The organism is Ruegeria sp. CDSC079 (assembly GCF_059610505.1).
Genome location: NZ_JBXWNT010000011.1, coordinates 56,670 through 114,340 on the forward strand (window position 1 = coordinate 56,670; position 57,671 = coordinate 114,340).

Genomic DNA, 57,671 nt, shown 5'->3' on the forward strand with positions numbered 1-57,671 from the left:
GTGGAAATTGAACCTCACATTTGACCAGCTGGACATGCGCGCCTGAAACCGCAAGGAGCGGACCAGTAGGTAAGGGATCAAGAACAGCAGCCCTAGAAGCATGATCAGGCCGACAAGCGGAATCGCTGCCAGAACAGAATAGGCAACGATGCCCGCAACTACGATGATCCGACCGATCAGGATCTGCAGGCCGGTTGCGTGATAATCAAAGCTGCGCCCAGCTACATAGGTGTTCTGATAAAAGTACTTCTTGGTCCGAACCTTGGCCCAGGCGCTGTAGATGCCCAGGGTCAGGATCGACAACAATAGGTTAACAATCCAGATGCCAAAATATTCTCTAGCGGAGCCTCGGAACTCAAAATCCCTGGGGGTTCCTTGCTGTCCATCTGTCTGCATGACCGCCTCAATAAAATAGATTGAATTCGGCTGACCCGGATTTGAATCAGCTCGCGGTATCAATCATCTCACAAGCAGGTAATTCTACGGCAAAGTTGCGACAGAATTCGTATGTTGCAACTTTGCCGTGTGTCTTACTTTGACAGCCGTTTGTCGCGTGCTGCCAGCAGTTTCAGGCGCAGGGCGTTCAGTTGGATGAATCCCGCAGCGTCTTTCTGATCGTAGGCACCAGCATCCTCTTCGAAGGTCACGTGCGCCTCGGAATACAGCGAGTGTTCCGACCAGCGGCCCACGGTCGATGCCAGACCTTTGTACAGCTTCACGCGCACGGTGCCGGTGACATGATCCTGAGATTTGTCGATGGCGGCCTGCAACATTTCCCGCTCGGGCGAGTACCAGAAGCCGTTATAGATCAGCTCTGCATATTGAGGCATCAGCTGGTCCTTCAGATGCATCGCGCCCCGATCCATGGTGATGGATTCGATGCCACGGTGTGCTTCCAACAGGATTGTGCCGCCCGGTGTTTCATAGATACCGCGCGATTTCATGCCAACAAAGCGACCTTCGACCAGATCGAGACGCCCAATGCCGTGCTTGCCGCCATATTCGTTCAGCTTGGTCAGGATGGTGGCCGGGCTCATCGCCTCGCCATTGATGCTGACCGCGTCACCTTTTTCGAACCCGATCTCGATGAATTCTGGTTTATTCGGCGCGTCCTCGGGGTGGACCGTGCGCTGATAGACGTAATCGGGCGCCATATCGGCGGGGTCTTCCAGAACCTTGCCCTCGGATGAGGTGTGCAGCAGGTTGGCATCAACCGAGAACGGCGCCTCGCCACGTTTGTCCTTGGCGATCGGAATCTGGTTCGCCTCGGCAAATTCCAGCAGCTTGGTGCGGCTGGACAAGTCCCACTCGCGCCACGGGGCAATCACCTTGATGTCAGGGTTCAGCGCGTAAGCGGCCAGTTCGAACCGTACCTGATCGTTGCCCTTACCGGTCGCGCCATGAGATACGGCATCCGCTCCGGTCGCCTCGGCAATCTCGACCAGACGTTTCGAGATCAACGGGCGCGCAATCGAGGTGCCCAGCAGGTACAGGCCCTCATACTGCGCATTCGCGCGGAACATCGGAAAGACGAAATCGCGGACGAATTCCTCGCGGATGTCCTCAATATAGATGTTTTCGGGCTTGATCCCCAGCAGCTCGGCCTTCTTGCGGGCGGGCTCCAACTCCTCGCCCTGACCCAGATCGGCGGTGAAGGTTACGACCTCACAACCATACTCGGTCTGCAGCCATTTCAGGATGATCGAGGTATCAAGGCCACCGGAATAGGCCAGAACAACTTTCTTGGGCGCGGACATCTGACTTCCCTTTATGCGTAGAACGACTGGCCCCTAGCGGGTTTTGAACGCGGGGGCAAGTTATCTGCGTTGACGCAGGTCGGGATTTGGGGTGAAACAGAAGGAAAGAAAACAAGGATTGGTTGAAGGGATAGATTTCAGATGTTGGGTTGGAAGATTTTTGCACATTCGGTGCGGATGGTTTTTGGGAATCTCAAACAGGTTTTGCAGATTACGTTCGGGCCATCTTTGGTTGCGACAGCGGTGATTGTCGCCCTGTTTTTTGTATTGGACGTTCCGCTGGATCAACTCAATACAACCACCGGAGAGTTACCTGCGGGCGTTTCGAGCGGATCGGCGATTGGCTTCCTGGTGGGCTTTATGGTCGTGATATTTGTGACGATGTTCTGGATTGTGGTGTCGTGGCACCGCTTTGTCCTGCTTGAGGAATATCCAAGAGGTATTTTCCCAACCTTCCGGTTCGATAGAATTCTGGCCTATTTCGGGCGGGTTCTTCTGTTGGGTATCCTGATGGCCATCGCGTTCCTGCCGGCGGGCGCGGTACTTTCAGCGCTGGGCGGTGGAGCATTGTCAGTTGTGTTTGTCATTGTCCTTGTCGTCTTCCTCATCATCGGCTTCTACCGTTTGTCCATAATCCTGCCTGCAGCAGCGATTGGGCAACCGTTGACACTTGGGCAAGCTTGGAACAACACCGCCGGTGCGGGTGGTGCGATCATCGTTCTTTTGCTTGTAAGCTTTGTGTTCCAGGTCGTGGTCCAGTTGGTCTTTACAGCGCTCGCTTTCATCCCGGTTCTGGGTGTTTTGCTCTCACTGTTCTTTGGGGTTCTGGTTTTGCCGCTGATCAATGTCAGTATCTTGACCACCATGTACGGCGTGTTCGTTGAAAAGCGCCAGCTGACCTGAACTCGTACACATATGTATTCCTTGCTCTTTCAGCGATGATGGGGCAGGGAAACCGGCATGAGTGATTTCATGACCCGCGCCCGCGCTGCCGAACAGGCGATGCGCTCTGTGTTTCCGGTGACGCCTCTGCAGCGCAATGCCCATCTGTCTGATCGTTTCGGGGCCGATATCTGGCTGAAACGTGAGGACCTCAGCCCGGTGCGGTCCTACAAGATCCGCGGTGCGTTCAACGCCATGCGCAAACAGCAGGGGCAGAACCTGTTTGTCTGCGCCAGCGCGGGAAATCATGCGCAGGGCGTGGCCTTTATGTGCAAGCACATGGATGTGAAGGGTGTGATCTTCATGCCCGTGACGACGCCGCAGCAGAAAATCCAGAAAACTCGTATCTTCGGCGGCGACAATATCGAGATTCATCTGACCGGCGACTATTTCGATGACACGTTGGCCGCCGCGCAGGCGTGGTGCACCGAACAGGGCGGCCATTTTCTGTCGCCCTTTGACGATGTTGATGTGATCGAAGGGCAAGCCTCGCTTGCGGTTGAGATCGAAGCGCAGTTGGGTGGGTTGCCGGACCACATCCTTTTGCCAGTAGGCGGTGGCGGCATGTCTGCGGGCGTGGCTACGTGGTTTGGCGATCGAACCCATTGCCTGTTTGTGGAACCCAAAGGCGGTGCCTGTCTGCACGCGGCAATGGCAGCAGGACATCCGGTGGCATTGGATCAGGTGGACAATTTCGTTGACGGTGCTGCGGTTGGTCGGATCGGTGAAAAACCGTTCGAATTGCTGAAATCCCGTCATCTGTCGGATGCTCTGGTCCTGTCCGAAGACCGCATCTGCACAACCATGATCGAGATGCTGAATGTCGAAGGCATCGTTCTGGAACCCGCCGGGGCTCTCGCGATTGAGGCGCTGAGCGATATTCAGAGTTTTATCCGAGGGAAAACCGTTGTCTGCGTAACCTCTGGTGGCAACTTCGATTTCGAACGCCTGCCCGAGGTCAAGGAACGCGCGCAGCGCTATCTGGGGGTGAAGAAATACTTCATCCTGCGCTTGCCACAGCGCCCTGGCGCATTGAAAGAGTTCCTGAACATCCTTGGCCCCGAGGATGACATTGCGCGGTTTGAATACATGAAGAAATCGGCACGAAACTTCGGCTCGGTTCTGATTGGTATCGAAACCCGCAAGCCCGAAAACTTTGCCCGTCTGTTCGCGCATCTGGATGAAGCCGGGTTCACTTTTACGGATATCACCGAGGACGAGACCCTCGCCCAGTTTGTGATCTGAGCAAATGACCAGACTGCAATGTTGTCTGTCGCGGCGATGGATCAGCTGCGTTTGAAACAGACAATATACAGGGCCGGGTTGTCACCCATCGCTAGTGTACCTGTTTGCTGCCTGTACGGCGCCGCTCAGAGCTCGTTCAATCCTGCCTGAAACTCCGTTGCGGAGGTCCGGAATGTGCCGACTATTTCGGCGATATCGACGGTTGCGGCCTGACCCTGTGCCGAATGGCGCTCACCATCTTGGCAGAGCTTGGCCAATGTCCTGAATCCCAGACTAAGCGCGCTGCCCTTCAAGGAGTGTAGATGCTTTTCGAAGTCAGACCGATCATCATCGACCTGCAAATGCTCCAGGCCTTGTTGCACCTCATCGAGAAAGATTTCCACTACCTCGTCAAACTCGTCGGCGCCGACCTCGTCCCGCAGCTGTCTGACCCTGGACCAGTCGATCATGGCCATCCTTTCCCTAAAGATAACGACCCGATTATCACTACAGGCCGTTGGTAAATCCGTGGTTAAGATGGATGCATTTACGACCTTCACAGGATGTTAAACAGCCGTGCGCTAGGGTCGTCCCGTTCCGCATTATGTGGCAGAGCTGAGGGTCAGGTGGCAGAGGTCAGTCAGGCAGAAACAAAGGCAGAGCTGGATTTTGGTGCGATTCGCAAGGTGCTGGTCGTTGATGACAGTCGTCTGCAACGTCGCATCCTTGTGGCCTCGCTGAAGAAATGGGGCTTTGAGGTGCTCGAGGCAGACAGCGGAGAGGCCGCCATCGAAATCTGTGCGGCCATGTCCCCCGACCTGGTCCTGAGCGACTGGGTCATGCCGGGGATGAGCGGGCTGGAATTCTGTCAGGCATTTCGGGCGTTGGAGAATGACGAATACAGCTATTTCATCCTTCTGACTTCAAAAAGCGAAAAGCAGGAGGTTGCGCGCGGACTGGATGCCGGGGCGGATGATTTTCTGATCAAACCTCTTGAGGCCGATGAATTGCGGGCGCGCATATCTGCGGGCGCACGGATATTGGATATGCAGCGTGAGCTGTCTGATAAGAACCGAATGATCGAGACCGCGCTCGAAGAACTGAAAGTGGTCCATGATGCGATCGACAAGGACCTGATTCAGGCGCGTAAGATACAGGAATCTCTGGTCCCCGAACTCACGCGTGATTTCGGTAGGTCGCGTATCAGCATGTTGCTGAAACCTTGTGGGCATATCGGTGGCGATCTGGTGGGAATGTTTTCACCGGGGGTCAACCGTGTGGGGTTTTACAGCATCGATGTGTCCGGCCACGGCATCACCTCGGCGATGATGACAGCACGGCTGGGCGGGTATCTGTCCAGCAAACATTTCGATCAGAACGTGGCGATGGAAAAGCGGTTCGATAAATTTTACGCATTGCTACCACCTGATCAGGTGGCAGAGATGCTCAATTCCCGCCTTATGGCTGATGCTGGCGTCGAAGAGTATTTTACCATGGTCTATGCCATTATCGACCTGCGAAACGGACATCTCAAGATGGTGCAGGCAGGGCATCCGCATCCGCTGTTGTTGCGACAGGATGGTGGGACCGAGTATCTGGGGCAAGGTGGACTGCCCATCGGACTGTTGCCGGATGTCACGTTTCAGCGAACCGATACCTACATGAAGCCCGGTGACAAGCTGTTGCTATATTCAGACGGGTTCACGGAATGCCGGATGGCGGATGGATCCCTGCTGGAAGAAGAGGGGCTGTGTAGAATGGTGACGGATTGTGCCACCGATCTCAGCGGGCCCGAATTTCTGGACGATATGTTCTGGCGGCTGACACAGGCCATGGATCCGGACCAGGGTATGGATGATGACGTATCTGCGGTTTTCTTTGAATACAGCGGGCCTTAAAGCCCCATCAGGTGTCCCGAAGCGAAATGTCGGTCGCCGCTGTTGCCCAGCATCTGCGCGGCATCCGCACTGTCCAGCCAAAGGGCTTCGTGGAATGGCTCTGAAGGTGGACCTATGCGGCGCACAGGGCGGGCTCGATATATCAAACAGACCTTTTCGGCCCACAGGTCATATTCGGGCATGTATGTGAAACGGCGAAAGGCGCCGACCCGCCGCGGGCCGGCAATCAACCAGCCGGTTTCTTCAAAGACTTCGCGATGCAGGGCGGTGATGGGCGATTCGCCCGGGTCAATACCGCCACCCGGCAACTGTAGATCAGGGCCGGGCTCTGTCTGGCAGGTCAGCAACAGATGTCGTCCTCGAGGCAACAATGCGTATACACCCACACGTCGTGTGTATTTGCGCCCCGCTTGTGGGGTTTCACCGAACCGTCTGATCATGTATGGCCCCTTACAACCCGAAATCTTCGACCTATATGCTGGCGGTATGCCAATCTGTGGCGTTTAAGGAAACCCCATGTCTCTTGGAACAAAAATCGCGTGGGACGACACCGTCCTGCCCTTTCAACTTGATATACCGGATATGCGCGGACGTGTGGCGCGGCTGGACGGAGTGTTGGATGGCATTCTGAAACAGCACGACTATCCCGAAAAGGTCGAGGCTTTGGTGGCCGAGATGGCCTTGCTGACTGCTCTGATCGGTCAGACCGTCGCGTTGCGCTGGAAGCTGTCGCTTCAGGTTCAGTCCAAAGGCGCCGTTCGGATGATCGCAACCGATTACTACGCTCCGCAGGCCGAGGGCGAACCGGCTCGCATCCGCGCCTATGCCAGTTTTGACCCGGACCGCCTGACCGATTCCACACCGTTTGATCAGGTGGGTGAAGGCTATTTCGCCATCATGATTGATCAGGGCGAGGGCACGCAGCCTTACCAGGGGATCACACCGCTGGCTGGCGGCTCTCTCAGCGCATGCGCAGAGGCGTATTTCGCACAGTCCGAACAGTTGCCGACGCGGTTTTCACTGAGTTTCGGCAAATCAACTGAACCTGGCGTCGGTGAGCACTGGCGCGCAGGCGGCATCATGCTGCAGCACATGCCCAAAGCGTCACCATTTGTAGCCAACGCAGAGGGTGACGGTCAGATTCTGTCGGCGGATGATCTGGTTGACGGTGAGGAAGGTGAAAATTGGGGGCGCGTCAACATCCTTCTGGATACTGTTGATGACCTTGAACTGATCGGCCCTTCGATTGCGCCAACCGACCTGTTGATCCGGCTGTTTCATGAGGAACAGCCACGGGTTTATGATGCGCAATCGGTTCAGTTCGGCTGCACCTGCTCGGAAGAGCGCGTGCGCCAAAGCCTGTCGATCTATTCGGCGCGCGACATCGAAAAGATGACAACCCCCGAGGGCCAGGTCACCGCCGATTGTCAGTTCTGTGGTGCCCATTACGTATTGGACCCCGTCACCGTTGGCTTCGATGCCGGTGAGGCCTGATCCAACAGAACAGCTGCGGGCGGCCCTGAGCCGCCCCGGCAACGGGTCCAGTGATTTCGATCTGAACCCTGATGCGGTTTTGCCAGCGGGGCGCAAGCTACGTCCAGCCGGGGTTCTGGTTCCGATTCTTGTAACGGATGAGGCCCCGCGCCTGCTTTTGACCAAGCGCTCATCGGCGCTGAAACACCATCCCGGCCAGATCGCCTTTCCTGGCGGAAAACAGGATGAGACCGATCCGGATGTAACCGCAACCGCCCTGCGGGAAGCACAGGAAGAGATTGGCCTTTCCTCGGATTTGCCTGAAATTCTCGGGCATTTGCCTACCCATGAAACCGTGACGTCTTTTGTCGTAACCCCGGTTGTCGCGATCCTACGAGACGGGTTCGACCCAATTCCTGAGCCGGGTGAAGTTGACGAAGTTTTTTCAGTCCCACTTGCGCATGTTCTAAACCCTGCGAATTATATCGTTGAGTCGCGTCGCTGGCGGGGCCAGCGGCGGTATTATTTCACCGTGCCCTATGGCCCTTATTACATCTGGGGGGCTACGGCCCGGATGTTGCGGGGCTTGGCTGCGCGGGTGAGTGAATGATGAAGCTATCAGAAAGCTGGGTTACAAACCCGGCAACCCAGACAGTCTGCGCCGTTTTGATCGATGCCGGTTTTCAGGCGCTTTTCGTCGGCGGTTGCGTCCGCAACGCGCTTTTGGGGGCGCCGGTCTCGGATCTGGATATTGCCACGGACGCTCCGCCCCAGCAGGTGCTGGATTTGATGCGGGCGGCGGGGTTGAAGGCCATTCCAACTGGGATCGAGCATGGCACGATAACCGTTGTCAGCCAAAGCATCCCGCATGAGATCACGACCTTCCGGCGAGATGTCGAAACCGATGGCCGCCGGGCTGTAGTGGCGTTCTCGAACAATGTTGATGAAGATGCCAGCCGGCGCGATTTCACCATGAATGCGCTGTACGCCCGCCCGGATGGGACGCTTTTGGACCCGCTGAACGGACTGCCCGATCTAAAGGCCCGAAAGGTCCGGTTCATAGGCAACGCCCAGCACCGCATCCGCGAAGACTATCTGCGCTCTTTGCGCTATTTTCGGTTTCACGCCTGGTATGGGGATATCGAAGCCGGGTTTGATCCCGAAGCGCTGTCGGCCATTGCAACCAATCTGGACGGATTGGCAAGCCTGTCGCGCGAACGGGTTGGGGCCGAGTTTATGAAATTGCTGACCTCGCCTGACCCTGCGCCTTCGGTCGCTGCCATGCGCAGCACGGGCGTTCTGGCACAGATATTGCCGGGGGTTGAGGATCGATCACTTGCCCCGCTGATCGCCTTGGAACAGCAGGCTGGGGCAAAGCCCGAGCCGGTCCGGCGGCTTTCCTCCATCGCCACGCCCGAGATTGCCCAGACCCTGCGTCTGAGCAAGGCCCAGATGCAACGCCTGACACGGATGCGGGATGAGGCCGCGGGAACCGCGGGCACTGCCGAGCTTGGGTTCCGTTATGGCGAAGAGGACGGCCTGCACGAAGTTCTGCTGCGTTGTGCTTTGTTGGAACAGCCCTGGTCCGAGGATAAGCGGCAAGCGCTCCGGGACGGGGCGGCAGCGGATTTTCCCGTGCGGGCCGCTGACCTGATCCCTGACTTTACCGGCCCGGCGCTGGGCAAGAAACTGGCCGAGCTTGAGGCGCGCTGGATCGCCTCGGGTTTCACCCTGACGCGCTCCGAGTTGCTGGTCGAGTAAATTGAAGTCTCAAAAGGGGATGACAAGCCGGATCGTTTGTGTTTTCTTGCGCCTGTAACATGAATGGAGGGATGCGAATGTATTACGGGATCTGGTTCGGCTAAAGCCATAACACTTGACCCGTAGGGGTGGTGTTCTGGCGCCATCTTTTTTCGCATGACTTGTTATCTGCTCAATCGGAGCACTCTCTATGTTTCGCTATTTCGAAAATCTCGTCGACCCTTTTGTCGACTACGAAGAAACCGACACGCCGCCGACACGGCTGTGGCCCTTTATGTTGAACTATTCCCGCCCTTTTATGCGGGTGTTCTTTTGGGCCGGATTGATTTCGGTCGTGGTGGCCGCGGTTGAGGTCGGTCTGATCTATTATATGGGTCGCGTTGTTGACTTGCTGTCCGCTCCGCCGGACGAAGTTTGGCAGACCCATAGTACGGAACTGATCCTGGTGGCGCTTTTTGTGCTGCTGCTGCGACCCATGCTGCATGTCGTTGACGTGCTGTTGCTGAACAACACGATCCTGCCGAATTTTGGCACTCTGATCCGTTGGCGCGCGCATAAGCACGTGTTGCGGCAATCGGTGGGCTGGTTCGAGAATGATTTTGCAGGCCGCATTGCCAACCGGATCATGCAGACGCCGCCCGCTGCGGGTGAGGCCGTGTTTCAGGTGTTTGATGCGATTTCCTTCTCGCTGGCATACCTGATCGGCGCAGCCATTTTGTTGATGACGGCTGATGCCCGGCTGCTGTTGCCGTTGTTGATCTGGCTCGTGCTGTATGGGTTTCTGGTGCATTGGACGGTGCAGCGGGTGGGACCGGCTTCGAAGGCGGCCTCAGACGCGCGCTCGGCCGTAACGGGCCGGGTTGTGGACAGCTATACCAATATCCATTCCGTAAAGATGTTTGCCCATGGGGCACAGGAACTGGATTATGCGCGCGAAGCGATCGAGGAAACCCGCCGTACCTTTCAGGCTGAGATGCGGATTTTCACCATCATGGATGCGGTTCTGGTTGCATTGAACGGGCTGCTGATCGTTGGTGTGGTTGGCTGGGCGATTGCTCTGTGGATGCAGGGCAGTGCTACGGTCGGTGTGGTCGCGGCGGCCACAGCCCTGACCCTGCGCCTGAACGCGATGACCGGATGGATCATGTGGGCGCTGACCAGTTTTTTCCGCCAGCTTGGTGTCGTTGCCGAAGGCATGGAGACGATCGCTCAACCGATCGACCTGTTGGATGCGCCGCAGGCCAAGCCCCTGCATCTGTCCAATGGCAAGATCGAGATTCGTAACCTGTCGCATCATTACGGTCGCAAGACCGGCGGGCTGGATCATATCAACCTGACCATCGAGCCGGGCGAAAAGATCGGTCTGATCGGACGGTCGGGGGCTGGGAAATCGACCCTAGTTAAGCTCCTACTTCGGTTCTACGATGTGGAGCAGGGGGCCATTTTGATCGACGATCAGGACATTGCTCGGGTCACTCAGGACAGCTTGCGCATCCATATCGGTATGGTGCAACAGGACAGCGCGTTGCTGCACCGCTCGGTGCGCGACAATATCCTCTATGGCCGCCCCGAGGCTTCCGAAGAGCAGATGATTGCCGCGGCCAAACAGGCCGAGGCGCATGAGTTCATCCTTGACCTGCAGGACCCGAAGGGGCGTACCGGCTATGATGCGCATGTGGGCGAGCGGGGCGTGAAGTTGTCAGGTGGTCAGCGGCAGCGGGTGACGCTGGCGCGGGTGATCCTGAAGGACGCGCCGATCCTGTTGCTGGATGAGGCGACCTCCGCGCTGGATTCCGAGGTTGAAGCGTCCATTCAGGAAACGCTCTATGGCATGATGCAGGGCAAATCCGTGATCGCGATTGCCCACCGCCTCAGCACCATTGCCCAAATGGATCGCATCCTGGTGATGGATGGCGGCCGGATCGTCGAGCAGGGCACCCATTCCGAATTGCTGTCACAGGGCGGGCTTTACGCCCAGTTCTGGGCACGGCAATCTGGGGGCTTCCTGAACACGGAGGCAGCTGAGTGAAACTTGCCGATCTCATAGATCCGTTCAAACCCACCGAAACGCCCCCGCCGCAAAGGCTGGGGGCGTTCATTCGCTGGTGCCTGTCCGGAGCTTGGCCGATGATCCTTGTCGCCTCCGTGTTTTCGGCCTCTGCCGGGGCGATGGAGGCCGGAACCGCCTGGATGCTGGGTCTGGTGATCGACATGGCAAACGAAAGCGGGCCGGATGGGGTTCTGACGGCGGGCAATCTTTGGATAATTGGAGGGGTCGCCGCATTTTTCATGCTGCTGCGACCGGCGCTGTTTGGTCTTTCGGCCTTTTCCAACAACTATATTGTCATGCCCAATATCCCGCCCCTGGTTCTGGCCAAGCTGAACCGGTGGACTTTGGGTCAGTCGGTGACCTATTTCGACGACGATTTTGCCGGGCGGATCGCACAGAAACAGATGCAAACTTCGAACGCGATGGCCTCGGTCGTGTCCGAGACGATAAGCGCAATGGTTTTTGCGCTGGCTTCTCTGGCAGGAACTTTGCTTTTGTTAGGGTCTATTCATCTGCTGGTCATGCTGCCCTTCGCCGCCTGGTTGGCGGTGTATTTCCTGCTGATCCGCTGGTATTTGCCACGCATCCGGGCACGCTCAGCGGCGCGGGCCGGGGCGCGGGCGATGGTGTCGGGGCAGGTGGTCGACACGATCACCAATATCAAAACCGTCAAGCTGTTCGCCCATTCCGAGTTCGAGGATCAGGCAGCCCGAAACTCGATGGTCGATCTGCGCCACAAGATGTTGGCCTTTGGCAAGCTCTCCGCCAGTTTTCGGTTCATCCTGATGGTTCTGGCCGGGGTACTGCCGGTGCTGCTGCTGGGGGTAACCTTGCTGCTGTGGCGGTCCGGGATGGCCAGCGCCGGTGATATCGTCGCGGCGGGCGCGATGTCTGTGCGGATTTCACAGATGACGGGCTGGGTCAGTTTCACCCTGATGGGGCTTTATGCCAATGTCGGCGAGATTGAGAATGGCATGAAAACCCTAGCCAAACGCGACCGGGTTGAGGATGCAGCCGACGCCACCCGGCTGAGCGCGCCCCAAGGCCAGATCGAGTTTGACCATGTCAGCTTTGCCTATGGCGGTGATATTGGCGGTGTGACTGACGTGACCATGACCGTACATCCCGGCGAAAAGCTGGGTATCGTGGGTGCGTCCGGTGCGGGGAAATCTACGCTCGTTTCGCTTCTACTAAGGCTCTATGAAGGGGAAAACGGCGCAATTCGGATTGATGGGCAGGATGTGTCACAGGTGACGCAGGACAGTCTGCGCAGTCAGATCGGGATGGTCACGCAGGAAACGGCGATGTTCAACCGCTCGGCGCGCGAGAATATCTTGTATGGCCGCCCCGACGCCTCAGAAGACGATATGATCGCGGCTGCGCAAAAGGCCGAGGCGCATGAGTTTATCCTTGGCCTGCGGGATGCCCATGGCCGCAAGGGCTATGATGCGCATCTGGGCGAGCGCGGCGTCAAGCTGAGCGGCGGTCAGCGGCAGCGGATCGCACTTGCGCGCGCCATCCTGAAAAACGCGCCGATTCTGGTGCTGGATGAGGCAACCTCGGCCTTGGATTCCGAGGTTGAAGCCTCAATCCAGACCGCGCTGCATCGGGTGATGCAGGGCAAGACGGTGCTGGCGATTGCACATCGGCTGTCGACGCTAAGCGAGATGGACCGGATCGTCGTTCTGGATCAAGGGCAGATCGTTGAAATGGGAAGCCATGACGACTTGCTGGAACAGGGCGGGCTTTATGCCCGGTTCTGGGATCGCCAATCGGGCGGGTTTATTCAGGCCGCCGCCGCCGAATAAGGGTTTTGTTGTGGGTAAAGCCCAGCTATCAGGCCCTCATGACGCAGCATTACAGCATTTTACGCCTTGGTCATCAGGGCGACGGCATCGCCGATGGACCGATCTACGCCCCCCGCACCTTGCCGGGGGAGGTGGTCAGCGGGACATTGGTTGGTCAAGTGCTGAGCGACATTCGGGTCGAGACCCCCTCTGACCAGCGGGTCAAAGCACCGTGCCGTCACTACAAAGCCTGCGGTGGCTGCCAGCTGCAGCATGCCGCGGATGATTTCGTCGCGGATTGGAAGGTCGAGGTCGTGCGCAACGCGCTGGCCGCGCAGGGGCTCGAGGCCCCGATGCGGCCGATCTATACCTCGCCGGAACGATCACGGCGACGGGCTACGATTGCGGTTCGGCGGACCAAAAAAGGCACCATGGCCGGGTTCCATGGCCGCGCCTCGGACACGATCACCGAGATTTCCGATTGTCATCTGCTTGATCCGGCCCTGATTGCAGCTGTCCCCGTGGCCGAGGCGCTTGCCCTTTTGGGTGGTAGCCGCAAAGGGGCGCTGGCGGTCACGCTGACCCTTTCTGATGGCGGTTTGGATGTCGCCGTCAAAGGGGGCAAACCGCTGGATGGTCCGCTTGAACTGGCCCTGGCACAGGCGACCGAGGCACATGGGCTTGCGCGGCTCAGCTGGGATGGCGAGGTGATCGCCTCGCGTCACGCCCCGATTCAGCGATTTGGCGTGGCGGCTGTCGTGCCGCCTCCAGGGGCATTCCTGCAGGCCACGAAGGACGGAGAACAGGCTCTATTAAAGGCAGTTCTGCAGGCAACCAAGGGCGCCAAGCGGGTTGTGGACCTGTTCGCGGGTTGCGGGACATTCTCATTGCCACTGGCCGAGGACGCCGAAGTACACGCGGTTGAGGGTGAGGCCCTGATGACCACCGCTCTGGATCAAGGCTGGCGTCGCGCGCAAGGCCTGAAACGGGTCACGACCGAGGCGCGCGACCTGTACCGCCGCCCATTGATGCCTGATGAGTTGAAGAACTTTGACGCGGTTGTCCTGGACCCGCCCCGCGCCGGGGCTGAGGCGCAGGTGGCCGAGCTGGCGCAGGCGCAACCGGCAGTGATCGCCTATGTCTCATGCAATCCGGTCACCTTCGCGCGGGACGCAAAAAATCTGATTAACGCAGGCTATACCCTTGAATGGGTACAGGTGGTTGACCAATTTCGATGGTCGTCACACACGGAACTTGCCGCGCGGTTTGCACTGAACCCCGCATCATGACCAAACAGGAGAGTTTCAGAATGGGGCTTGCCCAGCGCCTGCATGATATCACTGAAAACCCGACCTTCGGTCGGTTCATCACAGGTGTCATCATCTTCAACGCCATCCTGCTCGGCATGGAAACCTCACCGACTCTGATGGAGGCCGCGGGCCCCTTGATCGTGGTGTTGGACAGCCTCTGCCTGACCATCTTCGTTGCCGAGATCGCGCTGAAGCTGGTCGCCACGGGGCGGCGGTTCTTTACCAATGGCTGGAACCTGTTTGACTTCATCGTTGTTGGCATCGCTCTGATCCCAAGCGCCGGCGGCCTGTCGGTGCTGCGGGCCTTGCGGATCCTGCGGGTCCTGCGGGTGATCTCGGTCGCGCCACGGCTGCGTCGGGTGGTTGAGGGTTTCATCTCGGCCTTGCCGGGTATGGCCAGCGTTTTCCTGCTGATGGCGATCCTGTTTTACATCGGCGCGGTAATTTCAACCAAGCTGTTCTCGGGCACATTCCCGGACTGGTTCGGCGATTTGGGCCTGTCGGCCTATACGTTGTTCCAGATCATGACGCTGGAAAGCTGGTCCATGGGCATCGTGCGCCCGGTGATGGAGGTTTATCCCTATGCGTGGATATTCTTTGTGCCTTTCATCATGGTTACGACATTTGCAGTGGTGAACCTGTTGGTTGGTCTGATCGTGAATTCAATGCAGGATGCCCATCACGCCGAGGATGAGGTGAAAACCGATGCCTATCGTGATGAGGTGCTGGAAAGGCTGGAATCCATCGAACGCCGCTTGCTTGAGCAGTCGAACAGCAAAAAGTGATTTCAGTTTTCTGGATTTCTGGCATAATCACAAAAAAAAGCAGAAGCAGGCATTAAACATGGATCGTCGAGCATTTGGAATGGGTGCTGTGGCTACGCTGGGTCTTTCGGCCTGCGCCTCGGCCAACCCCAGATTTCTGGCCTATGATGGCCCCGAGGTGACCTCTATGGTCATCAACAAAAGCGCGCGGAAGCTTTATCTTCTGCACAATGAACATGTCCTCAAGGAATATAAGGTCGATCTTGGCTTTGCCCCCAATGGCACCAAAACAAAACGCGGCGACGGCCGCACGCCAGAGGGCACCTATCTGATCGACCGGCGCAATCCCAAAAGCCGCTATCACCTGTCGCTGGGGATTTCCTATCCGGATTCGAAGGATATCGCAGAGGCCAAGGCTGCGGGCGTTGATCCGGGCGGTGACATTTTCATCCACGGCGAGCCGAAAACCCGGTCCGAGAAAAAGCGTGCCAAGAAGCAATCGGATTGGACGGCAGGGTGCATCGCTGTCAAGAATGAAGAGATCGAAGAGATCTATGCGATGGTGAATCGCGGCACAGTGATTACGCTGCGCCCGTAACCGGCTTCCAGACGTCAAACCCGAATTGCATATAGTCGCGCTGGTAGGTTTCGGCCGCCAGCGCCTCAAGTTTGGTGTCATAGATATCGCTCAGTGAAAACGGGATATCTGGTCTGGTATTGCCGGGCGCGGGCGGGCTGTCATGACCCAGCCGCCGCGCCAGATCCGGCAGGGCAGTTGCAATTTCTTCCTCGCGCAGGATCAGATCCGGCAGGGCAAAACCGACTACGCCCTCCAACACCTGCGCCTGACTGCACCAAACGCCGTCAACGCGCACAGGGGTTTGTCCCGCCAGGTTTTGCCGCAGGAAGGTCAGAAAAGCCGAGAATGCCTCATAATGCTGTTCGATGGGGTAGTTTTCAGCGCGTAACTGTCCGGGGATCGGAAGCTTGAAACGGTTGCGCAGCATATTGCGGATTTTCAGATAGGCGCCGGGCTCGGTGCTGAGGATGTAGGAACAAAAGGCCGAATGTGCGCGTACCAGCGGGTGCCGCACCACGGTGAATTTGCGATGCCCCGGATGATCCTGTAACCACTGGCGGGTCTTTTTGCGGTTTTGATCAGTGATCAGGTCATCCGCACTGATTGAATCAAGCGCTGCCATCCATTGCTTCACAACCCCTTCAATGCCGCTCCGCACGGGCAGATACATTAACGGGGTTTTCGGCGTGGCGACATAGGTCGCAACGGCCGCGCCACGCCGGGGTTCAAAATTCGGAGTTCTGTGCAGGCTGAAACTGTCGATGCGCGATAAGGCCTGTTCGGTCTCATCAGGGTTTGTCACCTTGGACAAGGCCGGCTCAGGGTTTTGGGGTTTGAGCGTGTCGTCGATCGTGGTCAACCGACCCGATACCCCAAGCCAGGCCGCCAGGCCGTTCAGGCTGTCGAGCCGGTTCAGATCGTCGTAAGCGATGAAAAAGGCGGTTTGCCCGCTGGCCTGAAGATGATGCAGCAAAGTCAGTTGAAAGGCCTGTTGCTGGTCCAGATAGTTTTCGAACTCACGAGGGTTGAAGGCGATCTGCTCGGTGCGCCGCCGCTTGACGTTTTTCAGCTGCCATTGCTTGGTCTCGCGCGCAATCTTCAACGAGATATAGCTGTCCAGAGGGTTGCGCGTCAGAATGATCTTGGCGCAACTCGGATCATCTAAAACAGGCTCTAACACACGCGGATCATGGCCCTGGAAAAAGCGAAACCCGTTCATTTCACCCTCAGCTGATCGGATGGCGTTCAGCAGGGTTTTAGGGTCATTGTCGCGTTCTTCGAGAGTGACGCCCAGCAGGCTGTCCCCCTTTAGCCTGCCAATGAAATGAGGATTGAAGGCCTCACCATGGCTGGAGACACCTTCCAATGCGTTCAGATTTGCCTCAAGCAGGTTCGATCCGGTCCGCATGGCGGCAAGTATTACGAAATAGTCGAATTTGGATGACATGAAACGCTATTGCACCAGATATGGTTTTCGATAAGGCCTGAGTTGCCGGCCAAAAATGTCATCGGCTGGAAAATCTCCCATAAGATAAGGGTGCATACCCTGGTTCTTCAGGTTTTGCAGGAACTTCCCGAACCCGGACAGGTCGACCATCGTTGGGGCTTGGGTCAGGTGGCTGGGGTTCTGGCACCCGGTTTCTTCCAGAATGGATTGCAGAGGCTCCATCGGAGATTCCACAAACTCGGCCAGCGACCAGGTGCGCACTTTGGCCTTGGTCCAGACCGAAGTTAAAACCTCAAGCTGTTTGGTCTCGATTTGTTGCAGGCGGGCGGCTTCGTTACGGATATCCGCGAAATTTCCATTCGAACGGAACAGGGGAATGGCCCAGGCGCCTGTGACAACGGAAATCTGCGCATTTCTGTCGCGCGCCAGAAACCAGTTGATATCCTGCGTATCCGTGGGGCCAAATTGAAAGCACTGCCTCTCGCCCCGAGTATTCCATATCAGGTTCGACAAAAACGCCGTAGGATTATAGTCCCGCAGGCTGGCACAATCGCTTAGTGCGCCGTTGACCAGAGGCGCCCCGCCGGCGAATTCGGCACGTTCGGGACCGAAGAGGTGACCGTGGACCTTTGTTCCGGTGGCTTCCGACAGCCAGGGCTCGAAATCTGCGAACAGTTCGGTAAACCCTTGGAATACCGAATAGGGGAACGACGTCAGTCCGTTCTCGCTGCCGTGGCGGGGAAAGCGGCTTTGCATATACAGGCCATCCCGGCCTCGAGTCCTGCGCTCGACCGCTTTCGAGAACAACCGGTCGATTTTGCCCGGGTTGGGTTCTGTAGGCTTCATCGCCTGTGCCTGGTTGGTCAGAAACGCCTGATAAAGCCGATTGGCCTGGGGCCAGATCTTGCGTGCTACAAAACAGTCCGACCGTCGCAATAGCTGTAGATGATCGTCATAAAAGATATGCGGGCGACCTTGATAATCGAATTTGGACAGCGTCAGGGAGCGACTTTCGATATGTGTTGAATAAAGCCGAGTTAGAGTCTGAAAATAGCTTTCGTCGGGAATCCAGACGCGCCGGAAATAGCGATCATATGTTTTGCGTTTGGGATCTTGCAGAATGGCCGACAGCGTTTGACGGGTCAGGCACCACCATTGACTGCCCATATGCGGCACCAGACCTTCGGGTATCGACCGTCGGATTCCGATGGTCCGCTGTAGCTTTACGTAAGCGTCGAACAATTTGCGCTGTTTACGCCACGAGAACGGAAATCTCAGAGTAAATCGTTCCTGATCCAGTCCGCCAATCGTCCAGCTTACATCAGCTGTTGTCGCGCTTTCGATAAAGTCGACACGGGGCCGTTCCGCTAGATATGTGACCAGCTCATCGACGGGCCGTAGCGGCAGGCAGGCGCCCGAGGCCAGAAAGATATGGTGTACATCGGGAAAGGCCTTCAGCATCAGTTCAGCCGCTGATTGCGAGGCTGCAACAATGCCCCAACCGCCCCAGTTGCAGGTGTGGCGCTCCGAGAACCGGATCAGAGGTTCGTCCGCACAGGAGGCTACAAAGTCATCAAAAACAGTGTCCGCAACCTTGCGGTCGACATGGATCACCACCGGGCAGCCGGATGCCGCCCAATGGCGCGCGACCTGTTGCGCCCTTGGAAGCGCGGCATGCACCAGCATGATGACGCCAAGGCTGCTCATGCCCAGTTCCCTTTCGACATGAGGCCAAGAATCTCAAGCTGTCGCCAGTTTATATAAGCCTCGGACCAGTCGCACCAAAACACCGGACGGTCGTTCAGCCCTTCGGCATAGGCGCGATATTCGCCGGACCCGCGATAGTGCTGACGCCGCTCCATCTCTTCATGTGCCTTGTCGCCCAAGGTGTTGATCAGCTTGGCATGCAGCAACGCCCCGCTGGTTTTTTCGCCACCCCAATCGTCATAGACTTGGTTCAGCCCGCGTGGCAGCAGCGAATGGGTCGAACTGACATAGACATACCGACGGTCCCACTTGACCAGCGGTATCTTGTTCAACGCAGGCGCCTTTTCCGGAGCCTGGCGGAAAAAGACACGGGCGCGCGGCCCACCCTGTATCCAGAGATTCCCGTATTCAGGGTTTTTGCTGATCACATAATTCCCGGCATCGAACCAACGGGCAATTTCGAAGGGGTCTTGCCCTTCACGATAGGGTTCGGCATCTACCGGGCCCTGCGGGTACATGTCGATCAGCATGGTGCCGAAACTGCGGACGGCACAGCCATCAAGCCAGTCGGTCAGGGCACGAATGGGCCGCGTGTCGCAGAACGGATAGATGAAGAACTCATCCGGATCGACCGTCAGAACCCAGTGCCCATCGGCGTATTTGCGCAGCAGATAGTTCGACCAATCAGTGCCATATGTGGCCCGCTTATAGCTGCCGTTGGACTGCCAGACCGATACGTCCGGCTGACTACTCAGAAACTTGCGGGTGCCGTCGTCGCTGTTGTTGTCCACAAACAAAAAGCGATCAACGCCAAGTTTTCGGTAATATTCCAGAAAATAGGGCAGGCGGATTTTTTCGTTTCGCACCACGCTCATCAACAGGATGTCACCGGGTTGAATGGCGTTGGTTTTGTCGGAAACCGCTTCTAATTCGCGCCGTTTGCGAACGCAACGCAACAGGCGGCGCTTGCGCCGCAATCTCATTCGGTATGAATCCAACAGGCTCACGCGACTGCCCAACCTTCGTTTATACGCGAGCATACCCGGGGCCTGAACAAGCCAGAGTGGAGCCGGGCTAATGCCATTTTATGCCACTTTACCATCTAATGAAGCAACGCATTTAAAAGTAGTTAGTCCGAAACGTTGTTTTTCCAGTCAGTTTTGCCCATCAAGCCAAGCTCACACAGTTGGCGCCATCCGATATATTCCACCGATTGTGGATCCCACATGATCGGGCGGTTAATTATGCCATCATAATAGTTGTCGAACTCTGCCGGGTCGTGAAAATGCTGCGCTCGGGTTTTCTCGATTCTTGATTTGATGACCACCTCGGGCAGGAACTTTGTGTGCAGTAGCACGCCCGAAGGGCCGTGGCTCTCCGGTCCGTCATAGGTGGCGTTCAAATCTCGGGGCAGGGCGGAATGGCAGGAGTTCACGTAAGCATAGTGCCTCGACCAGCGTACCAGCGGTATTTTGTTTAAAGTTGGTGACCGCTCGGGCCGGTCAGCAAAAAACACGCGTTCCCGTGCACCGCCCTGAACCCAGAGATTGCCCAGCGGCGATTGCCGTTTGGCGCGCAACGGGCCTGGATCAAACCAGCCCAAAACTTCGGTCGGGTCGGTCCCGGGGTCATAGGGCTGTGTGCCGAGCTGTTCTTTGGGGTACAGGTCCAACATCAAGGCTCCGAAAGCGTCGCGCCCCTGTGCCTCTAGCTGTTGGGTCAAATCCTGCAGCGGATGGCTGTCCCATTCGGGATAGATAAGCAACTCATCCGCATCCACCATCAAAGTCCAATGGCCGTGACCAAATCGCATCTGTAGCCAGGTCAGCCAATCCAGCCCGTATCGTGAGGCGCGATAGCTGGCATCGGTTTGCCACAGGGATACATCCGGTTGATCTTTCAGATATGCGACCGAGCCATCAACGCTGCCGTTGTCCACGATCAGAAAATGATCAACGCCCAGCGACCGGTAGTGATGGAAATACCAGGGCAGGCGCGTGATTTCATTTCGCAGGGTGGTAAAGACCAGTATCGCACCCGGGCGTATCTGGTCGGTTCGGTCGACCAGTTGGGTTAACTGATGGCGGCTGCGAAAGGATCGCCACAACAGCCGCCTGCGTTTCAGGCGCAAGCGATAGCGTTGCACCCATCCGATTGGCGGCAGGGTATCGCTCACGCGGCCCTCATCTGTCGTAATGCCCGTTCTGATGCCAGCGCCAGGCATCGGCAATCATCGTCTCTAACACGGACCTTTTGGGGGACCAGCCCAGTTCTTGCCCGGCCCGGTCCGAGCCCGAAACCAGCTTGGTGCAATCTCCGGCGCGGCGTGGACCGATTGTATAGGGCACCGCGCGATTGGTGACGGATTTCGACTGTTCGATCACCTCCATCACTGAAAAGCCGGACCCGGTGCCCAGATTGAAAACGCGACTGTCTTTGCCCTGTTCCAGCCAGCGCAGCCCCAGAACATGCGCGTCAACCAGATCGCAGACATGCACGTAATCGCGGATACAGGTGCCATCGGGCGTGTCATAGTCGGTTCCGAACACAGTCAGCCCGTCGCGCTTGCCGTCAATCGCATCCAAGATCAGCGGAACCAGATGGGTCTCGGGGCGGTGAAATTCGCCTACCTCTCCGTCCGGATCGGCGCCAGCCACGTTGAAGTAGCGAAAAATCACGTGGTTCATCCCGTGAGCGGCCTGGAAATCACGCAGGATATCCTCGATCGCGCGTTTGGAGGCGCCGTAAGCGTTCAGTGGATTTTGCAGGGTGTTTTCGTCCAGGACCACATTGTCATGTTCGCCATAGGTGGCGCAGGTCGACGAAAACACGAAATCCAGACATCCAGCCGCCACGGCGGCCTCGATCAGGGTCAGCGAACCGGTGACATTGTTCGCCCAATATCTTCCGGGTTCGGACATCGCCTCACCCACCTGGCTGAGCGCGGCGAAATGCATCACGGCAGCGGGCTGATACTTGGCAAAAACCTCATCCAACCGTGCCCGGTCCAGCAGATCACCCTGTGCGAACGGGCCAAATTTGACCGCGTCCTGCCAACCGGTGATCAGGTTGTCATAGGTGACAGGTGTGTACCCGGCCAGCGCCAGCGCCTTGCAGGCATGGGATCCGATATATCCGGCACCGCCGGTTACAAGGATATGTGTCATATCAGATCCCGTTATTCCGGTTTTTCAGGGTGCGACAGCCTGCGGCACTCAGTCCAGCCCCATCGCGGCCATCATCTCTTCAAGTTTGGGAACGTCCTGCGGATTGTTTAGTTCCCAGAACTGGCGGCCTTTGGATTCGACCTCAACACACAGAACCTTACGCCCGTTTTCCATGAAACGCAGCTGTTCCAGCCCTTCCAGTTGCTCTAATGGACCGACAGGCCAGGACGGATAAGCCGCCAGCGCGTCAGGGCGGTAGGCATAGACGCCTACATGGTGAAACACCGGCGTTTCCTCCCCACCCGCATAAGTCTGTGAAGTAAAGGGCACGACCTCTTTCGAGAAATACATCGCGCCGTGATCGGCGGCGAAAACGGCGGTTGTTCCACCGACGCGCCCGTGTTTGCGGTCATTCAGCAGGCTGTTGAGCGCATCGCCGTCGCAGCGCAGAACCGGAGTGGCCACCCCAGCCTTGGGTGCGGCACGCAGACCGGTGATCAGATCTTCGACGAACCAATGCGGGGTCAGCGGTGCATCGCCCTGCAGGTTCACCACGATGTCATAGCTTGCGCCCAGCACATCATGCGCTTCGGCGCAGCGTTCGGTGCCATTGCCACAGGTTTCCGAGGTCATCACAACCTCGGCCCCGAACCCTTCGGCCACCTCGCGAATGCGGTCGTCATCGGTGGCAACCACAACGCGGTCCACGCCCGAGACCGAACTGGCCGCGCGCCATGACCGCTCGATCAGAGTCATTGCATTGCCACTGGCCCCGGTGAGCGGCACCAGAGGTTTGCCCGGATAGCGGGTCGAGGCGTAGCGGGCGGGAATGGCGATCAGAACGGACATCAGGCCTCCTTCAGGTCTACACCCGGAGCGTAGGCGATAAAGAACGGGTTTGCATAGCCGTCCTTGCCATAGGTCAGCGGCGCATGATTGTCGAACCGGACAACTTTGCCGCCCGCACCTGTCAGCACGGCGTGACCTGCTGCGGTATCCCATTCCATCGTGCGGCCAACGCGGGGATAGATATCTGCCTCGCCCGTCGCAATCAGGCAGAATTTCAGCGACGAGCCCGCGCTTTTGCTGTCCTGCACTTGATATTTGTTGATGTAATCGTCGGTCGCCTGGTCACGATGTGACTTCGAGGCCACGACCAAAAGCGCGGAATTGTCTGGATCAGAGACCGAAATCGGAGTCACGGCGCCGGGTTGATCCTTGTCCAACGCGCCGGTTTCCTCGACCGATTGCCCGTCGGCCAAAGTATAGAACATCCGGCCGCGGGCTGGCGCATAAACCACGCCACGCGTTGGGGTGCCGTTTTCGACCAGCGCGATATTAACGGTGAAATCGCCGCGCCGGTTGATGAACTCTTTGGTGCCATCCAGCGGATCAACGATCAGGAACGTATCGCCTTTTTCAGAATGCGAGGCGGCCTGTTCCTCAGTCACCAGCAGGATATTGGGGAACGCCGCGCGCAGACCGGCCGAGATCAGCGCATCGGCGGCCTCATCTGCTTCGGTCACGGGGCTGGCATCGGATTTGACCTTCACGTCAAACCCATCCGAGTTATAGATGTCCATGATCGTATCGCCCGCTTCCAGGGCCAGACGTCGGATGACGGGGATGAGGGCATCATAGGTCACAAAAAAGCTCCGTTCCTGTGATTTGTTGATCGAATAACCTGACGGCCTTATGCTGTGCTGGTTACGGAACGGCAAGAATTTCGTGCCAGATTGCAGGCAATAATACAGGAAAGACGCTTCGGGTGTTTTATTACAAGCGAAACCGGTCGCTTATAGGCGGTGCGTTTACGACGGCGGAACTGGTGTTTCACGCCGTGGTCCGGAATGTCCGATCTCAACACAGCAATGCTGTGCTTTCGGTGCTTATCAATATTTTCCAGGTTCTGGTGCTGGTGAGTGTGTTTTACGTGATCATGTCCCTTCTTGGCGCGCGCGTTGCCAAAATCCGGGGTGAGTTCATTCTGTATCTGCTGTCTGGGGTTTTCCTGTTTCTGACGCATATTAAAGCCGTCGGTTCGGTTTCCGGAGTGGACACGGGTAATAACCCGATGATGCTGCATTCGCCGATGAACATGATGGTCGTGCTTATGGCTGCTGCTTTCGGGTCGCTGTATACTCAGGTTTTGACAATCGTTATCATCCTGTTTGTCTACAGCGTATCGGTTGCTCCGCTGGAAATTCAGGAGCCCGGTGGCGCCTTTGCCATGCTGATGCTGGCCTGGTTCACGGGCTGTGCGGTCGGCGTGGTGTTCATGGCGATCAAGCCCTGGTTTCCGACCACTGCCACGATCATGAGCACGATTTACCGGCGCCTGAATATGGTGTTCTCGGGAAAAATGTTCGTCGGCAATGCGCTGGGCGGGTTCATGTTGACCATGTTCGCCTGGAATCCGTTGTTTCACATTATCGACCAGTGTCGGGGTTTCGTTTTTCGAAATTACTATCCGCGCAATACCAACTGGGAATATCCTGTCTGGGTCGGGTTGGCTCTGTTGTTGATCGGCTTGCTTGGAATTTTCTTTACCCGCCAGCATGTGTCGCAAAGCTGGAGCGCACGCCGTTAACCCGCCACGCGCAAGGTCAGGTTGATCCGCCCGCCTTTTGGCAACAGTTTTGAAGACCCGAAACGAATGCGATCTACCCCGTGATAGGTTAGGCGCGCGGGTCCGCCCATCACAACAACATCGCCCGAGCCAAGCCAGATCGATTCCGTTTTGCCCCCTCGGGTCGTGTTGCCAATGCGGAACAACGCGTCGTCACCTAATGAGATCGAAAGGACCGGCCAGGAAAAATCGGCCTCGTCCTTATCCTGATGCAGGCCCATTCGCGCCCCTTCGCCATAGTAGTTGACCAAGCAACAATCGGGGTCACGTTCGGGGCTGGCAAGATCGCGCCAGATATCCAGAATGCAGTCTGGAATGGTGGGCCATTCCATGCCCTTTGGATGGTGCGGCTGGTACCTGTACCCGTTCTTGTCAGTGACCCAACCCAGCGCCCCGGCCGAGGTCATGCGAACAGACATTTCCTTGCCCGAAGGGGTGGTCGGGCGGAACAAAGGTGCTGATTTCAGAATCGGACGCAACAGCGTGATCAGCTGTGCCTGGGCAGCTCCGTCAAGGTAAGCTTTCCTGATTTCAAAACCGCGTAAAAGCAGCCGCGCCATTCCAGATTCCTCAATCCTTGCCAAAACCTTGCAAAAAAGGCTGCAGATTCCTGAAAACCTGCATTTGTGAATGCTTGCAGGCCCCTGTTCCCGTCCTTATATACGCCGGGACGCGCGATGGTGTAGGACCATTGCGCAAATCAGATCGGGGCCAGATGCCATAACGGGTCGGGCCTCGGGACATCGCCTTGAAGAGAAAGGGATTGAACATATGGGAAAAGTAATCGGGATTGACCTCGGCACCACCAACTCGTGCGTTGCCATCATGGACGGCTCGCAGCCGAAGGTCATCGAAAACGCCGAAGGGGCCCGGACCACGCCCTCGATCGTCGCCTTCACCGAAGATGAGCGACTGGTCGGTCAGCCTGCGAAACGCCAGGCGGTCACCAACCCTGACAACACGGTTTTTGGCGTCAAACGCCTGATCGGTCGTCGTGTAGATGATGCCGAAGTCGAAAAAGACAAGAAAATGGTACCATACGCCATCGTTGATGGCGGCAATGGCGACGCGTGGGTCGAAGCCCGCGGTGAAAAGTACTCCCCAAGCCAGATTTCGGCCTTCACTCTGGGCAAGATGAAGGAAACCGCTGAAAGCTACTTGGGTGAGGAAGTCACACAAGCCGTTATCACCGTTCCGGCCTATTTCAACGACGCACAGCGTCAGGCGACCAAAGATGCCGGTAAAATCGCCGGCCTGGAAGTGCTGCGGATCATCAACGAACCGACAGCTGCCGCTCTGGCCTATGGTCTGGACAAGGAAGAAACCCAAACCATCGCGGTTTATGACCTTGGTGGCGGCACCTTCGACGTAACCATTCTGGAAATCGACGACGGGTTGTTCGAGGTTAAATCGACCAATGGCGACACCTTCCTGGGTGGTGAAGACTTTGACATGCGCATCGTCAACTACCTGGCGGATGAGTTCAAAAAGGAACACGGTGTCGATCTGTCCCAGGACAAGATGGCGCTGCAGCGTCTGAAAGAAGCTGCGGAAAAAGCCAAGATCGAACTGTCCTCGACCTCACAAACCGAGATCAACCAGCCGTTCATCTCGATGGGCGCCAACGGCCAGCCGCTGCACATGGTCATGAAACTGACCCGTGCCAAGCTGGAATCGCTGGTTGGTGATCTGATCAAGAAGTCGATGAAGCCCTGCGCGGCTGCTCTGAAAGATGCTGGCCTGTCGGCTGGCGATGTAGATGAGGTTGTTCTGGTCGGTGGTATGACCCGGATGCCGAAAGTGATCGAAGAGGTCACTAAATTCTTCGGCAAAGAGCCGCACAAAGGTGTGAACCCGGACGAAGTGGTTGCCATGGGCGCCGCCATTCAGGCCGGTGTTCTGCAGGGTGACGTCAAAGACGTTGTTCTGCTGGACGTGACACCGCTGTCGCTGGGTATCGAAACGCTGGGTGGTGTGTTCACCCGACTGATCGACCGCAACACCACGATCCCGACGAAAAAGTCTCAGGTCTTCTCGACCGCCGAAGACAACCAGAACGCCGTGACCATTCGCTGTTTCCAAGGGGAACGTGAAATGGCTGCGGACAACAAGATCCTGGGCCAGTTCAACCTCGAAGATATCCCGCCAGCACCGCGCGGCATGCCGCAGATCGAGGTGACTTTTGACATTGACGCCAACGGCATCGTCTCGGTTTCGGCCAAGGACAAAGGCACTGGCAAAGAGCAGAAGATCACCATCCAGGCATCGGGCGGCCTGTCCGACGAGGACATCGAAAAGATGGTCAAGGACGCCGAAGAGAACGCGGAGGCCGACAAGGAACGCCGCGAGCTGGTCGACGCAAAGAACCAGGCGGAAAGCCTGATCCACTCGACAGAAAAGTCGATGGAAGAACATGCCGACAAGGTTGATCCAACAACCATCGAAGCCATCGAGCTGGCGATTGCCGCGCTGAAAGACGAGCTGGAAACCGAGAATGCCGACAAGATCAAGTCGGGCATCCAGAACGTTACCGAAGCGGCCATGAAGCTGGGCGAAGCCATCTACAAAGCGCAAGCTGAAGACGGCGAAGATGAACCTGCCGCTGCGGATGCTGCACCGGGCGAGGATGACATCGTCGATGCCGAGTTCGAAGATCTGGACAACGACAAGCGTAGCTAACGGGTAACCGGGCCAATTCGGGCCGGTCCGGTCACCGGGCCGGCCCGATTACGTTGAGGCAGAAGGAAATACTGATGTCAAAACGCGACTATTACGATGTGCTCGGCGTATCCAAGGGTGCATCAGCGGACGAGATCAAGAAAGGCTTTCGCAAGAAGGCCAAAGAATTGCATCCCGACCGCAACAAGGACAATCCGGAGTCAGAGGCACAGTTCAAAGAAGCGAACGAGGCCTATGACGTCCTGAAAGATGCTGAACGCAAGGCGGCTTATGACAGGTTCGGTCATGCCGCATTCGAAAATGGCATGGGCGGCGGTGGCCGACCTGGCGCTGGCTTTGGTCAGGGCGACTTTTCCAGTGCATTCTCGGATGTGTTCGACGACCTGTTCGGCGATTTCATGGGTGGCCAACGGAGCGGGGGCGGTGGACGTCGTGCCGCACGCGGTTCGGATCTGCGCTATAACCTGCGCGTCTCGCTGGAAGAGGCGTATTCAGGTCAGCAGAAAACCATCAATGTCCCGGCAGCGGTTGCCTGTTCGTCCTGCGACGGATCCGGGGCTGAAGGCGGTGTTGAGCCCACCACCTGTCCGACCTGTTCGGGTATGGGCAAGGTGCGTGCGCAACAAGGCTTTTTCACAGTAGAACGCAGCTGTCCGACCTGTTCGGGCCTGGGTCAAATCGTCAAGAACCCCTGCAAATCCTGTCAGGGTGCGGGCCGTGTTGAAAAAGAACGCGCTTTGTCCGTTAACATTCCAGCCGGTGTCGAAACCGGCACGCGCATTCGTCTGGCCGGTGAAGGCGAGGCTGGAATGCGCGGTGGCCCTCCGGGTGATCTATACATCTTTGTAGAGGTCTCAGATCACAGGCTGTTCGAGCGTGACAGCGTGAACCTCTATTGCCGCGTGCCGGTCAGCATGGCCAAAGCCGCGCTTGGTGGTTCGATCGAAGTTCCAACCATCGACGGTGGCCGCGGGCGTGTGCAGATTCCAGCGGGCAGCCAATCGGGTCGCCAGATGCGCCTGCGCGGCAAGGGCATGCCAGCCCTACGCGGTGGCGGTGTTGGAGATATGTTCATTGAGCTGGCCGTGGAAACTCCGGTAAACCTCACCAGCCGCCAGAAAGAGCTGCTGCGCGAGTTCGACGACCTGGGTGAAGATAATCACCCGGAATCCAACAGCTTTTTCTCCTCCGTCAAATCCTTCTGGGACGGGATGAAGGGCTGAAGTCTTTTCCCAAAAAGGGGGCGCTGCCCCCCATGACTCCCCCGAGGTATTTAGGGCCAGATGAAGCAGGTGATCCGCATTTCATCTGGCTAAAAATACCTCGGAGCGCGAGGCAGCGCCTCGCAAATCTTCGCTTGATTATTGTCGCCGCGCCTGAAATGGTCCGCGCAACCGTTGGGGTGCCTTGTTCGCAAGGCTGAGAGGTGCTGCTGCATCAACCCATCGAACCTGATCCGGGCAATACCGGCGGAGGGAACGGTCTTATGAATACAGACGTTTTCCCTGCCCCGTTGCCCCTAGAAGATGGAGCAACGACATGGCGGCAATTGCCCTGACCATTGCAGGGTCCGACAGCGGAGGCGGGGCCGGAATTCAGGCGGACCTCAAGGCGATGTCGGCGCTGGGCGTTTATGGGGCCAGCGTTATTACGGCGGTGACTGCGCAAAACACCCTGGCCGTGACAGCCGTTCATGGCATTCCTCTGAGTGTGATCCGCGCGCAAATCGACGCCGTGCTGAACGATCTGGATGTCGGGGCGATCAAGATCGGCATGCTGGCAACACCCGAGATTATCGAGACCGTTGCAGATGCCCTGTCGGGCTATGCCGGGCCCATAGTTTTGGACCCTGTCATGATAGCGAAATCCGGGGATGCATTGCTGGCGGGTGACGCAATCCGGACCCTTATGGACCTTCTGATACCACGCGCGACTGTTCTGACGCCCAATTTGCCCGAGGCTGCGCGCCTGCTTGGACAGTCCGAAGCGCAGTCTCCGGATGAAATGGTGGTTCAGGGACAGGCCCTTTGCGCAAAGGGGGCCGCGTCTGTTTTGATGAAAGGCGGGCATAGTCAGGGCGAGATATGTCATGATCTGTTGGTCGACGGTTCGGGATTGGTGGATGAATTCACAGCGCAGCGCCGGAACACAAAGAACACCCACGGGACTGGGTGTACATTGTCCTCGTCAATTTCCGCCGGGTTGGCCAAAGGTCTGAGCTTGCGGGATTCCGTGGCAGAGGCACATGCTTATTTGCAAGGCGCTATCGCCCAGGCTGATGGGCTGTGCGTGGGCCGGGGCCATGGTCCGGTGCATCATTTCCATCGGGTCTGGCCGGCGTGACGATCTGGTCTGTCATAGGGGCAGGAGTGGCCGGTTTGGCTGTTGCGTCCGAATTGGCTCATCGCGGCGCACGGGTGCAAGTCTTTGACCCCGCCGGCCTGCCGGGTCCGCATAGCTGTTCTTGGTGGGCCGGGGGAATGCTGGCCCCGTGGTGCGAGTTCGAAAATGCCGAAGAGCCGGTCTTGCGCCTGGGGCAGGGTGCTTTTGACTGGTGGGCGACCCGGACCAAGGTTCATCAGCACGGTACTTTGGTCGTTTGCGGTGCGCGCGACTTGCCGGATTTGCGTCGGTTTGGTCGTCGAACGCAGGGGTATCATGAGGTAGATCAGCAGGAGCTAGCCGCATTAGAGCCTGATCTACATGGTTTCGGCAACGGTCTGTATTTCAAGGACGAAGCCCATATAGACCCACGCAAGGCGCTGCAGGATGTGTTCGACGATCTTATCGCGCGGGGCGTTGCCTTTCATCGCGAACCCGCCCCTGCTGGGTTGGAGAACGCGATTGACTGCCGTGGTCTTCAGGCGCGGGACGCCTTGTCTGATCTTCGGGGCGTAAAGGGTGAGATGCTGGTGATCCGCTGCCCTGATGTGACGCTGACCCGGCCCGTGCGCCTGTTGCATCCCCGGATGCCGCTTTACATCGTGCCGCGTGGCGATGGCATCTACATGCTGGGCGCGACGATGATTGAATCCGAGGATAAAACCCGCATCACCGCGCGCTCGATGCTGGAACTGCTCAGCGCGGCCTATGCGTTGAACCCCGCTTTTGGCGAGGCCGAGGTGCTAGAGATCGGCGTCGATCTGCGCCCGGCCTTTCCCGACAATCTGCCTCGGATCCGGCGTCGGGGCGGGACGATTTACGCCAACGGGCTGTACCGCCACGGGTATCTGCTGGCACCGGCGCTGGCCCAGGGCGTTGCCGATCTGGCGCTTGAACACAAACATTCGGAGATGGTCGATGAAGATCGTGCTTAATGGCGAGCCGCGCGAGGTGCGGGCCGAGACCTTATCGGAATTGCTGATGGAATGCGGCTACTCGGGCCGTGTCGCCACTGCGGTGAACGAAGATTTCGTGCCCTCGGGGCTGCGTGTTGCCCATGCTTTGGTTGAAGGGGATCGGATCGAAATCGTCGCGCCGATGCAGGGGGGCTGAGGATGAAATCCTTTTACGGAACCACATTGGCCAACCCGCTGATGCTGGGCACGGCGCAATATCCCAGCCCAGCTATTCTGGAGCAGGCCTTTCGCGAAAGCGGGGCGGGTGTTGCCACGGTCTCGCTTCGCCGTGAATCCGGGGCGGGGCAAGCATTCTGGCAGATGATCCGCGATCTGGGCGTGTTGGTGCTGCCCAACACCGCCGGATGCCACACGGTCAAAGAGGCGGTGACCACCGCCCATATGGCGCGTGAGGTCTTTGATACCAAGTGGATCAAGCTGGAACTGATCGGCCATACCGACAGCCTGCAGCCGGATGTGTTCCAGCTGGTCGAAGCCGCGCGCATTCTGACCAGCGACGGGTTTCAGGTCTTTCCCTATACGACCGACGATCTGATTGTTGGCGAACGGCTGCTTGCCGCCGGGTGTGAGGTGCTGATGCCATGGGGCGCGCCGATCGGGTCAGGGCGGGGGCTGAACAATGAATATGCCCTGCGGGCGATGCGGGCAGAGTTCCCGGATGTGCCCTTGGTGATTGACGCGGGCATCGGCCTGCCCAGCCACGCCGCCCACGCGATGGAGCTGGGTTATGACGCTGTACTGCTGAACACTGCTGTGGCCCGCGCCGGGGACCCCGTTTTGATGGCCCGCGCAATGGCCCGCGCGATCGAGGCCGGGCAACTGGCCCATCAGGCCGACCCGATCGAGGCGCGCGATATGGCGGAACCTTCGACCCCGGTTATTGGAAAGGCATTTCTGTCATGACACTCGACCGGTTTTATCCGATCTTCGATCATTCGGACTGGCTGCGCCGGATGCTGCCGCTGGGCATCAAGTTGGTACAGCTGAGGGTCAAGGACCAGCCCATGGATGTGGTGCGTGACCAGATTGCCAAGTCGCGTGACCTGTGCCGCGCAAATGGGACAGTTCTGGTGGTCAATGACTATTGGCAGGCGGCCATCGACGCCGGCTGTGACTGGGTGCATTTGGGGCAAGAGGATCTGGACGAGGCCGATCTGACTGCCATCCGCAAGGCGGGTTTGAAACTGGGCGTGTCCACCCATGATGATGATGAGTTAGAGCGCGTGCTGGCCATGGACCCCGACTATGTGGCGCTTGGCCCGGTCTATCCCACCATCCTGAAAAAGATGAAATGGCAGCAGCAGGGTCTGCCCCGCGTCACAGAATGGAAAGCGCGCGTTGGTGATACTCTACTGGTTGGCATCGGCGGGATGAGCGTCGAGCGTGCACCGGGTGTCCTGCAGGCTGGGGCGGATATCGTCTCGGTCGTGACCGATATTACCCTGAATACCGACCCCGAAGCGCGTCTGCGTCAATGGATCGAGGTCACCAGATGAGCCGATATGCCCGTCAGACGCTGTTGCCAGAGGTAGGGGCCAAAGGGCAGGCGCGCCTGTCTTCGGCACGTGTGCTGGTGGTGGGCGCGGGCGGGTTGGCCGCCCCGGTCCTGCCGCTGCTGGCCGGGGCCGGGATCGGGCAGATCACGATCCTGGATGGGGATCAGGTTGAGCTGTCCAACCTGCATCGGCAGACCTTGTTTACTGAAACGGATTGCGGACATCCCAAAGCCGAGCGAGCGGCGGCACGGTGCACGGCGATCAATAGGGACATAGACGTCAGCGGCAGAAAACAGGCTCTAACAAGTGAAAATGCCGGTAATCTGGTCGCTCAGGCGGATGTGATCCTGGATTGCGCAGACAGCTATGCGGCCAGCTATATCCTCTCGGACACTTGCTTGGCGCAGGGCAAGCCGCTGATCAGCGCCTCGGTGCTTGGGCTGTCGGGCTATGTCGGCGGTTTCTGCGGCGGCGCGCCGTCATTGCGCGCGCTGTTTCCCGACGCGCCGGACAGCGGGGCAAGCTGCGCCACCGCTGGTGTTCTGGGCCCGGTCGTCGGGACGATTGGCGCGATGCAGGCGCAGATGGCGCTGAACCTGATCCTTGGGCTGACGCCCTCGGTGCTGGGTCAGATGGTTCAGTACGATGGTCGGACACTCCGCAGCACGGCCTTCCGCTTTGACGATGCGCCCGAACCGAACAGCTGTTTCCGGTTTCTCTCGGCCGGGCAGCTGACGACAGATGACCATATCATCGAGCTGCGCAGCGCCGAGGAATCCCCGCGCCCGGTACATCCTGACGCGCAACGGATATCGCCGGATGATCTGAGCGATATCGACCCTAATAAGGGTAAAAGACTGGCATTGTGCTGTGCTACCGGATTGCGCGCCTGGCGCGCTGCCGAACGAATTCAACCGAATTGGCCGGGCGAGATTGTTCTTGTCGCAGCCTCAACTTCGTGAACAGAAGGAACCGCGAAACATGAAGAAACTGATCGCTGCAATCGCCCTGCTGGCTGCCGCGCCGGCCTGGGCCGAGGATAAGATGACCGTCTTGTTGGATTGGTTTGTGAACCCTGACCATGGTCCAATTATCGTCGCACAGGAAAACGGCTATTTCGCCGACCAGGGGCTTGAGGTTGAAATCATTCCGCCCGCGGACCCCTCCGCGCCGCCGCGTCTGGTGGCCGCTGGTCAGGCCGATCTGGCAGTGTCCTACCAGCCTCAGCTGCATCTGCAAATCCATGAGGGCTTGCCGCTGAAACGGGTCGGCACGCTGGTTGCCACCCCGCTGAACTGCCTGCTGGTGCTGGATGATGGCCCGATCAAGTCGCTGGCCGATCTGCGGGGCAAGAAAATCGGTTTCTCGGTCGCCGGTGTCGAAGAGGCGATCCTGACAACCCTTCTGGGTCAGCATGATATCGGTCTGGATGAGATTGAGATGGTCAACGTCAACTTCTCGCTGTCGCCTTCGCTGATGACCGGTCAGGTGGATGCAGTTATCGGGGCGTTCCGGAATTTTGAGCTGAACCAGATGGATATCGAAGGTGTCGCGGGTCGCTGTTTCTATATCGAAGAGGAAGGCATCCCACCCTATGACGAGCTGATTTATGTCGCCAATCCCGATACGATGGATGCCGACAAAATCGCCCGTTTCTTGGCCGCGACCGAGAAAGCGACCCAGTATATCGTCAACAACCCGGAAAAAAGCTGGGAAATCTTCGCGGCCACCTCGACCGAGCTGAAGGATGAGCTGAATGCCCGTGCCTGGGTCGACACGCTGCCCCGGTTCGCGCTGCGTCCGGCGGCGTTTGATGCGGGTCGCTATGCGCGGTTCGAGGAGTTCCTGAAGAACAGCGGCATGATCGACAGCCTGAACCCGGTCAGCGACATTGCCATCGATGTGACCGCGCAATGAGCAATTACGGCAAAGCTTTCGCATTAATGCGGGATGCCGCGCAGGGGCCGTGGCGGGATTACACTCGCCACACCTTTGTGGAAGGGATGAAAGACGGAACGCTGCCGCGCGCGGCGTTCCTGCACTACCTGCGACAGGACTATGTGTTCCTGATCCATTTTTCCCGTGCTTGGGCACTGGCGGTTGTTAAGTCCGAGACTCATTCGGAAATGCTGACCGCCGTGGCCACGGTAAATGCGTTGGTCGCCGAGGAAATGCAGCTGCATATCGGTATCTGTGAGGCGGCTGGGATTTCCCATGAGGAGCTGTTCGCAACCCCTGAACGCGCCGAAAACCTGGCCTATACACGCTTTGTGCTTGAGGCCGGGTATAGCGGTGATTTGCTGGACCTGCTGGCGGCTCTGACCCCTTGTGTGATGGGCTATGGCGAAATCGGCACGCGGTTGGCCTCTGAAGCTACATCCGAGGTCTATCGTGATTGGATCAATACCTATGCCAGCGACGACTACCAGGGCGCATGCAAAGCGGTCGGAGAACTGTTCGATCAGGCTCTAACACGGCGTATTGGTGAGGACTTTGCAGCCTCGCCGCGCTGGGATCGCCTGTGCCAGACCTTCCGCACGGCAACCGAGCTAGAAGTCAACTTCTGGCAAATGGGCCTGACCCCATGACCCCGGCGCCCGATCTGAGCATCAAAGGTACGGCCACGATTGACGGAACGACCCTGTTCGCGCCGCTCACCCTGACCCTTGGGGCCGGGCAGTGGACTTGCCTGCTGGGCGGATCGGGCGTCGGTAAAACCACAATTCTACGTCTGATTGCCGGGCTTGATACAGGTGCCGTGTTCACCGGGCAGATCACCGCCGGCGATGGTGCTCCGATGCAGGACCGCGTGGCCTATATGGCGCAGGATGATCTGCTGCTGCCCTGGGCAACGGTCGCACAGAATGTCTCGTTAGGTGCGCGGCTTCGGGGCAAGTCGGTCGATCTGGAGCGGCGCAACCGTCTGATTCAGCGCATGCGATTGCAGGATCATATGACCAAGAAACCCGCCGAACTGTCGGGCGGCCAACGCCAACGCGTCGCTTTAGCCCGCACGCTCATGGAGGATCGCCCGATTGTTCTGCTGGATGAGCCGTTCTCGGCGCTGGATGCCCGCACTCGGGCCGATATGCAGGACTTGGCGGTCGAGGCGTTGCAGGGCCGGACCGTTTTGCTGGTGACACATGACCCGGGTGAGGCCGCCCGGCTGGGCCAGTCCATCATGGTGATGACACAGCAGGGCCTGACCCCCTGTGAGCCGCCGCATGCACCTGCCCCGCGCCATGTGGACGACCTTGAGACGCTTGAGACGCAAGGTGCGCTGTTGCGCTTGCTGCGCGAGGCGGTCGCATGAAATATCTCTCAGCCCTTGCAGCCACCGTGTTTGCGATTGCGATCTGGCAGGGGATCGTCTGGACGACCGGCTTGCCTAAGTTCATCCTGCCAAGCCCCGCCGTGGTGGCCGAGACCTGGTGGCAGAACCGTTGGTTGATCGCCGAACACACTTGGATCACTGCGGTTGAAGTGGTGATTGGACTGGCCTTCGGGACGGTTCTGGGTGTGGTTACGGCGCTGCAACTGGCCAATTCGCGGGCGGCGCGAGTTCTGGTGCAGCCGATGCTGGTGTTCACGCAGGCTCTGCCGGTTTTCGCGCTGGCCCCGTTGCTGACGCTTTGGCTGGGCTATGGTCTGTGGTCCAAGGTCGCGATGGCGGTGCTGATCATCTATTTCCCGATCACCTCGTCTTTCTTCGATGGGCTGATGCGGACGCCGCAGGGCTATCTGGACCTTGCGCGCACGATGCAGGCCAGTCCGCGTGCAGTGCTGTGGTATATCCGCATTCCGGCGGCGATGCCCTCGCTGGCGTCGGGGATGAGGCTGGCCGCCGTCTATGCGCCGATCGGGGCGGTGATTGGTGAATGGGTCGGCTCGTCGCAAGGGTTGGGATATTTGATGCTGTTGGCCAATGGCCGTGCAAAGACCGATCTGATGTTCGCCGCGATGCTGACCTTGGGAGTGTTTTCCATCGTGTTGCATATGGTTGTCCGCCGCGCCACTGCCCGCATGGCAGGTGAGGTGCGTTAACCATCTGGAAACCGATTCTGCGTCAGGCTGAGAGCATGACACAGGACGCCTTTTCCGAAGCCCCAATGCTGTTCGATACAGACGAAGCCCCCGTGCAGCCGCTGCCGACGGGTCGGTTACCCTCCTACATCAAAGATCATCGCAAGCGGCTGCGCGAACGGTTCCTGTCTGGCGGGTCCGCCGCCATGCCGGATTATGAGCTGTTGGAACTGGTCCTGTTCCGTTCAATCCCCCGGCAGGATGTGAAACCGCTGGCGCGTGCGCTGATGGATACGTTCGGCGATTTCAATCGGGTGCTGACCGCCCCAGAGGAACGGTTGTGTCAAATCAAAGGTGTCGGGGATACTGTGATCACTGATCTGAAAATCCTTGAGGCCTGCGCCCATCGTATGGCCCGCGCGCGGGTGATGCGGCGACATGTGATTTCCGGATGGGACGCATTGCTGGACTATTGCCACACCACCATGGCCCATCGTGAGACCGAACAATTCCGTGTGTTCTATCTGGATCGCAAAAACGTGCTGATCGCTGATGAGGAACAGGCCAAGGGCACGGTGGATCATGTCCCTGTCTATCCGCGCGAGGTTGCCAAACGGGCGCTGGAGCTGAATGCCTCGGCGTTGATACTGGTGCATAACCATCCGTCAGGTGACCCGACCCCGTCGCAATCGGATATCGACATGACCAACCGAATTCAGGATGCCTGCCTGGCACTGGGCCTGACGCTGCATGACCATCTGATCATTGGAAAGTCGAACGAGTTGAGCTTCAGGTCCGAAGGCTATCTATGAGTGCTATTGAACCCAGACCTCGACCCGGCGGTTGACCTTTCGGCCCCATTCCGTGTCGTCGCAGGCCATGGGCATGGCCTCGCCAAATGCGTCGACCGTGATTTCGACGCTGTCCCCGATAGCGGTTTCAATCTCGGCCAATACGGCATTGCGAACGGTTTTTGCCCGCAACAATGCGATCCGCGCATTGGTTGACGCTGCCCCTTCGCCATCGCTGAAGCCGACAAACCTAAGCTTTCGGGCATCGAGGGTCCCGGATTCCAAAAGAAGGGCAAGATGTCGGATATTGGACCGTGACTGCGCATCCGGGCGCGAGGAACCGGGCTCGAACCGGAAGGACAGTGATAGGCGGGACATGGGTCTGAAAATCTCGACCAGCCGCTGAAGTTCCTCTAAACCAACTTCTGATCCGCCCGACGCGATCGCATTGGCAAGTCGATCCCCTTGCACCCCAAGACCCATAGTCTCGGGAGTTTGATCGACAAAGCCAGCCTCGCGTATTGCCATCTGCGCCTCGGCTCCCTGGGTGTAGGCCAGGAATTGACGTGCAAAACGCGGCAATCGCCGGTCCGGTAGGTATAGAAACATAGGCGAGGTCAGCGGATAATCTTCGGTCTTGATTGACTGCCGAGTTGCCGCCAGCGCATGACCGCATCCGCCGGTCAAAGGCAGGGCACGCGCGGTGCTGGCTTCGGCTTGGCTTGCGACACCTATTGAAAAGGGATCCGCAGCAACGGAACGCACCAGATCAGTACTGCGGTTATGCCGAATGGCTGCCTCGGAAAGGGCTGTGCCGGAGGGTCCCAGAAGCCTGTCTTCGACATTCTGGGCCAGACCCGAACCGGCTTCCGGAAGGTGCAGTGAAATTGGCGCATCGGGTCCGCCCAACTCGGCCCAACTCGTAATCTCGCCCGAAAACACCCGGGTTAATTCCGCAAGCGAGATTTGCTGTAACGGGTTCGAGTTGGCAACGATTGGTACCAAAGCGTCAAGCGCGATGACGCGGGCCCGGCGGGTGCGGGTCAGATCGCCAAGGCCTACCGCTTGTGCGGCTTGCTCCTCTTCGGGTCGGATTTCGCGCAACGCCAGAACAATATCAGCCTGGTTTTCTGCCTGCGCCCTAAATCCGCGCTCAGTGTTCCCTGCGTCAAAGAAGAACCGACCAAGCGGTGCTGCCCGCCCGGGTTGGTGCAGTTCGTAAGAAAATGTGTTGGCGGTCAGCCTGTTTGGGGTCGCCGACAACCCTTGCTGCTGTGCGAAGCCAACAATCAGCGCTGGTAGAACCTTTTCCGCCATGACCGAAGATCCGGCAAATCGGATTTCAGCCACAAAATCGGTCAGGCTTGGGCAGGCAGGTCCGGTACAGGTCACACCGGACCCATCAACTGTCAGCGTGCCGAATTGTGTTGCCACGCGATAGAACTCGCCGTCAAATCCCAGCAGGTCACCGGTGACTTCAACCTTGCCGTCATGCGACATAAGCGAGATGTCTTGCGCCTGTGCGCCCGAAGCGATTGTAACGGAAGCCAGTGCAGCCGCTGCCACACGAAAGAATGTCATAAGATGCCCGAGCCTGCCTGCGGATTTAGTTTGCGGCGATTGTCAGGTCTTGGAAGAGATTATTCAACACCAGAAACTCTCCGGTGCGGGAGCATTCAGGAAAACTCAGCGTCCTGTCTTTTGATCTCAACCGATCATCCCGCAATTCAAGCGACTGGATGTTCAGGTCGCGCCCGCAATTTTCTGAAGTCACCTCGGTTTCGACAGTGATTTCTATCGACCCGTTTTGGTTGGAAAGACCAGCAGGGAACGAATAGATTTCGATGTTTTTCATGTCCCCGGTTCCGGTATTGCCCAGACGCACTACCTGTCCGGCGCCTTCGGTCGGGGTCTCGGCCGAGACATGGCCATTGCCGCCATAGATGGCCCCGAATTCCAGCGCATGAATTTGCAGGTCAGTTTCACCCTGCCATTGCAGGGCAATGCGTTCGTAATTGGCAATGTCAGCGATATGGGTGGTTGCGACTGTTCCATGCTGGTCTTCAAACGAGATCAGAAAGATCGCATATTCTGACAGGGCCGGGATTGTCATGTCCATGCGCCCTACTGCGTCGGTGCGCTGTGTGACTGTCAGACCGCTATGGTGAATTTCCACGGATTCATTACTGTGGCAGGGGGCGTTGACGACCAGCCGGGCGGCAGCACCGGGAACGGCAGTAGCGCGCGCACTGAGGGTGCAGTCAACGGAATTGACAGGTTCTGATCGACTGGATTCGATAAAACGGTTGTCGGACCCGGTCTCTTCGCTTGTTCCGTGAACCGGCGCAGATGAGGTCAGAACGACTTCGCTTAACCCGGGGATGATTGAAGCCTGATCTGTAACTGATGCCACATCAACAGAAGCCCGCTCCCCTCGCGGTTGCGCAGGGGTTCCGTTCTGCATGAGGTAGCCAATAGCCAATGCACAAGCAACGGTGCCGCCAGTGGTTACGTAGTTCTTAATTACAAACAAGACACCCTCCCCAGTTGAAGGAGCGATTCGCACCCTGCAGTTGAATCACGGCTAATATGTGGCCGTGAGGCGGACTCATTGTGTCTCGATTGTGGTGACGTCAGGTCAACCGGCCATGGCAATGCTTAAACTTCTTGCCTGAACCGCAGGGGCACTTGTCGTTGCGCGACGGGTTTCCCCAAGTTGCCGGGTCGTCTTCGACAAATCCAGGCCGCGCATCACCCGAGGCTTCGGCCTCGGCCACCGCTTCGGCGTGACCAGTGGCCTGATCTACCGCCTGCTGCGCCCGTGCCTGCTGCGCTTGCATCTGGGTCAGCATTTCGCGCTGCTCCTCTTCGGTCAGCGGTCGCACGCGGGACAGCTGCTGGGTCACGGTTTCGCGCAACGAATCCAGCATGGATTCGAACAGCTGGAAGCTTTCGTTCTTGTATTCGTTCAGCGGGTCGCGCTGGGCATAGCCGCGGAAGCCCACGACCGAGCGCAGATGTTCCAGCGTCAGCAGATGTTCGCGCCATTTGCTGTCGATCGTGTTCAGCAAGACCTGCTTTTCGATGTTGCGCATGTTCTCGGGGCCGAACGCGGCCACTTTTTGCGCCATCATCTCGTCAGCGGCGTTGATCAGCCGTTCGCGCACCTGCTCGTCATCCACGCCTTCCTCAGCGGCCCAATCCTGAACCGGGGCGTCAATGGTCAATTTTTCCTTGACCGCTGCGTGCAAACCCTCGGTATCCCACTGATCAGCATAGGATTTCGGCGGCATATATTCGTCGATCAGATCGTCGATCACCTGTTCACGCATGTCTGATACGATTTCGGACAGATCGTCGGCGGACATGATTTCGCGCCGTTGGCTGAATACCACCTTACGCTGGTCGTTCATCACATCGTCGAATTTCAGGACGTTCTTGCGCATGTCAAAGTTGCGACCTTCGACCTTGGATTGCGCCCGCTCCAGCGATTTGTTCACCCAAGGGTGGACGATGGCCTCACCTTCTTTCATGCCCAGCGTGGTCAGAACCTTGTCCAACCGTTCCGAGCCGAAGATGCGCATTAGGTCGTCTTCGAGGCTGAGGTAAAACACGGTGCGGCCCGGATCACCCTGACGGCCGGACCGGCCCCGCAGCTGGTTGTCGATACGGCGGCTCTCGTGCCGTTCGGACGCCATGACATACAGCCCACCGGCAGCCAGGACCTTTTCTTTTTCTTCAGCATGGCGGGCTTCTTCCGCGGCACGCAGCTCGGCCGGATCTGCCTCGGGGTTTTCGGCCAGCGCCTGCAGAACCTTCATTTCCACATTGCCGCCCAGCTGAATATCAGTACCGCGACCGGCCATGTTGGTGGCGATGGTTACTGCGCCATATCGGCCCGCATCGGCAACGATCTGCGCCTCTTGCTCGTGTTGGCGGGCATTCAGAACATTGTGCTGGATACCCTCTTTGGTGAGCATCTGGCTGAGCAATTCGGACTTTTCGATGGACGTGGTGCCCAGAAGGACCGGTTGTCCGTTTTTCTGGGCTTCCTTTGTCTCATCGATCATGGCGCCGTATTTTTCGGCCGCGGTACGAAAGACCTGATCGTCCTCATCCAGACGCGCGATCGGTTTGTTGGTTGGTACTTCGACAACGCCCAGACCGTAGATTTCGGCAAATTCCTCAGCCTCGGTCAGCGCGGTGCCGGTCATGCCGCCCAGCTTGTCATACAGGCGGAAGTAGTTTTGGAACGTCACGCTGGCCAATGTTACGTTTTCGGGCTGGATCTGCACGTTTTCCTTGGCTTCGATGGCCTGATGAAGACCTTCCGACAGGCGACGACCTGGCATCATGCGACCGGTGAACTCATCAATCAGAACGACATTGCCGTCCCGCACGATGTAATCTTTGTCACGTGTAAACAGCTTATGCGCGCGCAAGCCCTGGTTCACGTGGTGAACGACTGTGGTGCTTTCAGGATCATACAGCGAATGGTCTTCTGGGATCAGGCCGTTGGCAATCAACTGTTGCTCCAGAAACTCGTTACCTTCATCCGTGAAGGTCACGTTCCGGGACTTTTCGTCCAGCGTGAAGTGATCTTCTCCCAATGATGGGATTAGCGCATCAATCGCGGTATACAGGTCCGACCGGTCCTCGGAGGGCCCCGAAATGACCAGCGGCGTCCGCGCCTCGTCAATCAGGATCGAGTCGACCTCATCCACGATCGCGAAATTGTGGTGTTTCTGGTAAATTTGATCCAGTTCCGCCTTCATATTATCGCGCAGATAATCAAATCCCAGCTCATTGTTGGTGGCATAGGTCACGTCACAGGCATAAGCAGCCTTTTTCTCGGCATCGGGCTGACCTGACCAGATGACACCGGTGGTCATGCCCACGGCGGCAAACACCTTGCCCATCCATTCCGAGTCGCGCTTGGCCAGGTATTCGTTCACTGTGACCACATGCACGCCTTTACCGGTCAGCGCGTTCAGATAGGCGGGGAGGGTCGCAACCAATGTCTTGCCTTCACCCGTTTTCATCTCGGAAATATTGCCCTGATGCAGGAAGGCGCCGCCCATCAACTGCACATCAAAGGCACGCAGGCCCAGCGCGCGTTTTGCCCCTTCGCGTACGTTGGCAAACGCCTCGGGCAGCAGATCATCCAGGCTTTCGCCTTCCAACGCACGTTTGCGCAGCTCGGCGGTCTTTGCGATCAGGCCGTCATCCGACAGATTCTCGAACTCGGGTTCCAGCGCGTTGATCTGTTCGATCAGGGGGCGGGTCGCCTTGATCTTGCGGTCGTTCGGTGTTCCGAACACCTTTTTGGCGAGCGTTCCGAGTCCCAGCATGTTCACTCCAGCGGATCTGTTCTTGTCTTGGTTTTGACAGGCTTGCCCACCTTGCGCGCAACCCATAGATACGGGGGGTGAAAGGCGGCCCTGTCCAAGGCTTCAAAGCGATGTAAGCGGCAGGTTCCAGAGTGTCAACGCTGCGCCCTGCCGTGGCAAAGAAATAGGATGATTCCATGCCCAAAGGCCTCACTTTTCTGCCATCGCTGGCCCTTGCAACGGTGATGGCGCTGCCATTGGCCGCCGAAACCAAGCCCGATGCCAGCACGGTGGTCGCCCGCGTAAACGGCGAAGAAATCACTCTGGCGCATGTGATCGCAACAGTTGCGACACTGCCCCCCAACTATCAGCAGGTCGAAGATGATGTTCTGTATGATTTCATCATCGAACAGCTGATTCAGCAGCAGTTGCTGGGCCAGGAGCAAGAAGGGCTGAGCAATCTGAACGCCTTGGCCATCGAGAACGAGACGCGGTCGTTGCTGGCGGTTCAGACCGTAAATGCCCTGATCGACGAAGTTGTAACGGCAGAAACCATTCAGACCGCCTATGATGCGCGCTTTGCCGAGTTTGAAGGCGAAGATGAGTTTAATGCCAGCCATATTCTGGTCGAGACCGAGGATGAGGCCAAAGACCTTAAGGCTCAGTTGGATGATGGCGCCGACTTTGCCGAGCTGGCCAAAGAAAAATCAACTGGTCCTTCCGGCCCGAATGGCGGGGTGCTGGGTTGGTTCGGCAAGGGGCAGATGGTTCCCGAGTTTGAAACCGCCGTTGTCGCGCTTGAGAAGGATCAGGTGTCGGACCCGGTGCAGACACAGTTCGGCTGGCACGTGATCATTCTGAATGACAAGCGCAAATCCGAAGCGCCCGCACTTGATGCGGTACGCGACGAGCTGGCACAGGATCTGCAAAGTGAAGCTATTCAGGCCCGTATCGGCGAATTGACCCAGGCTGCACAGATCGAACGTCCTGCGCTCGAAGATGTGACCCCGGGCATCGTGCGTCAGTTGGACCTGATTCAGGAGTAACCCCGTGGCCTCGATCACCAAAGTCTCTCCGCTGGCCCCGGCGGCGTTTCCCGAATTGCCCGCGATTGACGGTGTGCGCTTTGCGACCGTCGAAGCCGGCGTACGCTATCAAGGCCGCACTGATGTGATGCTGGCGGTCCTGGATCCGGGCACATCAGTGGCTGGGGTCTTTACCCGCTCTGCCACACGCGCGGCACCCGTGCTGGATTGTCAGGAAAAGATCGGCGGGCCAAGTGACGGGCCGGCGGCGATCCTTGTGAATTCGGGCAATGCCAATGCATTTACCGGGCATTATGGCCAAAGCTCGGTCGCCGAGGTGACGCAAGCAGTGTCCAAGACCACAGGCGTACCGGTCGAACGGGTTTTTACCTCGTCAACTGGTGTGATCGGTGAACCCTTGCCGCATGACCGCATCGTGGCGCAGCTTGAGGCCCTGAAATCCGGACTCAGTCGCCACGCAATTGAAGATGCAGCGCGGGCCATCATGACCACGGATACCTTTCCGAAAGGAGCTTCGGCGCAGGTCGAGATTGATGGGAAAACGGTCTCTATTGCGGGGATTTCCAAGGGTTCTGGCATGATCGCGCCTGATATGGCGACGATGCTGGTTTATATCTTCACCGACGCCCAGGTCGAGCAATCCGCGCTGCAGCAGATGCTGGGTGTGCAAACCGACCGCACTTTCAACTGCATCACCGTCGACAGCGACACTTCGACGTCGGACAGCCTGCTGCTGTGTGCTACTGGGGCTTCGGGGGTGGATGCGACAGACAATGCCGCCTTTGCCGAGGCTTTGGAAACCGTGATGCTGGACCTTGCCCAACAAGTGGTACGCGATGGCGAGGGCGCCACGAAATTCGTAGAAATTCGTGTGACCGGGGCCGTCACCGATGCCGACGCCAAGGTGCATGGATTGGCGATTGCCAATTCACCACTGATAAAAACCGCCATTGCGGGCGAAGACCCGAATTGGGGCCGCGTCGTCATGGCCATCGGAAAATCGGGTGCAGCTGCCGACCGTGACCTGCTGAGCATTTCTTTCGGAGACATCCTTGTGGCCGAAAAAGGTTGGGTCAGTCCCGATTACCGCGAGGAAGACGCCGCCGAATACATGAAAGCTCAGGACCTTGTAATCGGCGTCGATCTAGGGCTGGGCGCGGGTAAATCCACCGTTTGGACCTGCGACCTGACCCATGGCTATATCGAGATCAACGCGGATTACCGGTCGTGAAAACAGTTCTGGTTTCTGCGGTCGCCCTGATAGACATTGAGGGCCGGGTGCTGCTGGCGCAGCGCCCCGAAGGTAAATCCATGGCGGGCCTGTGGGAGTTTCCCGGCGGCAAGATCGAACCCGGCGAAACACCCGAGGCCGCCCTGATCCGCGAGCTGGAAGAAGAGCTGGGCATCAACACCTGGGCCTCATGCCTCGCCCCGCTGACCTTCGCCAGCCACAGCTATGATGATTTCCACCTGTTGATGCCGCTGTTTGCCTGCCGCAAATGGGAAGGCATTCCACAATCGAAGGAAGGACAGGCGCTGAAATGGGTGCGTGCGAATGATCTGCGCAGTTACCCGATGCCTGCGGCAGATGTGCCGTTGATCCCGATTTTGCGGGATTGGCTTTAGGGTCCCGGTTCGATCTTGTCTGGACGCTGGAATTCAGCGCGCGATTTAAACCTATTGCAGCGCTTAGGCGCAGGCAAGAAACGGAAAAGCGCACGAGCGCAATCGCTTGAAAAGTAGGGAGATGTTTGGAGTTTGGTGCCCAGGAGAGGACTCGAACCTCCACGTCCATACGGACACTAGCACCTGAAGCTAGCGCGTCTACCAATTCCGCCACCTGGGCAGGTGTCGTGGAGGGGCGTTTAAGCCTACTGGCGGAAGGCGTCAACCGGATTCGGAAAGTTTTTTGAAAGTTTTTTAACCACTGCTTTCGAGCGTCTGTGCCGCGTTGCTTTTTCGTGGCTGCGCGGCGTTATTGCGCCTTGTTTGAAAGGGCATTGGGCGGTAGATCGGATCAGGACCCAATAGCAGGAGCCCTCAAATGTCCAAACTGGTCACGATTTATGGCGGATCCGGATTTGTTGGCCGGTATATTGCGCGACGTCTGGCGAATGAAGGCTGGCGCGTTCGGGTTGCGGTGCGCCGTCCGAACGAAGCGATGTTTGTTAGACCCTACGGTGCGGTGGGGCAAGTCGAACCTGTCCTGTGTAACATCCGCGATGACGCTTCGGTTGCTTTGGCGATGCGGGGGGCTGATGCGGTGGTCAACTGTGTTGGTGTGTTGAACGAGATTGGCCGGAATGAATTCGATACCGTTCAAACCGAAGGGGCTGAACGCGTTGCGCGTCTAGCCGCCGCTGAAGGTGTAACCCGTATGGTCCATATTTCGGCCATTGGTGCTGATGCCGAGGCGGGGAGCGAATATTCTCGTACCAAAGCGCAAGGCGAGGCCGGTATTCTGGCGCATATGCCGGGTGCAATGATCCTGCGCCCTTCGGTGATTTTCGGAACCGAGGATCAGTTCTTCAACCGTTTCGCTGCGATGACCCGGATGGGGCCATTTCTGCCGCTAGTCGGGGCCCAGACGCAATTTCAGCCGGTCTATGTGGATGATGTCGCTAAGGCTGCGGTGCAGGGCGTGCTGGGGCAGGCCAGCGGGGGTGTCTACGAACTGGGCGGACCCGAAGTGAAAACCTTCCGTGCGTTGATGCTGCAAATGCTGGATGTGATCAACCGCCACCGGATTATCCTTGGGATTCCCTTTTGGGTGGCCCGGATCATGGCGGGAATGCTGGACATAATGAAATTTGCGAGCTTTCAGTTGTTTCCGAACAATATCCTGACGCGTGATCAGCTCAAGAATCTGCGTCACGACAATGTTGCCTCAGATAGCGCGCTTGGCTTTGCCGATCTGGGGATCGAGCCGGCGACGCTGGAATCGGTCCTGCCGGATTATCTGTGGAAGTTCCGCCCCTCGGGTCAGTATGACGACATACAGAACTCGGCCAGCAATATGCGGACCTGATCAGCTGTAGGCGATGACCAGAAGGATTGCGCCCACTACTACGCGGTAGATCACGTATGGCGTAAAGCTGACGCTGCGCAACAGGCGCATCATCAGCGACAAGGCAAGCAGCGCGGACAGAAACGCAAAGAACGCAGCAACAGCACTGTCGAACGCCAGTTGGGCATTTGCCTGGCGGATGACCTCTGTGGACAGCAGCGCTCCGGATGCCAGAATCGTGGGTATGGACATCAACATCGCGATGCGTGCACCGTCTTCGCGGCTGTATCCAAGCTGGCGCGCCCCGGTGATCGTGATCCCGGACCGGGATGTTCCGGGGATCAGCGCCAGGACTTGCCACAGGCCCATGATCATCGCATCGCGCAGGCCCCAGTCAGAGGTTTCTTTGCTTTGCGGCCCTTTCTGGTCCATCCAGTAGAGCAATATGCCGAACCCCAGCATCGTCCAGCCGATGACCGTCATTGAGCGCAGAGACTGGCTGAGCCCGGTTTTGAACAGGATCGCTCCGACAATGACGGTTGGGATCGTGGCCAGAATCAGCCCCAGGGCCAATCGGGCTTGTGGTGTATCGGTGCGCCCCAAAAGAGCCTGCGGCAGTCCGGAAATCGCCATTTTCACATCAGACCAGAAATACAGAATTACGGCGCCCAGAGTGCCCACATGCACAGCGACATCGATGGCCAACCCCTGATCGTCCATACCGGTCAGGCTGGGTAAAAGTATCAGATGACCCGAAGATGAGATCGGCAGAAATTCGGTAATTCCCTGAATGACTGCTGCAAGAATCAACTGAAAAAGACTCATTTACCTGCCCGTGCTGCCGTCACGTGTTCTTTGTGATCCCTGCGTATAAGCGCGGTAAGGAAAAGAAAAGGATGCAAATAGGTCCGAATCGGAACTAAAATCCTGTATTTCTCACTGGCCATCGGTGGAATCTCGCAAAGTTTTTGAAAAAAGGTCAGTATACTTGACTTTTAATCCCCCTACGCATCTTTTAAAGAGGCGCGACCAAGCCAATTCATGGAGTCTGACCCGTGGCCAAGCAACCGATGCTGAAATTTGTGCAGATCGACCGAGTAATGCCGGAAAAACGGGCCGCAGATGCCCGCACGGAAGACTTTGACGAAATCTATGCCGAATTCGCTGCTGCCAAAGCTGAAGAACAGGCCAGCCGCTGCAGCCAATGCGGTGTGCCTTATTGTCAGTCGCATTGCCCGCTGCACAACAACATCCCCGACTGGCTGAACCTGACCGCAACGGGCCGTCTGGAAGAGGCCTATCATACCAGTCAGGCCACCAACACCTTCCCCGAGATTTGTGGGCGCATCTGCCCACAGGACCGCCTGTGTGAAGGGAATTGCGTGATCGAACAATCCGGGCACGGCACTGTTACCATTGGCTCGATCGAGAAATATATCACCGACACAGCCTGGGAAAAGGGATGGGTCAAGCCGGTCGTACCGGGTGCTGAGCGCCGCGAAAGCGTCGGCATCATCGGCGGCGGCCCTGGTGGACTGGCAGCGGCGGACATGCTGCGCCGTGCGGGTATTCAGGTCTCCGTGTATGATCGCCATGACCGGGCAGGCGGACTGCTGATGTATGGAATTCCGGGTTTTAAGCTGGAAAAAGACGTTGTTCAGCGCCGCAATGACCTGTTGGCTGATGGCGGGGTTGAGTTTGTTCTGAATTGCGACGTCGATGCCGCCAAGTTCGAAGAAATCCGCGCCAAGCATGATGCGGTGATCATTGCGACAGGCGTGTACAAATCGCGTGATCTGTCCATGCCTGGCAGCGGTTTGACGGGTATTGAAAAGGCCATCGACTTCCTGACAGCCTCGAACCGCAAAAGCTTTGGCGACGAGGTCGAAGATTTCGACAATGGCCGTTTGAATGCCGAAGGCAAAAAAGTTGTCGTGATCGGTGGCGGTGATACCGCGATGGATTGCGTGCGGACTTCGATCCGTCAGGGTGCGACCTCGGTCAAATGCCTGTATCGCCGCGACCGCGCGAACATGCCCGGATCACAGCGCGAAACGCAGAATGCCGAGGAAGAAGGCGTCGTATTCGAATGGCTAAGCGCGCCAAAGGGCTTTACCGGCGATGATCAGGTTTCCGGCGTTTTGGTCCAGAAGATGCGTCTGGGTCAGCCCGATGCCACCGGCCGTCAGGCCCCCGAGTTGATCGAAGGCGCGGATTATGTCGAAGACGCTGATCTGGTGATCAAGGCGCTGGGGTTCGAGCCCGAAGACCTGCCCACCCTGTTTGGCCAGCCTGACCTGCCCGTGACCCGCTGGGGCACTGTAAAAGCAGCATTCGAGACCGGCGAGACCGAGATGGACGGTGTCTATGCCATCGGTGACATCGTGCGCGGTGCCTCGCTGGTGGTCTGGGCGATCCGCGATGGGCGCGACTGCGCCGACGCGATCCTTGACCGTTTCAACAACACGGCTGCGGTTGCAGCCGAATAAGCCCCGCGACAGGAGGGACAGAGATGCCCGAATTGCAAGGCCAATGTATGTGCGGCGCGGTCACAGTGACTGCCACCCCGGCGAAAGAATCGTTGGGCGCGTGCCATTGCGACCAGTGTCGCCGCTGGACTAGCTCGATGCTGATAACGTTTCCCGCGCAAGAGGGGTATGCGGCCCTTGGGCCGGTTAAGACCTTTACGTCCTCGGACTGGGCGGAACGTGCATTTTGCGCCGATTGCGGATCGGCCCTGTGGTACCGGATTACGCTGCCGGGTGAAATGCACGGGCATACCCAAATGGCAGCAGGCCTGTTCGACGAAACGGACAATCCGCTGCAACTGGAACTTTATATCGACAAAAAGCCTGACGGATACGCGTTCGCAGGCGAGCGTCGGCAGATGACCAAAGCTGAGGTCGAAGCCATGTACGGCCTGCCGGAAGAAGGAGACAGCCAATGACCAAATATGATGCCGATTGGGTACGGGCCGAAGAAGCCAAACGTCAGTTCATGGCCGAAAACGGTCTCTATTCCGAGGAAGAAGAGCATTCGTCCTGCGGTGTGGGTCTTGTGGTCTCAGTCGATGGCAAGCCGTCACGCAAGGTTGTGAATGCTGGCATCGCCGCGCTCAAGGCGATCTGGCACCGCGGCGCGGTAGATGCGGATGGCAAGACCGGCGACGGCGCGGGTATCCATGTGCAGATCCCGGTTCCTTTCTTCTATGACCAGATCCGTCGCACCGGGCACGAGCCCAAATTGGATCAGCTGATCGCGGTTGGTCAGGTCTTTCTGCCCCGCACCGATTTCGGTGCGCAAGAACAGTGCCGGACCATCGTGGAATCCGAAGTGCTGCGCATGGGCTACTATATCTATGGCTGGCGCCACGTTCCGGTTGATGTCACCTGCCTCGGCGAAAAGGCCAACGCGACCCGGCCCGAGATTGAGCAGATCCTGATCTCGAATTCCAAAGGCGTGGACGAAGAGACATTCGAGCGTGAGCTTTATGTTATCCGTCGCCGCATTGAAAAGGCTGCCGCAGCTGCCGGGATTTCCGGGCTGTATCTGGCTTCGCTGTCGTGTCGTTCGATCATCTACAAAGGCATGATGCTGGCCGAGCAGGTTGCGGTTTTCTACCCCGATCTGATGGATGAACGGTTCGAATCCGCCTTTGCCATCTATCACCAGCGCTATTCGACCAACACTTTCCCGCAATGGTGGCTCGCCCAGCCCTTCCGCATGCTGGCCCATAACGGTGAGATCAACACTCTCAGGGGCAACGTCAACTGGATGAAAAGCCATGAAATCCGTATGGCCAGTGGCACCTTTGGCGATTACGCCGAGGATATCAAACCGATCATCGCTGGTGGATCGTCGGATTCTGCCGCATTAGACTCTGTATTCGAAGTTCTTGTACGCGCAGGCCGCTCGGCCCCGATGGCGAAAACCATGCTGGTGCCCGAAAGCTGGTCCAAGCAGGCGGTGGAATTGCCGCAGGCCTGGCGCGACATGTATTCTTACTGCAACTCGGTGATGGAACCCTGGGATGGCCCTGCCGCGTTGGCCATGACCGATGGCCGCTGGGTCTGTGCCGGTCTTGACCGGAATGGATTGCGTCCGATGCGTTATGTGGTCACTGGAGATGGTCTTGTAATTGCAGGCTCCGAGGCCGGGATGGTCCCGATTGATGAGGCCAGCGTGACCGAAAAAGGCGCGTTGGGCCCGGGCCAAATGCTGGCCGTGGATATGAAAAAGGGTAAGCTGTATCGCGATACGCAGATCAAGAACAAGCTGGCCCGCGCACTGCCATTCGGCGATTGGGTCGGCAAGATCAACGATCTGGACGAGTCTCTGGCTGGCATCACCGAAGCGCCGATCTATGCGGGCGAGGAGCTGCGCAAGCGTCAGATCGCGGCCGGATATTCGATCGAGGAACTGGAGCAGATTCTGGCGCCAATGGCCGAAGATGGCAAAGAGGCACTGGCTTCAATGGGCGATGACACGCCATCGGCTGTTCTGTCGAAACAGTACCGTCCGCTCAGCCATTTCTTCCGCCAGAACTTCAGCCAGGTGACCAATCCTCCCATCGACTCGTTGCGCGAATATCGTGTGATGTCGCTGAAAACCCGGTTCGGAAACCTGAAAAACGTGCTGGATGAAGACAGCAGCCAGACCGAAATTATCGTGCTGGAAAGCCCGTTTGTGGGCAATGCCCAATGGGAAGCATTGGCTGAAAACTTCAATGCCCCATTGGCAGAAATCGACTGTAGCTTTGAAGCCGGACAAGGGGCGCTGGGCGCAGCTTTGGCCCGTATTAGAGCCGAAGCCGAAGAGGCCGTGCGCTCGGGCGCGGGGCATTTGGTGTTGTCCGACATGAATTCAGGTCAGGGTCGCGTGGCGATGCCAATGATCCTGGCAACAAGCGCGGTGCACTCGCATCTGACCCGCAAGGGTCTGCGCACCTTCTGCTCGCTGAACGTGCGGTCGGCGGAATGCGTTGATCCGCATTACTTCGCCGTTCTGATCGGGTGTGGGGCCACTGTGGTCAACGCCTATCTGGCCGAAGATTCTCTGGCCGATCGTATTGATCGCGGGTTGCTGGATGGCAGCCTGACCGAAAATGTCGCGCGGTACCGCGAGGCGATTGACCAGGGCTTGCTGAAAATCATGGCCAAGATGGGGATTTCGGTGATCTCATCCTATCGTGGCGGATTGAACTTTGAGGCCGTGGGCCTCAGCCGTGCCATGGTCGCCGAGTTTTTTCCCGGTATGACCAGCCGGATTTCCGGCATCGGTGTTACGGGTATTCAGTCCAAGGCCGAAGAGATCCATGCCAAGGGCTGGGAAAGCGGTCTGGATGTTCTGCCGATCGGTGGTTTCTATAAGGCGCGGAAGTCGGGCGAAACCCATGCGTGGGAAGCGACCTCGATGCATATGCTGCAGATGGCCTGCAACAAAGCGTCGTATGAGCTGTGGAAGCAGTATTCGGCCAAGATGCAATCGAACCCGCCGATCCATCTGCGCGACCTGATGGATTTCAAACCGCTGAGCAAGCCGATCCCGATTGAAGAGGTGGAATCTATCACCTCGATCCGCAAACGGTTCGTGACGCCGGGCATGTCGCTGGGGGCGCTGTCGCCCGAGGCGCACAAGACGCTGAACGTTGCGATGAACCGGATCGGGGCGAAATCCGACAGCGGCGAGGGCGGCGAAGATCCGGCGCATTTCGTGCCGGAACCCAATGGTGACAACCCCTCGGCCAAGATCAAACAGGTGGCTTCGGGCCGGTTCGGTGTAACCGCCGAATACCTGAACCAGTGCGAAGAGCTGGAAATCAAGGTTGCCCAGGGTGCCAAACCCGGTGAGGGCGGGCAGTTGCCTGGCATGAAGGTCACCGACCTGATTGCGCGCCTGCGCCATTCGACCAAGGGTGTAACACTGATCTCACCGCCGCCGCACCACGATATCTATTCGATCGAGGATCTGGCGCAGTTGATCTATGATCTGAAACAGATCAACCCGCGCTGTAAGGTGACGGTCAAGCTGGTGGCGTCCTCGGGTGTTGGCACGATTGCTGCAGGTGTAGCCAAGGCAAAAGCGGACATTATCCTTATTTCGGGTCACAATGGCGGCACCGGCGCATCGCCGGCGACCAGCATCAAATATGCCGGGCTGCCGTGGGAGATGGGCCTGACCGAGGCGCATCAGGTTTTGGCGATGAACAACCTGCGGGATCGCGTGACCCTGCGAACCGATGGCGGCTTGCGTACCGGTCGTGACATCGTCATGGCCGCGATGATGGGGGCCGAGGAATACGGTATAGGCACCGCCGCCCTTATCGCGATGGGCTGTATCATGGTGCGTCAGTGCCAGTCCAACACTTGCCCAGTTGGCGTGTGTACTCAGGACGAAAGCCTGCGCGCCAAATTCACCGGTAATGCCGATAAGGTCGTCAACCTGATCACCTTCTACGCGCAAGAAGTGCGCGAGCTGCTGGCCAGTCTGGGTGCGCGGTCGATTGACGACATCATCGGTCGGGCCGATCTGCTAGCGCAGGTCAGCCGAGGGTCGGCGCATCTGGATGATCTGGACCTCAACCCGCTGCTGATCACCGTCGATGGTGCCCATAACATCGTCTATAATCGCGACAGAGACCGGAACGCGGTGCCCGATACGCTGGATGCGGAAATCGTCCGCGATGCGGCCCGGTTCCTGAAAGACGGCGAGAAAATGCAGCTGTCTTACGCGGTGCAAAACACGCACCGAACCGTTGGGACGCGGGTTTCCAGCCATATCGTGCAAAATTTTGGGATGCGGAACACGTTCCAGTCGGATCACCTGCACGTGAAGCTGCAGGGCTCTGCCGGTCAGTCGCTGGGGGCGTTTGCAGCGCCGGGACTCAAGCTTGAAGTTTCGGGTGATGCCAATGACTATGTCGGCAAGGGCTTGTCTGGTGGTATGATTGTTGTGCGTCCACCGCAGGTCAGCCCGCTGAAGGCGGATGACAACACCATCATTGGCAACACGGTTCTGTATGGGGCCACGAACGGGTATCTGTTTGCAGCAGGCCGCGCCGGAGAACGGTTCGCGGTGCGCAATTCAGGCGCCAAGGTGGTGATCGAAGGCTGCGGCTCGAACGGGTGCGAATACATGACCGGCGGGGTCGCCGTGATCCTGGGCAGTATCGGCGCCAATTTCGGAGCGGGCATGACAGGCGGCATGGCTTACCTGTACGACCCCGACGGCAAGGCGCAGGCGCTGATGAATATGGAAACGCTGGTGACATGCCCCGTGACCATTGGCCATTGGGAAGACCAGCTGAAATCGCTGATCGAAACCCATCAGGCCGAAACCATTAGCCGCAAGGCTGCGGATATCCTGCAGCACTGGGAGGTCGAGAAGGCGAACTTTATCCAGGTCTGCCCGAAAGAGATGCTGAACAAGCTCAGCCATCCGTTGGCGGTCGAGGCAACAGCGGTTCCTGCAGAGTAATCTGAGGACTAATGAAAATGGCAACCCCGCGTGTCTTTTAAAACACGTGGGGTTTTCTTTTATTGGTCCTAGGTGGTCGTTTGCCTTGTCGAAACGGGCCCAATAAGCCTAGATTTCGTCACTTTTTGTTCGGAAGTTGCGGTTAGGCTGCTTTGCAGTCGTGCGAACGCGTAGGAGTCTGTTAGATGCCAACCACATATCTTGATCAGTTTTATTCGTTTGACCCCGCGAATCCGCCACCGGGCGGTACATCGGTAGTTGTTGATAAATTCAACCTCACCGATGTGGATGACGATGGCGAGATCGACGCGCCCAGCGGGGATACGGTAAACGGCCAGGATGTTACTTCGTCGTGGCCGGGTGATGTTGTTACGATTAACGTGACCGGCGTTGGCAATGTCACCTATACCGGCACGACCTTCTATCTTGCTGACGGAACCCGTGTCTTTACACCAACAGACGGGCAGGTTCTGCAACCGGGCACGTTTGTCTCATCAACCTTTGTCAACACGCAGGGGCCGCTAGATGTTGGCAATCTTGGCCCGCCCTGTTTCACCCCCGGAACGCTGATCGAAACGCCTGATGGCCCGCGTCTTATCGAAGATCTGAAGCCCGGCGATATGGTCATCACATCGGACAACGGTGCGCAGCCGCTGCTTTGGGTGGGGCGGACCACGGTTGAGGCCGAAGGCAAGCTGGCGCCGATCCGGTTTGAGGCTGGCGTGCTAGGGCTGGAACAGCCTTTGATCGTGTCGCCACAGCACCGGATGCTGGTCTCGGACTGGCGGGCGCCGTATTTGTTCGGCTATTCCGAAGTGCTGATCGCAGCGCATTGCCTGGTCAACGGGGATTCTGTTACGCGTGTTGAGGGTGGTCAGATCGACTATATTCATCTTCTCTTTTCGCGCCATGAGATCGTCATTGCAAATGGGGCCAAAAGCGAAAGTTATTACCCTGGGCACGCGCTCTCTCAGTCTGACGCCGAGACAAAGGCTGAAGTTCTGGCCCTGTTTCCCGAATTGCAGACCCGCGACGCGGTCCTGCCAGAAACCGCCCGCCCCGTGATACGCCCGCGCGAGGCGCGCGCTTTGGCGATTTAATCCGTTCCAAACATCGTCGCCGCGTCGTATAGCAACAATATGGCAAAGAAAGCAGCGCGCAAATCGAGCAGTAAGAAAAGCAAGGCGTCGAAGGCAAAGAACCAGACACAATCGCGGATTCGCCGCTGGGTGACCCGCGCGGTATTGGGTCTGGTTGCGTTTGTTGTGGCGCTTGTGGTGCTTTTTTCTGTGGTGAATCCCCCGGTAACCCATACGATCTGGTCTGAATGGCGGCGGCTGGGCAAGGTTCAGCGCGATTGGGTGCCGATTGAACAGATCTCGCCCGTCATGGCGCGATCCGTGGTGGCGGCAGAGGATGCCAATTTCTGCCTGCACTGGGGGTTTGATGTCGATGCCATTCGCGATGCTTTGGAGGAAGGCGGTACACGTGGCGCCTCAACCATCACGCAGCAAGTGGTGAAGAATGTGTTCCTGTGGCAGGGGCGCAGTTGGGTGCGTAAGGCGCTTGAGACATCTCTCACCCCCGTGGTCGAGATTTTCTGGAGCAAGCAGCGCATTCTCGAGGTCTATTTGAACGTGGCCGAGACTGGCGAAGGTGTGTTTGGCGTTGAGGCCGCAGCCCAGCGCAACTTCAATGTGACCGCGGCCCAGCTGTCGCCAGTTCAGGCCGCACGTATTGCCGCAATCCTGCCTTCTCCCAGAAACAGGTCCGTTCGGGATCCGTCGGTCCGCACACGCAGACGGGCTGCCTCGATCCTCGATGGGGCGGCCACCATTCGCGCAGATGGTCGCGCGGATTGTTTCGAGGATTGAAACCCAAGGCCCTGCAAGGCTAAAGCTTGAGTGTATTCACTGGTTCGATTGGAAGCCCATGGCGCGTTTGTTTCATGTTCCCTTGTCCCCCTTCTGCCGCAAGGTGCGCCTGTCACTGGCGGAAAAGAAGATTGAGGTTGAATTGGTCGAGGAGAAATACTGGGAGAAAGATCCCGATTTCCTGCGCCGCAACCCGGCCGGAAAAGTCCCGGTTCTGCGTCTGGACGGAAAGATCATGTCCGAAAGCAACGCGATTTGCGAATATATTGAGGAAACCCGCCCAGAACCTGCCCTGATGCCCAAAACGCCCGAGGCGCGATATGAAGTGCGCCGGTTGGTATCCTGGTTTGATGACAAGTTCCATCACGAGGTGACATCCAAACTGGTTTATGAGCGCGTGAACAAGAAAGTTACCGGTCAGGGCTATCCTGACAGCAAAAATGTCAAGCAAGGTGCCAAGGCCATCAAATATCATCTGGATTACATGGCCTGGTTGCTGGATCACCGCCGTTGGCTGGCCGGGGATCAGATGACATTGGCCGATTTTGCGGCTGCGGCGCATCTATCGGCGCTGGACTATATCTCGGACGTGGATTGGAATCGGTCTCAGGCAGTCAAAGACTGGTATGCCAAGATCAAATCCCGACCTGCTTTCCGGTCGATTCTGGCGGATCAGGTTCCTGGGTTCAGGCCGCCCACCCATTACGCAGATCTGGATTTCTGATAGGGTCACGTAAGGGGGGCAGTCTGCCCCCAATCGCGCCTTGAGACGCGATTTCCCCCCAAAGGTATTTAGGGCCAGATGAAGAGCGGATCGGGTTTAAAGGGTAAGTTGGTGGCGCAGGCGCTGAGCGAGGGCTTTGTGTCGTGCCGTATTTGTCGCCCGTGGGATGTCCCCCTAGTGCCCGACCGGCTTGAGGCGTTCCTGCAGGCCGGATATCACGGGCAGATGGAATGGATGGCCGAACGGACCCATTGGCGGGGCGATCCGGCAGCGCTCTGGCCCGAGGCGAAATCGGTGATCATGTTGGCAGAAAGCTATGCGCCCGAACATGATCCAACCGAGATTCTGGACCACCCCGAGAAGGGGGCGATCTCAGTCTATGCGCAGAACAAGGACTATCACGACCTGGTCAAGAAGCGGCTCAAAAGGTTAGCCCGCTGGTTGATAGCCGAGGCTGGTGGCGAGGTGAAGGTCTTTGTCGATACCGCCCCGGTTCCGGAAAAGGCCTTGGGTCATGCTGCGGGGTTGGGATGGCAGGGTAAGCACACCAATCTTGTAAGTCGCGATTGGGGAAATTGGGCCTTTATAGGGTCTGTTTTTACAACTCTGGACCTACCTTCGGATCAAGCAGAGGTGGATCACTGTGGATCCTGCCGGGCCTGTTTGGCCGCCTGTCCGACAGACGCATTCCCGGCGCCTTATCAGTTGGACGCGCGGCGCTGCATTTCTTACCTGACAATCGAACACAAGGGTCCGGTTGATGAAGACCTGCGCGCGAAACTCGGCAATCGGATCTATGGTTGCGATGATTGCCTTGCCGCCTGCCCCTGGAACAAATTCGCAGTCACGGCCAGTGACATGCGCTATGCAGCGCGTGAGGATCTGAAGGCTCCTCGGCTGGCGGAATTGGCTGGCCTGGACGATCCGGAATTTCGAACGAAATTCTCGGGTTCTCCGATTAAGCGGATTGGACGGGACCGGTTTGTGCGAAATGTGCTGTACGCCATTGGCAACTCGGGCCTGCAGGGGTTGATACCGATTGCACAAGGTTTGACAGAGGATCCGGATTCAGCCGTGGCAGATGCCGCGCGCTGGGCGGTCAAACAACTCTCCTAGGTGCCGCAAACAGGCTGGACGTGTCGGTGCAAACCGCTAAACCCAATCACAGCGAACAGGAAGGAGAACCCGATGGCGCTGGCTTTGGGGGTTGATACAGGCGGAACCTATACGGATGCGGTGCTGGTCCGGGATGAGACTGAGGTGATTGCTTCGGCCAAATCTCTGACAACACGAGCTGATCTGGCGATTGGCGTCGGCAAGGCGATTTCCGCGGTTCTGACGCAGGCTCAGGTGTCACCGGAGCAGATCTC

The 57,671-nt window shown here is 57.9% G+C and carries 53 protein-coding genes, 1 tRNA gene and 1 riboswitch (2 of these 55 cut by a window edge); of the genes, 37 read left to right on the forward strand and 17 right to left on the reverse strand.

Translation table 11 applies throughout. The annotated features are described in order from the left end of the window. Together AC2FIC_RS18315 and AC2FIC_RS18320 are read right to left on the reverse strand one after the other, a co-directional pair. Positions 1-396: the beginning of a YjgN family protein gene (locus AC2FIC_RS18315; protein ID WP_496870202.1), read on the reverse strand. Its footprint begins 672 nt before the window's first position; only the first 396 of its 1,068 coding nucleotides appear in the window; the start codon lies at positions 394-396; its stop codon lies off the left edge, out of view. Positions 397-530: 134 nt separating this feature from the next. Further along, entirely contained in the window at positions 531-1,757 is a 1,227-nt protein-coding gene (locus tag AC2FIC_RS18320; RefSeq protein ID WP_142637390.1) for an argininosuccinate synthase, read from the reverse strand. A gap of 141 nt (positions 1,758-1,898) precedes the next feature. On the opposite strand from AC2FIC_RS18320, the gene AC2FIC_RS18325 reads away from it, so the two are divergent. Together AC2FIC_RS18325 and ilvA are read left to right on the forward strand one after the other, a co-directional pair. Beyond that, positions 1,899-2,660, forward strand: coding sequence for a hypothetical protein (locus AC2FIC_RS18325; RefSeq protein ID WP_496692608.1), 762 nt, complete (start codon positions 1,899-1,901; stop codon positions 2,658-2,660). Between the two features lie 57 nt (positions 2,661-2,717). Continuing rightward, a complete protein-coding gene (gene ilvA, locus AC2FIC_RS18330) occupies positions 2,718-3,944 on the forward strand; it encodes a threonine ammonia-lyase IlvA (RefSeq protein WP_142637386.1) in 1,227 nt (408 codons plus the stop codon). Positions 3,945-4,069: 125 nt separating this feature from the next. Here the strand turns inward: ilvA and AC2FIC_RS18335 are convergent, their stop codons facing one another. After that, on the reverse strand, positions 4,070-4,393 hold the full coding sequence (locus AC2FIC_RS18335; protein ID WP_271950708.1) for an Hpt domain-containing protein: 324 nt from the start codon (positions 4,391-4,393) through the stop codon (positions 4,070-4,072). A gap of 156 nt (positions 4,394-4,549) precedes the next feature. Between AC2FIC_RS18335 and AC2FIC_RS18340 the strand changes: the two genes are divergently transcribed. Continuing rightward, the gene (locus tag AC2FIC_RS18340) at positions 4,550-5,821 is read left to right on the forward strand and encodes a PP2C family protein-serine/threonine phosphatase (RefSeq protein ID WP_496690215.1); all 1,272 of its coding nucleotides are present in this window, start codon (positions 4,550-4,552) and stop codon (positions 5,819-5,821) included. Here AC2FIC_RS18340 and AC2FIC_RS18345 read toward each other — a convergent pair. After that, entirely contained in the window at positions 5,818-6,261 is a 444-nt protein-coding gene (locus AC2FIC_RS18345; protein WP_496692609.1) for an NUDIX hydrolase, read from the reverse strand. The two genes, AC2FIC_RS18340 and AC2FIC_RS18345, sit on opposite strands and share 4 nt — an antisense overlap. A gap of 76 nt (positions 6,262-6,337) precedes the next feature. On the opposite strand from AC2FIC_RS18345, the gene hslO reads away from it, so the two are divergent. The 8 genes from hslO to AC2FIC_RS18385 all read left to right on the forward strand — a co-directional run bounded on the left by hslO (position 6,338) and on the right by AC2FIC_RS18385 (position 15,564). Further along, positions 6,338-7,315: an Hsp33 family molecular chaperone HslO gene (gene hslO / locus AC2FIC_RS18350; RefSeq protein WP_496692610.1), complete on the forward strand. Its 978-nt coding sequence runs from the start codon at positions 6,338-6,340 to the stop codon at positions 7,313-7,315. Beyond that, a complete protein-coding gene (locus AC2FIC_RS18355; RefSeq protein ID WP_496692611.1) occupies positions 7,299-7,904 on the forward strand; it encodes a CoA pyrophosphatase in 606 nt (201 codons plus the stop codon). The genes hslO and AC2FIC_RS18355 overlap by 17 nt, the downstream gene beginning before the upstream one ends. Beyond that, positions 7,904-9,055, forward strand: a complete 1,152-nt coding sequence (locus AC2FIC_RS18360; RefSeq protein WP_496692662.1) for a CCA tRNA nucleotidyltransferase — start codon at positions 7,904-7,906, stop codon at positions 9,053-9,055. Before AC2FIC_RS18355 ends, AC2FIC_RS18360 begins: the two co-directional genes overlap by 1 nt. 190 nt (positions 9,056-9,245) lie before the next feature. After that, complete coding sequence (locus AC2FIC_RS18365) at positions 9,246-11,084, forward strand: ABC transporter ATP-binding protein (RefSeq protein ID WP_496708261.1); 1,839 nt, start codon at positions 9,246-9,248, stop codon at positions 11,082-11,084. Beyond that, positions 11,081-12,913: an ABC transporter ATP-binding protein gene (locus AC2FIC_RS18370; protein WP_496692613.1), complete on the forward strand. Its 1,833-nt coding sequence runs from the start codon at positions 11,081-11,083 to the stop codon at positions 12,911-12,913. The genes AC2FIC_RS18365 and AC2FIC_RS18370 overlap by 4 nt, the downstream gene beginning before the upstream one ends. 38 nt (positions 12,914-12,951) lie before the next feature. After that, positions 12,952-14,181 carry a class I SAM-dependent RNA methyltransferase gene (locus AC2FIC_RS18375; RefSeq protein ID WP_496692614.1) on the forward strand — a complete coding sequence of 410 codons (1,230 nt, stop codon included), beginning with the start codon at positions 12,952-12,954 and terminating at the stop codon, positions 14,179-14,181. Between the two features lie 20 nt (positions 14,182-14,201). Next, positions 14,202-14,987, forward strand: a complete 786-nt coding sequence (locus AC2FIC_RS18380; RefSeq protein WP_496678699.1) for an ion transporter — start codon at positions 14,202-14,204, stop codon at positions 14,985-14,987. Between the two features lie 58 nt (positions 14,988-15,045). Beyond that, complete coding sequence (locus AC2FIC_RS18385) at positions 15,046-15,564, forward strand: L,D-transpeptidase family protein (protein WP_142637369.1); 519 nt, start codon at positions 15,046-15,048, stop codon at positions 15,562-15,564. On the opposite strand, the gene AC2FIC_RS18390 is transcribed toward AC2FIC_RS18385, so the two are convergent. The 7 genes from AC2FIC_RS18390 to cysQ all read right to left on the reverse strand — a co-directional run bounded on the left by AC2FIC_RS18390 (position 15,548) and on the right by cysQ (position 23,513). Further along, the gene (locus AC2FIC_RS18390) at positions 15,548-16,993 is read right to left on the reverse strand and encodes a nodulation protein NodH (protein WP_496692615.1); all 1,446 of its coding nucleotides are present in this window, start codon (positions 16,991-16,993) and stop codon (positions 15,548-15,550) included. The two genes, AC2FIC_RS18385 and AC2FIC_RS18390, sit on opposite strands and share 17 nt — an antisense overlap. Positions 16,994-16,999: 6 nt before the next feature. Then, positions 17,000-18,700, reverse strand: a complete 1,701-nt coding sequence (locus AC2FIC_RS18395) for a DUF5927 domain-containing protein (protein WP_496692616.1) — start codon at positions 18,698-18,700, stop codon at positions 17,000-17,002. Continuing rightward, a complete protein-coding gene (locus tag AC2FIC_RS18400) occupies positions 18,697-19,683 on the reverse strand; it encodes a glycosyltransferase family 2 protein (protein ID WP_496692617.1) in 987 nt (328 codons plus the stop codon). The genes AC2FIC_RS18395 and AC2FIC_RS18400 overlap by 4 nt, the downstream gene beginning before the upstream one ends. 146 nt (positions 19,684-19,829) lie before the next feature. Then, positions 19,830-20,924, reverse strand: a complete 1,095-nt coding sequence (locus AC2FIC_RS18405) for a glycosyltransferase family 2 protein (RefSeq protein ID WP_496692618.1) — start codon at positions 20,922-20,924, stop codon at positions 19,830-19,832. Further along, complete coding sequence (gene galE / locus AC2FIC_RS18410; RefSeq protein ID WP_496692619.1) at positions 20,884-21,867, reverse strand: UDP-glucose 4-epimerase GalE; 984 nt, start codon at positions 21,865-21,867, stop codon at positions 20,884-20,886. Before galE ends, AC2FIC_RS18405 begins: the two co-directional genes overlap by 41 nt. A gap of 48 nt (positions 21,868-21,915) precedes the next feature. Beyond that, positions 21,916-22,716, reverse strand: a complete 801-nt coding sequence (locus AC2FIC_RS18415; protein WP_496692620.1) for a 3-deoxy-manno-octulosonate cytidylyltransferase family protein — start codon at positions 22,714-22,716, stop codon at positions 21,916-21,918. Next, positions 22,716-23,513, reverse strand: a complete 798-nt coding sequence (gene cysQ / locus AC2FIC_RS18420; RefSeq protein ID WP_142637355.1) for a 3'(2'),5'-bisphosphate nucleotidase CysQ — start codon at positions 23,511-23,513, stop codon at positions 22,716-22,718. Before cysQ ends, AC2FIC_RS18415 begins: the two co-directional genes overlap by 1 nt. A gap of 122 nt (positions 23,514-23,635) precedes the next feature. Between cysQ and AC2FIC_RS18425 the strand changes: the two genes are divergently transcribed. Next, on the forward strand, positions 23,636-24,457 hold the full coding sequence (locus AC2FIC_RS18425; protein WP_496692621.1) for an ABC transporter permease: 822 nt from the start codon (positions 23,636-23,638) through the stop codon (positions 24,455-24,457). Here the strand turns inward: AC2FIC_RS18425 and AC2FIC_RS18430 are convergent. Then, positions 24,454-25,056, reverse strand: a complete 603-nt coding sequence (locus tag AC2FIC_RS18430) for an alpha-ketoglutarate-dependent dioxygenase AlkB family protein (RefSeq protein WP_496692622.1) — start codon at positions 25,054-25,056, stop codon at positions 24,454-24,456. The two genes, AC2FIC_RS18425 and AC2FIC_RS18430, sit on opposite strands and share 4 nt — an antisense overlap. 211 nt (positions 25,057-25,267) lie before the next feature. Here AC2FIC_RS18430 and dnaK point away from each other — a divergent pair, with 211 nt between their 5' ends. The 13 genes from dnaK to radC all read left to right on the forward strand — a co-directional run bounded on the left by dnaK (position 25,268) and on the right by radC (position 36,865). Next, positions 25,268-27,175, forward strand: a complete 1,908-nt coding sequence (gene dnaK, locus AC2FIC_RS18435) for a molecular chaperone DnaK (protein WP_281973405.1) — start codon at positions 25,268-25,270, stop codon at positions 27,173-27,175. 74 nt (positions 27,176-27,249) lie between these two features. After that, positions 27,250-28,398, forward strand: coding sequence for a molecular chaperone DnaJ (dnaJ, locus tag AC2FIC_RS18440; RefSeq protein WP_496692623.1), 1,149 nt, complete (start codon positions 27,250-27,252; stop codon positions 28,396-28,398). 165 nt (positions 28,399-28,563) lie between these two features. After that, positions 28,564-28,670, forward strand: a riboswitch (TPP riboswitch). Between the two features lie 44 nt (positions 28,671-28,714). Beyond that, entirely contained in the window at positions 28,715-29,518 is an 804-nt protein-coding gene (gene thiD / locus AC2FIC_RS18445; protein ID WP_496692624.1) for a bifunctional hydroxymethylpyrimidine kinase/phosphomethylpyrimidine kinase, read from the forward strand. Further along, positions 29,515-30,492, forward strand: a complete 978-nt coding sequence (locus AC2FIC_RS18450) for an FAD-dependent oxidoreductase (protein WP_496692663.1) — start codon at positions 29,515-29,517, stop codon at positions 30,490-30,492. The genes thiD and AC2FIC_RS18450 overlap by 4 nt, the downstream gene beginning before the upstream one ends. Then, positions 30,476-30,670 (forward strand): sulfur carrier protein ThiS, encoded by a 195-nt coding sequence (thiS, locus tag AC2FIC_RS18455; RefSeq protein WP_142637341.1) that lies wholly within the window; start codon positions 30,476-30,478, stop codon positions 30,668-30,670. The genes AC2FIC_RS18450 and thiS overlap by 17 nt, the downstream gene beginning before the upstream one ends. Positions 30,671-30,672: 2 nt before the next feature. Next, positions 30,673-31,437, forward strand: a complete 765-nt coding sequence (locus AC2FIC_RS18460; protein WP_142637339.1) for a thiazole synthase — start codon at positions 30,673-30,675, stop codon at positions 31,435-31,437. Further along, positions 31,434-32,030, forward strand: coding sequence for a thiamine phosphate synthase (locus AC2FIC_RS18465; protein WP_142637337.1), 597 nt, complete (start codon positions 31,434-31,436; stop codon positions 32,028-32,030). Before AC2FIC_RS18460 ends, AC2FIC_RS18465 begins: the two co-directional genes overlap by 4 nt. Continuing rightward, positions 32,027-32,992: a thiazole biosynthesis adenylyltransferase ThiF gene (locus AC2FIC_RS18470; protein ID WP_142637335.1), complete on the forward strand. Its 966-nt coding sequence runs from the start codon at positions 32,027-32,029 to the stop codon at positions 32,990-32,992. The genes AC2FIC_RS18465 and AC2FIC_RS18470 overlap by 4 nt, the downstream gene beginning before the upstream one ends. Before the next feature lie 19 nt (positions 32,993-33,011). Then, positions 33,012-33,947 carry an ABC transporter substrate-binding protein gene (locus tag AC2FIC_RS18475; RefSeq protein ID WP_142637333.1) on the forward strand — a complete coding sequence of 312 codons (936 nt, stop codon included), beginning with the start codon at positions 33,012-33,014 and terminating at the stop codon, positions 33,945-33,947. Continuing rightward, complete coding sequence (tenA, locus tag AC2FIC_RS18480) at positions 33,944-34,618, forward strand: thiaminase II (protein ID WP_185956696.1); 675 nt, start codon at positions 33,944-33,946, stop codon at positions 34,616-34,618. Before AC2FIC_RS18475 ends, tenA begins: the two co-directional genes overlap by 4 nt. After that, the gene (locus AC2FIC_RS18485; protein ID WP_496692625.1) at positions 34,615-35,343 is read left to right on the forward strand and encodes an ABC transporter ATP-binding protein; all 729 of its coding nucleotides are present in this window, start codon (positions 34,615-34,617) and stop codon (positions 35,341-35,343) included. Before tenA ends, AC2FIC_RS18485 begins: the two co-directional genes overlap by 4 nt. Then, positions 35,340-36,074, forward strand: a complete 735-nt coding sequence (locus AC2FIC_RS18490) for an ABC transporter permease (protein ID WP_271950546.1) — start codon at positions 35,340-35,342, stop codon at positions 36,072-36,074. Before AC2FIC_RS18485 ends, AC2FIC_RS18490 begins: the two co-directional genes overlap by 4 nt. Positions 36,075-36,109: 35 nt before the next feature. Next, the gene (gene radC / locus AC2FIC_RS18495; RefSeq protein WP_496692626.1) at positions 36,110-36,865 is read left to right on the forward strand and encodes a RadC family protein; all 756 of its coding nucleotides are present in this window, start codon (positions 36,110-36,112) and stop codon (positions 36,863-36,865) included. A 3-nt stretch (positions 36,866-36,868) separates the two neighbouring features. Here radC and AC2FIC_RS18500 read toward each other — a convergent pair whose 3' ends face one another. From AC2FIC_RS18500 to secA, 3 genes are all read right to left on the reverse strand, one after another. Continuing rightward, positions 36,869-38,425, reverse strand: a complete 1,557-nt coding sequence (locus tag AC2FIC_RS18500) for a phosphate ABC transporter substrate-binding/OmpA family protein (RefSeq protein WP_496692627.1) — start codon at positions 38,423-38,425, stop codon at positions 36,869-36,871. 25 nt (positions 38,426-38,450) lie between these two features. Then, a complete protein-coding gene (locus tag AC2FIC_RS18505) occupies positions 38,451-39,377 on the reverse strand; it encodes a hypothetical protein (RefSeq protein WP_496692628.1) in 927 nt (308 codons plus the stop codon). A 100-nt stretch (positions 39,378-39,477) separates the two neighbouring features. Next, entirely contained in the window at positions 39,478-42,195 is a 2,718-nt protein-coding gene (gene secA / locus AC2FIC_RS18510) for a preprotein translocase subunit SecA (RefSeq protein ID WP_496692629.1), read from the reverse strand. A 176-nt stretch (positions 42,196-42,371) separates the two neighbouring features. Here secA and AC2FIC_RS18515 point away from each other — a divergent pair, with 176 nt between their 5' ends. From AC2FIC_RS18515 to mutT, 3 genes are read left to right on the forward strand one after another with little or no spacing between them, the layout of a single operon-like run. Beyond that, entirely contained in the window at positions 42,372-43,220 is an 849-nt protein-coding gene (locus AC2FIC_RS18515; RefSeq protein WP_142637319.1) for a peptidylprolyl isomerase, read from the forward strand. 4 nt (positions 43,221-43,224) lie between these two features. After that, positions 43,225-44,451: a bifunctional glutamate N-acetyltransferase/amino-acid acetyltransferase ArgJ gene (gene argJ / locus AC2FIC_RS18520; RefSeq protein ID WP_496692630.1), complete on the forward strand. Its 1,227-nt coding sequence runs from the start codon at positions 43,225-43,227 to the stop codon at positions 44,449-44,451. Continuing rightward, positions 44,448-44,846 (forward strand): 8-oxo-dGTP diphosphatase MutT, encoded by a 399-nt coding sequence (gene mutT, locus AC2FIC_RS18525; protein ID WP_496692631.1) that lies wholly within the window; start codon positions 44,448-44,450, stop codon positions 44,844-44,846. Before argJ ends, mutT begins: the two co-directional genes overlap by 4 nt. 133 nt (positions 44,847-44,979) lie before the next feature. Here the strand turns inward: mutT and AC2FIC_RS18530 are convergent. Continuing rightward, a tRNA-Leu gene (locus AC2FIC_RS18530) sits at positions 44,980-45,066 on the reverse strand. Positions 45,067-45,264: 198 nt separating this feature from the next. On the opposite strand from AC2FIC_RS18530, the gene AC2FIC_RS18535 reads away from it, so the two are divergent. After that, the gene (locus AC2FIC_RS18535; RefSeq protein ID WP_496692632.1) at positions 45,265-46,248 is read left to right on the forward strand and encodes a complex I NDUFA9 subunit family protein; all 984 of its coding nucleotides are present in this window, start codon (positions 45,265-45,267) and stop codon (positions 46,246-46,248) included. On the opposite strand, the gene AC2FIC_RS18540 is transcribed toward AC2FIC_RS18535, so the two are convergent. After that, entirely contained in the window at positions 46,249-47,052 is an 804-nt protein-coding gene (locus AC2FIC_RS18540) for an undecaprenyl-diphosphate phosphatase (RefSeq protein WP_142640289.1), read from the reverse strand. It lies immediately after the preceding gene. Between the two features lie 230 nt (positions 47,053-47,282). Between AC2FIC_RS18540 and AC2FIC_RS18545 the strand changes: the two genes are divergently transcribed. From AC2FIC_RS18545 to AC2FIC_RS18580, 8 genes are all read left to right on the forward strand, one after another. After that, complete coding sequence (locus AC2FIC_RS18545; protein ID WP_496692633.1) at positions 47,283-48,716, forward strand: NAD(P)-dependent oxidoreductase; 1,434 nt, start codon at positions 47,283-47,285, stop codon at positions 48,714-48,716. A gap of 23 nt (positions 48,717-48,739) precedes the next feature. Continuing rightward, the gene (locus AC2FIC_RS18550; protein ID WP_496692634.1) at positions 48,740-49,174 is read left to right on the forward strand and encodes a GFA family protein; all 435 of its coding nucleotides are present in this window, start codon (positions 48,740-48,742) and stop codon (positions 49,172-49,174) included. Further along, positions 49,171-53,703: a glutamate synthase large subunit gene (gltB, locus tag AC2FIC_RS18555; RefSeq protein WP_496692635.1), complete on the forward strand. Its 4,533-nt coding sequence runs from the start codon at positions 49,171-49,173 to the stop codon at positions 53,701-53,703. The genes AC2FIC_RS18550 and gltB overlap by 4 nt, the downstream gene beginning before the upstream one ends. Before the next feature lie 185 nt (positions 53,704-53,888). Next, positions 53,889-54,803 (forward strand): Hint domain-containing protein, encoded by a 915-nt coding sequence (locus AC2FIC_RS18560; RefSeq protein ID WP_496692636.1) that lies wholly within the window; start codon positions 53,889-53,891, stop codon positions 54,801-54,803. Positions 54,804-54,842: 39 nt separating this feature from the next. Further along, positions 54,843-55,577 carry a monofunctional biosynthetic peptidoglycan transglycosylase gene (mtgA, locus tag AC2FIC_RS18565; RefSeq protein WP_496707313.1) on the forward strand — a complete coding sequence of 245 codons (735 nt, stop codon included), beginning with the start codon at positions 54,843-54,845 and terminating at the stop codon, positions 55,575-55,577. Positions 55,578-55,635: 58 nt separating this feature from the next. Continuing rightward, the gene (gene fzlA, locus AC2FIC_RS18570) at positions 55,636-56,301 is read left to right on the forward strand and encodes an FtsZ-binding protein FzlA (protein ID WP_496699298.1); all 666 of its coding nucleotides are present in this window, start codon (positions 55,636-55,638) and stop codon (positions 56,299-56,301) included. 78 nt (positions 56,302-56,379) lie between these two features. After that, complete coding sequence (queG, locus tag AC2FIC_RS18575; protein WP_496870203.1) at positions 56,380-57,417, forward strand: tRNA epoxyqueuosine(34) reductase QueG; 1,038 nt, start codon at positions 56,380-56,382, stop codon at positions 57,415-57,417. Between the two features lie 72 nt (positions 57,418-57,489). Beyond that, on the forward strand, positions 57,490-57,671 hold the 5' end (the start) of the coding sequence (locus AC2FIC_RS18580; RefSeq protein WP_496870204.1) for a hydantoinase/oxoprolinase N-terminal domain-containing protein. The gene runs 1,822 nt beyond the window's last position; the window shows 182 of its 2,004 coding nt (coding positions 1-182); it begins with the start codon at positions 57,490-57,492; its stop codon lies beyond the right edge, outside the window.

Coding starts and splice junctions, on each gene's coding strand:
- AC2FIC_RS18320 (WP_142637390.1), bottom strand. CDS start 1,757: ATGTCCGCGCCCAAGAAAGTTGTTCTGGCCTATTCCGGTGGCCTTGAT.
- AC2FIC_RS18325 (WP_496692608.1), top strand. CDS start 1,899: ATGTTGGGTTGGAAGATTTTTGCACATTCGGTGCGGATGGTTTTTGGG.
- ilvA (WP_142637386.1), top strand. CDS start 2,718: ATGAGTGATTTCATGACCCGCGCCCGCGCTGCCGAACAGGCGATGCGC.
- AC2FIC_RS18335 (WP_271950708.1), bottom strand. CDS start 4,393: ATGATCGACTGGTCCAGGGTCAGACAGCTGCGGGACGAGGTCGGCGCC.
- AC2FIC_RS18345 (WP_496692609.1), bottom strand. CDS start 6,261: ATGATCAGACGGTTCGGTGAAACCCCACAAGCGGGGCGCAAATACACA.
- hslO (WP_496692610.1), top strand. CDS start 6,338: ATGTCTCTTGGAACAAAAATCGCGTGGGACGACACCGTCCTGCCCTTT.
- AC2FIC_RS18355 (WP_496692611.1), top strand. CDS start 7,299: ATGCCGGTGAGGCCTGATCCAACAGAACAGCTGCGGGCGGCCCTGAGC.
- AC2FIC_RS18360 (WP_496692662.1), top strand. CDS start 7,904: ATGAAGCTATCAGAAAGCTGGGTTACAAACCCGGCAACCCAGACAGTC.
- AC2FIC_RS18365 (WP_496708261.1), top strand. CDS start 9,246: ATGTTTCGCTATTTCGAAAATCTCGTCGACCCTTTTGTCGACTACGAA.
- AC2FIC_RS18375 (WP_496692614.1), top strand. CDS start 12,952: ATGACGCAGCATTACAGCATTTTACGCCTTGGTCATCAGGGCGACGGC.
- AC2FIC_RS18380 (WP_496678699.1), top strand. CDS start 14,202: ATGGGGCTTGCCCAGCGCCTGCATGATATCACTGAAAACCCGACCTTC.
- AC2FIC_RS18385 (WP_142637369.1), top strand. CDS start 15,046: ATGGATCGTCGAGCATTTGGAATGGGTGCTGTGGCTACGCTGGGTCTT.
- AC2FIC_RS18390 (WP_496692615.1), bottom strand. CDS start 16,993: ATGTCATCCAAATTCGACTATTTCGTAATACTTGCCGCCATGCGGACC.
- AC2FIC_RS18395 (WP_496692616.1), bottom strand. CDS start 18,700: ATGAGCAGCCTTGGCGTCATCATGCTGGTGCATGCCGCGCTTCCAAGG.
- AC2FIC_RS18400 (WP_496692617.1), bottom strand. CDS start 19,683: ATGAGATTGCGGCGCAAGCGCCGCCTGTTGCGTTGCGTTCGCAAACGG.
- AC2FIC_RS18405 (WP_496692618.1), bottom strand. CDS start 20,924: ATGCCTGGCGCTGGCATCAGAACGGGCATTACGACAGATGAGGGCCGC.
- galE (WP_496692619.1), bottom strand. CDS start 21,867: ATGACACATATCCTTGTAACCGGCGGTGCCGGATATATCGGATCCCAT.
- AC2FIC_RS18415 (WP_496692620.1), bottom strand. CDS start 22,716: ATGTCCGTTCTGATCGCCATTCCCGCCCGCTACGCCTCGACCCGCTAT.
- AC2FIC_RS18430 (WP_496692622.1), bottom strand. CDS start 25,056: ATGGCGCGGCTGCTTTTACGCGGTTTTGAAATCAGGAAAGCTTACCTT.
- dnaK (WP_281973405.1), top strand. CDS start 25,268: ATGGGAAAAGTAATCGGGATTGACCTCGGCACCACCAACTCGTGCGTT.
- dnaJ (WP_496692623.1), top strand. CDS start 27,250: ATGTCAAAACGCGACTATTACGATGTGCTCGGCGTATCCAAGGGTGCA.
- thiD (WP_496692624.1), top strand. CDS start 28,715: ATGGCGGCAATTGCCCTGACCATTGCAGGGTCCGACAGCGGAGGCGGG.
- thiS (WP_142637341.1), top strand. CDS start 30,476: ATGAAGATCGTGCTTAATGGCGAGCCGCGCGAGGTGCGGGCCGAGACC.
- AC2FIC_RS18460 (WP_142637339.1), top strand. CDS start 30,673: ATGAAATCCTTTTACGGAACCACATTGGCCAACCCGCTGATGCTGGGC.
- AC2FIC_RS18465 (WP_142637337.1), top strand. CDS start 31,434: ATGACACTCGACCGGTTTTATCCGATCTTCGATCATTCGGACTGGCTG.
- AC2FIC_RS18470 (WP_142637335.1), top strand. CDS start 32,027: ATGAGCCGATATGCCCGTCAGACGCTGTTGCCAGAGGTAGGGGCCAAA.
- AC2FIC_RS18475 (WP_142637333.1), top strand. CDS start 33,012: ATGAAGAAACTGATCGCTGCAATCGCCCTGCTGGCTGCCGCGCCGGCC.
- tenA (WP_185956696.1), top strand. CDS start 33,944: ATGAGCAATTACGGCAAAGCTTTCGCATTAATGCGGGATGCCGCGCAG.
- AC2FIC_RS18485 (WP_496692625.1), top strand. CDS start 34,615: ATGACCCCGGCGCCCGATCTGAGCATCAAAGGTACGGCCACGATTGAC.
- AC2FIC_RS18490 (WP_271950546.1), top strand. CDS start 35,340: ATGAAATATCTCTCAGCCCTTGCAGCCACCGTGTTTGCGATTGCGATC.
- radC (WP_496692626.1), top strand. CDS start 36,110: ATGACACAGGACGCCTTTTCCGAAGCCCCAATGCTGTTCGATACAGAC.
- AC2FIC_RS18500 (WP_496692627.1), bottom strand. CDS start 38,425: ATGACATTCTTTCGTGTGGCAGCGGCTGCACTGGCTTCCGTTACAATC.
- secA (WP_496692629.1), bottom strand. CDS start 42,195: ATGCTGGGACTCGGAACGCTCGCCAAAAAGGTGTTCGGAACACCGAAC.
- AC2FIC_RS18515 (WP_142637319.1), top strand. CDS start 42,372: ATGCCCAAAGGCCTCACTTTTCTGCCATCGCTGGCCCTTGCAACGGTG.
- AC2FIC_RS18535 (WP_496692632.1), top strand. CDS start 45,265: ATGTCCAAACTGGTCACGATTTATGGCGGATCCGGATTTGTTGGCCGG.
- AC2FIC_RS18540 (WP_142640289.1), bottom strand. CDS start 47,052: ATGAGTCTTTTTCAGTTGATTCTTGCAGCAGTCATTCAGGGAATTACC.
- AC2FIC_RS18550 (WP_496692634.1), top strand. CDS start 48,740: ATGCCCGAATTGCAAGGCCAATGTATGTGCGGCGCGGTCACAGTGACT.
- gltB (WP_496692635.1), top strand. CDS start 49,171: ATGACCAAATATGATGCCGATTGGGTACGGGCCGAAGAAGCCAAACGT.
- AC2FIC_RS18560 (WP_496692636.1), top strand. CDS start 53,889: ATGCCAACCACATATCTTGATCAGTTTTATTCGTTTGACCCCGCGAAT.
- mtgA (WP_496707313.1), top strand. CDS start 54,843: ATGGCAAAGAAAGCAGCGCGCAAATCGAGCAGTAAGAAAAGCAAGGCG.
- fzlA (WP_496699298.1), top strand. CDS start 55,636: ATGGCGCGTTTGTTTCATGTTCCCTTGTCCCCCTTCTGCCGCAAGGTG.
- queG (WP_496870203.1), top strand. CDS start 56,380: ATGAAGAGCGGATCGGGTTTAAAGGGTAAGTTGGTGGCGCAGGCGCTG.